The organism is Pradoshia sp. TA40_28 (genome assembly GCF_059694525.1).
On the sequence record NZ_JCATZO010000006.1, the window covers coordinates 230,686 to 276,204 of the forward strand.

Below are 45,519 nucleotides of genomic sequence, written 5' to 3' on the forward strand. Positions count from 1 at the left end.
TTTTATGCGTCGGAAGTATTCAGATGATACAGGCAGATGGGTACTTAAAACTTTGATGCGTGAGGAAGGATATATGCATGCTTTATTACGATTAAATCAAGAAGAAGACACTAGTATTTTTCAGAGAAAACTTACGATTATCATCGATGCAAAGAGTCTTCAAGCTATTAACTTTATTGATAACAAACCATTGATTGATCACTTTGGCCAATTACCTTCATCTGAAAAAGTCACTATTAATAAACAGGAAGCTTATCAAAGAATAAAAGATCATTTTGAGCTAACTCCACGTTATGTCTTCGATCCTCAGCAAAAAAAATATAGATTATGCGGCCTATTAGATTGTCATTATGGAATACGTGCATCAAATGGGGAGATTATTCTGCTAGACGATTTGTAAATGAAACTTGTAGGCTTAGCTTCTCTCTAAAATCGAACGAATAAAAAAGACGAATCGTTAAAGATATCTTTGATCTTCAACGATTCGTCTTTTTTCAAATCATTCTTCTCGTAGTTTAACCTAGCATCGAATCAAACAGAAAGGCAGCCAAATATAGCAACTAAATTAATTGCATCGTTGTGATACATGTATTGTCGCCTTTAAAGGTAGAAATGTTAGCTTCCGCTGTTTTTTCACCGTATATTATTTTCACATGAAAAGTCTGATCACGTGGCAACCATATGTCTATAAAGCCATTTTCCAATGATGTCATAGTCTTATCCATAATTACCTGACCATCTTCATCCTGAATAGTTACATCAAAATCTTTATTAGCCAGTTCACCCTGGCAGCCTGTTAAACTATGGATTTCACATGAATGCGTATTTTTCACATAGGGTGCAATGGAAACAAAGAATTCTTCTTCAGAAAGATCATACGACGTCTCCTTATCCTTATTATCTTTGACGATAAGCTCGTCTGATGTTATGGAAGCAGAAACATCTTCAAAACTACCTGCACTATATTCTTGAACCATTTTGCTTAGATCCTGTGTTTCTTTTTTACTTTGCTCCTCTGAATTACATCCCATCAACAAAGAAATGGACCATAAACCAATCATTCCAATTACAATTTTCCTCATCTTTTTCAACTCCTGCGCAGTATCTATACAGGAATATTTTAACATAAAGAGAGATTTATATTTCCGTAATTGTTAACATTTAGAGACAATTAAGGGTTAGAAAAGGGTAGTCATAGATACTCAGTATCAGTAGTCTATGAGGTCAAATATTAAAACAGGGAAGGTACTAAGATCATACTAGTACCTTCCCATCTTTCATTTATCTCCAACTAGCTCTGCCGCTTCATTAGCATTTACCTTGATATCCGTTATATGTTGATATTTATGTGTTAGAATACGTTGAACTGCCTCGTCAATTCTCTCTTCCGAAATCTTACCAGATTGTACGCCATTCAAGATTCCATTAAATACTTTCTTTTGGTTTTCTTCCGTATGGCAAACGAGCAGCATATCCGCACCTGATGCAACGGCCTGACAGCCTAAATCTTCATATGTAAAATATTTATTCACTGCCCCCATTTCCAAATCATCCGTTACAACTATTCCCGTATATCCTAATCTTTCGCGCAACAAATCCTGCATAATAATAGACGATATACTTGCCGGATTTTCCTTATCATAAGCCGGATATTTAATATGAGTGACCATGACAAAAAAATTATCATGATTTAATTCTTCAATCACTTTCTTGAACGGATAGATATCACTATTCTCTAATTCTACTTGATTAACTTCGACAGAAGAAGTGTCTTCATGCGGATCCACACTACTGCGTCCATTACCTGGGAAATGCTTCACTGTTGCAGTGACACCGCCCTCTACTAAACCTCTAATCACTTCACTTCCATACTCTCCAGTTAATTGAGGATCCAGACCAAATGAACGGCTATCCGTTTCAGATAAATCGAGAACCGGAGCAAAATTGATGGTAAAGCCCATCGCTGCTAGCTGTTCACCTGTACGAACCGCTACATTCCTAATTTCTTCTGCATCTCCCTTTTTCCCAAGTACCTGCTGAGAAGGAAGCGTAGAAAATGATTCTCTCATTCTAACAATAGATCCGCCCTCTTGGTCTACACTGAAAGTTAACGGAATTTGAAGGTTCGTTGCATATGCCATATCCTGTAATTGATTCGTTAACTCAGCTACCTGTGAAGGGGTATCCATATTCCGATCGAAAAGGATAACCCCACCTACATGATAATCCTTAATCATTTTCTCAATATGTTCATCTGGATCAGTTGATTGAAATCCCACTACCATCAGTTGCCCAATCTTTTCTTCAAGAGTCATATTTTCGACCATGGACGAAACCTTTTCATCAATAGATCCGGAATCTTGATAATAGCTCACAAACTTTGTCTCATCTTTCTTATTTTGTTCACTGCTATTTTCTGAAACGTAATGACTATTTTTTTCTGTTTTATTTTGCTGATTTAATTTACCTTGATTTGCTGTTTCATGATCCTTTTCTATCATTGTATGATACGCGGCGTAAATGACTCCTCCAACTAATAAAACAGCTATCAAACTCAAAAGAAATCTCTTTAATACATTGTGGTTCTTCTTTGGCTGTTTCATGATTCTGTTTTGGCACTTAGCTTGGAAAGTTTTGCTTTGCTTAAACACCAATTTCCATTTTCCTTCACTAAATACCAGTCCCCTCCCCACTCTTGAACTAAAATTGTGCCATCTTCATTATTATCGTAAGAGGTCATCTCGACATATGCTACGGCTGTGTCGGAATTCACTTCTGTTACATTTAAAACATTTACTTGATCTGCCTGATTAGCTTTCAATCCTTTTGACCAATCACTTAGGGATAGCTCACTACGTTTTTCAGAGGAAAATAAGTTATAGGCCGCTTCGAAATTATCATTAGTAATATTTTGATAATGAGCATAGATAACACTTTCTATTTGGGAAGCTTCCGCCTTTTCGTCTACTTTATCGGATTCTTCCTCAGTACTTTTTTTGTTATCTTCTGCATCGTCTTCCTCAGCACTTGTTTCATTATCTTCTAGATATTCCTCAGGAGCATATAAATCTTCTTCTTCAAAATAAAGTTCAACACCATATATTCCGTCTTTGATAGTGACTGTATCTGATTTGATCGTTTTCTTTCCTGATTTCATTTCAGCATGTACTTTAACCGATCCATCCAGTGCAACAGGGCCTAAAAGGTCTAAATCTTCAAGAGTCTTTTTAGTACTCTTTCCATTTACAAATAGAGTCGCATCCTCTTCATTTGTATAGATCGTGAAGAAATAATCAGACCAATTCAACTTCACGGATGTTGTACGATCTTCTAAACTGGAATCACTAAATGCCATACTCTGTGATACTTTGCCATAGTCCCCATTAATAGTGGCCTTTATTGTATGTTCACCTGGTAAAAATGGACCAAATGTTTTTTCTTGATCTTCAGTTACAGCTCCAATCTCTTCTTCATCCACTTCAATAGTCGTATTTTCATAGTCTGAGATTACATTCACATAGTAAGGCTTAACTTCAATCACATAATGATTGAAAATTCCCCATTTCTTCCCATTTTCTTTAAGATTAGCAATTGCGCTTAATTCAGATGATTTTTCGGAAGAAGTCACTTTGTTTTTATAATAATTAGCTTCTGAATGGAGGTTTGTATATAAGTCTGAGTATACTTTTGGATTATTATGTAGATAGTTAATGAATGTTTCAGTTTGCTTGTCTGTTGCTTTCATCTCCCGCTGTCCATCATTAATATACGTTTTAACCTTATGAATATCTTTGGCATCTATCGCATTGGTAAAGCCCTCAAATACCTTATCAGGAGAATAATATATTTTATCAAAATAATAATAAGTACCAGCCAGTAGTATAAAAGCAATCAAAGCAATTATCCATTTAAGGTTTGTTCGCTTACTTCTACCATGAGAATTACGCGTGTCTCTTTCGGCAGGTTCTGTAATAGTCGAAGTTGTAACCGTTTCTTTTTCAACAGGTTTAGAAACAGTGCCAGACCTTGTAACTGGATTTCCGCACTCTCTGCAAAAATGAGCTTCATCTTTCAATTCAGCCCCACAATTCTTACAATAGCGCATTTTTCTATCACTTCCTTGTTTGTAATTTCAAAATATTTTTTCAACTCATATTATACCTTCCAGAAGTAGATAGATAAACATTTTTAATATATTAAAATAATTATAGTTTGAAATAAAAAACGATTGTTAAGAGGAAAATAAGATGTGAAGGAAGGTTCAATAAAGAAGAGAACACAAAAAAAGCTGCCAATCAAATTACATTGACTGGCAGCCCTTTTTATCTATTCTATCTATTAATAAGGATCAGCCTCATGGCTTTTCTTCACAGCATCTTTTGTTGCTTCCATTGCTGCAGAAGTACCTTGACCAAATCTTGTTTTACCTGCTTCACGACCTGGTACTGTAGATTCTTCTTTCATTTCTGCTAATTCTTTCATCTTCATATCGATGCCTTCTCTTACACGGCGTCCATACTCTTCATCAGCTAAAGTGAAGTGTTCAACCATAGCGTCTTGAATTCGTTTATCACAAATCGCAAGTGCATTAGAAAGGTTTTTAATCAATTCATCGCGTTCCCAATCTTCAAAGCTGCGATATGTCTCACCAGCTTGACCAAAGTTGTTAGGACGATCAATTGGCTCACTCATTACGGCAGCATTATAAGTTGGACGGTGTTGTGGGCGCTCTTCCTTGCTTGCTTCCTGGAATCCGCCAACCATAGATGGCTCATAATTAATATGTGGATTGTCTCCAGATTCTCTTGGATCACGAGTGTCCATTTGACCGCGATGCTGATTAGTGCGAACAGGAACTTTCGGCGCGTTTACTGGTAATTTAAGATAGTTAGGTCCTACACGATAACGCTGTGTATCAGAGTAAGAGAACGTACGTCCTTGCAGCATTTTATCGTCAGAGAAGTCCATACCATCAACAAGAACTCCAGTACCGAAAGCAGCTTGTTCAATTTCAGCATGATAATCGACCGGATTACGATCTAATACCATTTTACCAACCGGTAACCAAGGGAACTTGTCCTCTGGCCATAGTTTTGTATCATCAAGCGGATCAAAATCAAGTTCTGGATGATAGTCATCCTCCATGATTTGTACATATAGCTCCCATTCAGGATATTCTCCGCGTTCAATTGATTCATATAAATCTTGTGTTGCATGAGCAGTTGTTTTAGCTTGGATAGCATCTGCATCTTCCTGAGTCAAGTTGCGGATACCTTGTTTAGGCTCCCAGTGATATTTTACTAGCACTGCCTCGCCTTTATCATTTACCCATTTATATGTGTTTACCCCTGATCCCTGCATGTGGCGGTATGTAGCTGGAATACCCCATGGAGAGAATAAGAATGTAATCATATGGGTTGCTTCTGGTGTACGGGAAACGAAATCAAACATCCTTCTTGGATCTGCTACGTTAGATGCTGGATCCACTTTAAAAGCATGGATCATATCCGGGAATTTCATTGCATCACGGATAAAGAAAATTTTGAGGTTGTTCCCAACCAAATCCCAGTTTCCGTCTTCTGTGTACATTTTTACAGCAAAACCACGTGGATCACGAGCTGTTTCAGGAGAGTCCTTCGATCCTGCTACTGTAGAGAAACGAACTAATAATGGGGTCCGTTTTCCAGCTCCGGAAAATACTTTTGCGCGAGTATATTTTTCTACTGGCTCATCGCCAACTTTTCCATATGTTTCGAAATATCCAAATGCTCCTGCACCACGAGCATGAACGACACGCTCAGGCACTTCCTCACGGTCAAAGTGAGAAATCTTTTCAATAAAGTGATAGTTCTCAAGTGTAGTCGGACCACGATTTCCAACTGTGCGGACATTTTGATTATCCGTTACTGGATGGCCCTGACGAGTTGTCAAAGTCTCGCGTTTCATTTCTTCTTTGTTTGAACCATTCTGATCTTTGTTCTCTGCCATTATGAAAACCCTCCTCATTATTCGTTTTCCTTAATAACCTTGAAAATACAGATTAAAGGATATAATTCTTTTGGAATTAATTTCAATCGATAATTATTACAATCTATCTATTTATTACTATAAATATCATTTAAAAATATTGCAAATGATATGGTATTTCTAAATTTTAAACCTATTTTTAAAGAAAATTTTGTGAAATTTTCTCAGGAATATAACTAACAACAACGATCAAATTTGCGTTATTGGCTTTATAGTTCTCACTTTTCTCTATTCTAATTGAGAACCAACTCACAAAAAAATAGTAGACAAATAAAAATGCACTTCAATTATTAGTGATAACAATTGAAGTGCATGATAAGTTTTTAATTCTTTTTAGTTAACTCATAGAGAGACTATTTTTGAAGTTATCTAATTAAATTTTACCCTGCTGGATCTGTTTGATTAACTCCTCGATCCAGTAGACAGTATGATCTACTTTAGCGGTCACATATTCCCCTATAAACTCTATAAGATTCTCGTTTTCTTCATCTACTTCAACCTTCTTTTTAAAATCTTTAAGATTCGTCCATTGAGTACGAATACATTCTGATTTCTTTTGAAGTATATTAATAACTCGATCACGATCGACATATTTGATATTGGCTATGCCTATCACCATATCACTTATTTCATTAGCATTTTCTAACAGTTTGTATATTTTTTTAGGAAGTTCTTCGCGTCCTTTATCCGTAATCGCAAAGACTTGTTTATCTGGACGATGTTCTTCCTTTATTATTTCAATTTGTTCGACCAATCCCTGTTTGACCAATGATTCAAAATGATAATAAAGTTTGCTTTCTGTCATTCCACCTAATTGATCCAATGGTATAGGCTCTGAAATCTGCTTTTTTAATTTATAAGGATAATTATTATCCTCCATTAGTTTGCTTAATATAAAGATTTGGATAGCCATTTGTAAGCTCCTTCAGCATAATTACCCTTATTTTAACAAAATCAAGCAAATATTTCAGCAGTCTTTTCATATTCAGTTTCAGTAATTGTTTCTTTTTTCTCTATTGGTACCGCTTTGTGGATGAATGCGACAATTAAAATGTTAATAATCATAGCACCCGCACCCACTGCCACCATTGACCAAATATATGGCGCTGGACTAATGCTGCCATAAAGGTTCGCAAAGTATGCTTGCACGGAGTAATACATTGGTGAAATATAACTCATCCATTCATATGGTACATGCATCATATCTCGGGATATGGTCGCGCCATTTGCGATTGTTTGCATTAATAAGATTGGTAAGTTTAAAATCATACCGCCCTCACCGACTAAGAAGATTAAAATCGCGGTAAAGTTGAAACAGACCATATAATTTAATATTTGCTGGCCAGCTATACCTAAGAATAAGCTACCACTTGGCTCATTAACTAAATAGGCAACGCCTGTGGCAAGCAATGCTGAAACAACGGCAATTAATAAGGCAGTTAATTGTACATACACAAATAGTCTTGTTTTACTTGCTTTTCCACGATTTGCTTTAAAAGCACCAACTAATTGCATTGCTCCAATCATCGCTCCAACATACCCAGCCATAGTCAGGAACATAGGCAGCATCGTATGGTGCATCCCATCTGGAACATCGTTAATCGTAACAACATTACCTACATATTTCGTTTCAATCTGATTCGCTAATTCAGCGGCTTGTTTCTCCGGTACGTTTAAATTCATTAAAACACCCTGAGCAGTTTGCTCGGAAAATTGTGTGCTTATCTGGTTGTTAATTTGTGTCACAATTGAATTCATACTGGAGGATACAACTGTCGCTCCTGCTTCATTCATTGTAAAGTCTATACTTGATGATGTTTGTCCTTTTTGTATATCCTCAGAGAATGTTGCAGGAATATGAACAACTAAAGCTAAATCATTTTTCTCTAACTCTTTTAAAGCTTCTTTATTCGTTAAATCAGTTGCAATCTCCTTAAACGGTAAACTGCCTTTTAATTGATCGGCAATTTTTGCCCCTTGTTCCCCTGCATCGTCATTAACAATGGCAATTGGTAATTTATCGATATTTCCTGTTATTGCTGTATATCCAGGCAAGAAAATGCCTAACATTGCGATAGAATAGAATATCCCCATAAATATGGCGGCGATGGCACCTTTGTTTTTTAAGAATTGAGTAAATTTCATGTATTGTATCCTCTCTTATGTAAAAATGAACTTTAAATAAACTACTTTAATTAGAGTAATTAATTTAAAGTATTTTTATAGCTTAATGGATTCTTTTGGCAAAGTCAACATATAAATACATATTTCTATCTTTGTAAACCTAATAGGCCGCATGTATGATTCTTCTTAATTTCTAAAAATATAGCTATTCTTTGTAGTTATCATGACCTACTACTATTTTTCTTCACTAATTTGGAACAGACAAAAGTATAACTTTTTACTCTGTTAAAAACACTCTAATTAAAGTAACTTGTATAGGAACAGAACCTTTTTCGCCTGTTTAGTCGATTTTTCTTTAAACGTGATTTCGACTACAAAGTTTTTCTTGTTACCTATTTTGAAGGAGGATGGAAGTTTATGAATAAAGAAATCATTCCTATTAAAGAGATCACTGAGTTCCAATCGCGTTCGGAGGAATTTTTTCCTGTTGGTTGGTACAAAGAAATGCTAGAAAAGCATCCTGTTTATTATCATGAAAAAACAAATACATGGAATGTATTTAAATATGAGGACGTAAAACAGGTATTAAGCAATTATGAGTACTTTTCAAGTGAAGGCGAACGGACAACCATCTTTGTGGGAGCCAGTCACAAAGAACAAAAGCCTTCATCTCTTTCAAATCTTACAATGGTGGACCCTCCCGATCACAGGAAAATTCGCTCCTTATTGGCAGCAGCGTTCACTCCCCGAAGTCTGAAGAATTGGGAACCTCGTATTCAACAAATTGCTACAGAATTGGTAGAAAGCATTCAAGAAGATACCACTATCGATATCGTTGAATCGTTGGCCGCTCCCTTACCCAGCTTGGTTATAGCTGATTTATTTGGAGTACCTGTCCAGGATCGACACCAATTTAAAAAATGGGTGGATATTCTTTTCCAGCCTTATGACAAGGAAAGATTGGATGATATTGAGCTTGAAAAGCAAAGGGCAGCACAAGAATACTTTCAATTTCTCTACCCCGTTGTCGTCCAAAAGCGTAAAAGCCTTTCAGATGATATTATATCTGACTTGATTCAGGCTGAAGTGGATGGTGAAACATTATCAAATGAGGAAATTGTAGAGGCCACTATGCTTCTTTTAGGTGCAGGAGTTGAAACAACAAGTCATGCGATTGCCAATACATTTTATTCTTTGCTTTATGATGATGAGTCCATATATGGAGATTTGCGTAATCATATAGAATTAGTTCCAAATACCGTTGAGGAAATGCTTCGATATCGATTTCAAATGTCAAGAAGAGACCGAACCGTTAAACAGGATAATGAATTATTAGGACATACGTTAAAAAAAGGCGATGTCGTTATTGCCTGGATGAGTGCATGCAATATGGATGGAGATGTATTTGAAAACCCTTTTTCAATCGACATTCGCCGCTCAAATAATAAAAAGCATTTAACATTTGGAAGCGGCCCACACTTTTGCTTAGGAGCACCTCTGGCCAGATTGGAAATGAAGCTGGCATTAGAAGCATTCGTACAAAAATTTTCTAGAATCGAACCAGTAGATGGATACGAACTGGAGGACCATTTAACTGCTTCAGCTACTGGACAATCGTTAACTTATCTACCATTAAAGGGATATAAATAATAGTAAACAAACTTATAACAAAACAAAAAAGGGGAACAACAGATGCATCTGTTGTTCCCCTTTTCATAACCTGAATCGTTAATACAATCCTATCAAAAAGTACCTGCTGACCATCCTTTATTTAACGGTTGCCAGCAGGTACGAATCATTATTTTGCTAACAAATAATCTACTAGCTTGGCTTTTGGTTTACCGAAGATTTCTTCTTCCAGTCTTCGTCCAGTTGGAGTTGCAGCAAGACCGCCTTCTGCTGTTTCACGTAAAGCAGATGGCATAGATTTTCCAATTTCATACATCGCACTGATTACTTCATCACATGGAATCCGACTTGTTACTCCTGCCAATGCCATGTCAGCAGCTGTGATTGCATTGGAAGCCCCCATTGCATTTCGTTTAACGCATGGAACTTCAACCAACCCTGCCACCGGATCACAAACTAGACCGAGCATATTTTTCATGGTAATCGCAAAAGCTTCTGCAGATTGCTGCGGAGTTCCGCCAGCCATTTCAACAATAGCGGCTGCAGCCATTGCGCTGGCAGAACCTACTTCTGCCTGACAACCACCGGCTGCACCAGAAATCGATGCATTATTAGCTACTACAAATCCGAAAGCAGCTGTCGTAAATAAGAATTCAATCATTTCCATGCGCGTCGGATTCAACTTTTCTTTAACGGCAAATAATGTACCGGGAACGACCCCAGCTGATCCTGCTGTCGGTGTTGCACAAATCACACCCATAGCCGCATTTACTTCATTGGTTGCCACGGCTTTGCTGACTGCATCTAATAATAAATGCCCGGAAAGTGATTTACCTGAATTAATATAGTTTTGTAGCAATACGGCATCTCCTCCGGTTAATCCAGAATGAGATTTAACACCGTTAAGACCTCTTTCTACCGCCTGTTCCATAACAGTCAGATTTTGATCCATTTGAGCGATAATGTCTTCTCTTGATCGCTCAGATACTACCATTTCCTGTCGAATCATGATTTCAGCAATTTTAACATTGTTGGATTGTGCCAGCTCGACAAGCTCAGCCACATTTCGAAACATATCTTTTACTCCTCCTGAAATATCAGTATTTAATTTTCCATACGAATGATCTGGTTTACGTTTGGCAGAGAACTTAGTTCAGCGAATACTCCGTCTCCCAGCTTTTGATCCATTTCAATTACCATAATGGCGATGTCTCCACGTTCTTTACGAGAAACCTCCATATGGCTGATATTGATCTCATATTTAGCTAATACACTCGTGACAGAGGATATCAGTCCAAATTGGTCCCTATGAATAACGAGTATAGCCGGTTGTCCGCCTGACAGTTTTAATTTAAACGAATTTATTTCAATGATCTCAATCGTTCCCCCACCAATGGAGATACCGACCAATTCTAACTTTTTATCTTCATCATCAAACAGATTTATCTTTACAGTATTCGGGTGTTCGGTAACAGCCTCTTCTACCAGGAACTGAACCTCCATTCCCGCTTGTTCCGCCCATTTATAGGCATCAGGTATTCTTTCATCAAAGGTGTCAAAATCCAATAGACCAGCAATTAAGGCTAAATCAGTTCCATGCCCTTTATAGGTTTTTGCAAAAGAACCGTACAATGAAATAATTGCTCTCTTTGGTTGTTTACCAAAAATAGTTCGGGCGGACCGACCAATCTTGGCAGCACCTGCTGTATGTGAACTCGATGGTCCAATCATGACCGGACCAATTATATCAAATGCTGATCGATACTTCATTATGTTTTTCTCCTTTTTCCAACTTACTTTTTAGATATTAACTTTACTTGCTTTATTTCATTTGATAATCGATTTGATACTCAATTTGTGTTCTTATTTTTTGCAGATAATTATAGATTGTAAACTTCGACACCCCTAAAACCGATGCTAAATAATCAGTGGAACCTTTAATTAAGAATGCTCCTTTTTCCTGCAATAAACGCACACATTCTATTTTTTCATCAAGACTCAGCATCGAAGGCGCTTTATTAAAGCCAGTTAAAACTTGGTCGACCATATCTTGGATTACTTCCTGTACGGTATTATAAAAAGTTTCGGATTTCTCTTCGGTTTCGGTAAATGAGATGAAATCCTGAATCTCTGTTTCGTATTGAATCATCATAGTAATATCATAATTAATGCAAAGTGCTCCAATTACATTGTCTCCTTCATCCCGTAGAAAAATGGTTGAGGACTTCATTGTAATCCCATTTGGCAATTTGGTTTTATAGTTTGGAAGATCTTCAATAGTGGATAGAGGCTTTGTCAATTCATTTAATACCAAATCCGTACTTGGACTGCCCATTTCTCTTCCTGTAACATTTCCAGCTAAATAAACAAGCGACTTTTTTAAATCCGCAAAATCATGTACCGCTACTTCACAGCGCGGTCCAAACATTTTCACAAGCATATCTGCTGTGCGTATCGCCATATTAAAAATCGGTGCATTTGGATCTTGCCTCATACTCTCACTCCCATACGCAAACGTTTTCAAATTATTCTAAAAAATAAATAGCAAACATAAATGTATTTATTTGGTAACGTGGATATCATAACATAAATTTAGGGGAATTAAAATAAAATTGTAATGGTTACAAAAATATTGTAATAGAATTTGAATAACTATTGAGCACTCCGTTATTCACCTTGCTAGATTGGTATTCAAACGTAAAAACACCAAAAAGACCAATCGTTGTATCCGATTAGCCTTCTATCAGTGGGAAACTATTTATATCAGTTAAAACATTTAATCTTAATGGTTACAATTCTATTTGAAGTTACTAAGAACCGATTACAGGTATTCTTTTTCAATCTTTACTGTACTGCGAACCGTATCGATTGGACGTACGATGCTTTCAATATCATTTCGCTTCTCTTCCAAAAACGGTGGCAAGGATAATTTTTCTCCAAGAGTTTCATACGGTTCATCTTCCATAAAACCAGGACCGTCCGTAGCAAACTCAAATAAAATATGCGGAGCTACTTTTGAATAGAGTGAACCAAAATAGTAACGTTCTACATAACCGGAGTTTGGAATCTTACTATTTTGCAAACGTCTTTGCCAATCTTCTAACTCAGAGCGATCCTTCACACGAAATGCCACATGATGGATGGTGCCAAATCCTTGTTGTGCCTGAGGAAGCGTTGTATTGTGCTCAATAATAACCTGTGCCCCATTCCCTCCTTCACCCATTTCAAATAGATGATAAGATTCGTTGTTATCTATCTCTCTGAACAATAAAACCTCTTCCAGTAGTTGTTTAAAATAATCGAAATAGGAAGTACGCACAAATATAGGGCCCAATCCTGTAATCGCGTATTCCAAAGGAACAGGTCCCTTTTGCCAAGGTGTTCCCGATGCGACCCCCACATTGTTCTCATCTGAGATAAGTTGGTAGTGTTGATCATCAAAATCTGTAAAAGACACTGTCTTTTTGCCAAATTGCTCTTTTATCCCCATATGGTGTACATCATATTTATCAAGCCTTTTCACCCAATACTCAAGAGCTGCATCATTGGGTACTCGGAATGAAGTTTTTGCAATTTCATTTGTTCCATGAAACCCTTTAGGTATACCAGGGAAATCAAAGAAAGTCATATCTGTCCCAGGAGCTCCGGTATCATCTGTGAAATATAAATGATACGTTTTAATATCATCCTGGTTTACCGTTTTCTTCACTAACCGCATCCCCAAAACTATTGTAAAAAATTCATATATTTTTTCTGCGCTGCTCGTAATTGCCGTTACATGATGTAATCCTTTTAATTCGTTCAATTTTATTTTCCTTCCTCCTTAGATTTTTATCTCGAATTCAAGATATTTAGCAAAAAAGTAGAGTGCTCCCACTCTTCTATTTACCCATCTAGAAATCTAGCCTCTATTTTTTATTTCCTCTAAAAGGGTCTATTCAAACTTATACTGCCGGATTAATCTCTAATTCTACCTGAATTTTAATGTCTTTTCCTATTAATACGCCACCTGTTTCAAGTGCTGTGTTCCAAGTAAGGCCGAATTCTTCACGGTTAATTTTTGCTTCTGCTTCGAAACCGTATACTTCAACGCCCCAAGGATTCTTCCCTTTACCGCCAAATTCCACATCAAATGTTACTAGTTTTGTTACATCCTTTATAGTTAAATCACCTGTTACTTGATAGTCATCCCCATCTCGGGTTATGCTTTTAGATTTAAATTCTATGGCCGGATATTTTTCCACATCAAAAAACTCGGCAGATTTCAAGTGGGCGTCCCGATCCTCTGAATATGTGTTAATACTCGCTGTATCAAATTGAAAGGCAATCTTAGCTGTTGTCAGATCTGTTAAATCTGCTGCTTCAATATCTGCTGTGTAAGATTCAAATTGTCCTTTTACCTTTGATACCATCATATGTTTCACTGCAAATCCTACTGATGAATGAGATTGATCTACTGTCCATTTAGCCATTTTTATTCCTCCAATATATTTTATCTTGAATTCAAGATTTTATTCAAAAATAATTTATCTCGAATTCGAGATTTAAGTAATTAAGGATAAATTTAACACGCGTTCATAATCTTGTCAACTAAGTATTTATTTTTATTTTCAACCTGTAGGTGATCTCGGACCCTTATCAATTTATGCAAATCATACAAGTAATATAATTACCAAGAGCATAATTCTGAAATTAAAGTAGTGAGTCCATATTTTTCTCAAGTAGTTTAATGCTTTTAATTGAGAACCAAAAGGCCCTATGCCATTTCAATCATGTTAACCTAATAAAAAACCTTGTATAGACACAAAGAACGCATATAAAAAACCACCTATACCCAACCATCCATATGATTTTCGTCCTTTTTGAAATTCTTCTAGTCCAACCACCAACATCATTACGCCCAGGAAGAATGTTATAAAGGGTGAGCTTTCGTAGTTTTCTGTTATGAATGCATAAATGATAAATAATAAAGTTATGGTAGAAAAAACGCAGCGTAAAATTTTTAACACGTTGCAGCACTCCTTGTGCTCCTAAGATAGATAGTCCTCTGCCTACCATATAAAACAATTCGACAACCACTAGTTTTATACCTTCTTCCATCGAAACCTGTCTACTTATACCTTTTTTCAAGACACTGTATGATTACTTACTTACCATAGAAATAGGTATTCAGAGGATAATAAATGAGGACCGGCTATCCATGAATATTTTTTAAAGATTTAATAGATTGTATAATCTTTCCCCACTGTATGGCACCACCTCTAATAACCAGTTAATTTAGCCTTCGTAAATTATTATTTCAATATAATAAAAAGGTCTACACGTATAACATAAAAAAATAATGTTTCTTCCTTGTTTCATAAACGTTTACCACATTCAGAATGTAAGGGGATACATTATAAATAAGTTTTATAAACTGATTCAGACTAGATATATTAAGGTTTTTGTTACCCTTCATGTAGACACTCTTTTTCCAAAAAATAATCACTTATAAAAAAATAAATAACATAAAAAATACAAATTACTTACACGAGAAGAAATATTTTGTTATAGTGGAAAACAGACTGACTGGTTGGTATGGTGGAGGTGTACTAACAGGAGGGATAGAAAAATCGCTGATTTTATACAGGTGCGATCGACTATTCTGCCAAAAGGATATACAGGTGTTGGATCTACGAAACAAGTAAAAGTTTCGTCTTCTCACCATATTAAAATAGAAAGAACTAAGATTCTACTTGCGAATACTGGATTTATCTCAAATTATAATAATTAATGCCCAAGTGGAATGATTAAAAACGAATCAATGACTAAAGAAACATAGTGATAAGACTTGCTTGCCTTTTAACAAATATGGGTGCGTGATGTTACTCCATTTATAGTTCAATATGTATGTTTATGAGAGTCTGGTTTAATTGAGAGAATTTTATAATCAAAGGTTTTGTCGAATCTTTTTTCGGAATATTCTGGATTTTTCTATTTCTTTAGTGATGAGACTTCCAATGAAGGGGAACTTTTCTTTACAAAAGTGACCCCACTCGAGAGCAATCTCGTATAGTTTAAATAATTATTTTTAGAGGAGTTAGAACAAGTGAATAAACAAATCAAAACGGGACCGATTATGGCTGCCCTTCTAGTAGCAGGCTTTGTCGGACTTTTTAGTGAAACAGCTTTAAATATAGCATTAGGCGAATTGAGCCAGATTTTTAGTGTGGATGCTACAACCATCCAATGGCTGGCAACAGGCTACTTTTTAACACTAGGTATTTTAGTACCAGTTACAGGTATTCTAATGCAAAAATTCTCAACACGCCAAATGTTCATGGCGTCTTTATTTTTCTCCATTATCGGAACAGTTTTAGCTGCAGTGGCACCAGTATTTAGTGTACTTCTAATAGCTCGTGTCATTCAGGCAGCAGGGTTGGCTATTATTCTACCGTTAACACAAAGTGTTATTTTCACTATATTCGCGCCAAATAAACGTGGAGCGGCCATGGGAACAATGGGATTAGTTATTCTAGCAGGCCCAGCTTTTGGACCAACACTAGCCGGGATGATTTTAGATACCTTATCTTGGAATTGGATTTTCTGGTTTACCATTCCATTCTTATTATTCTCTTTAATCTTTGGCTATAAATTTATTCCAAACGTCAATGAAATCCGCAATGTATCCATTGATATTTTATCCGTCGTATTATCCACAATTGGATTTGGTGGTGTTGTATATGGCGTGAGCGTGGGTGGAGAACTAGGATGGACAAGTGCAACCGTATTAGGATGCATTATTGTTGGCTTAATTGCATTGGTATTATTCTGTATTCGTCAAACGAAGATGGAACACCCTATGTTAAATTTAAAAGCATTTAAGTATCCAATGTTCGTCTTAGGTCTTGTAATGAATATTATTACTTTCCTTAATATGCTATCAATGCTTGTTGTTTTACCGATGTATATGCAAATGGCCCTTATCGTTTCAGCGTTTGTTACAGGATTAATCATGCTTCCTGGTAGTTTAATTAACTGTATTCTAGCTCCAGTAATCGGGAAACTATTTGATAAATATGGACCACGTGCTGTTATCACTCCAGGTACAATCCTTGTTGTGATTGGATATGCTCTCTATGCCATGTATGGAACAGACACAGCCCTTTGGGTAATGGTTCTTACACACATCGTCATGATGCTTGGTGTTGGTATGGTCTTGGCTTCCGTTCAAACAAATACATTGAACGCATTACCTAGGCAATATTTCCCAGACGGTATTGCAATCACGCAAACTTCTCAGCAAGTAGCCGGCGCAATCGGGATTGCAGTTATGGTTTCACTTTTCTCTATGAAACAAGCTGATTATTTATCAGGTGCAGCTGCTGATCTATCGACTGCTGCAGCTACAGGTTCAGCATTTGTATTTAAGATCAGTTTAATCTTAGCTATTATAAATGTCGTTCTTTCTTTCTTCTTGAAAAAAACACAATAAATAGAAGAATCATAGAAACGAACTCTATAGAATAAACTAAATACGCTAACACCTTTTTAATCCTCTGCGATTCAATAGGTGTTAGCGTATTTTATTTATAAAGAATTACCTGTGTCCCTCTTTACGGGCTTGTATATATCCATAATAAGAACACGTTCCATTTTGTGATAAGTCTTTAACCCTAAATTCGCATTTTTCATAGAAACTGAAATTAGTAGCTGAAGTATGTGCAAACCAATCCCCATGTAGAAGTTTTTGAACACAAAGTTCTACTAATTTTTTACCAATCCCCTTTCCGCGATATTCAGATAAAACGACTAAATCCATAATATTTGCGGCCATTATTTTATCTGAAATGACTCTTACCATACCAATCATTCGATTAGAATCCCATACAGTAAACGCCCAAGTGGAATTTTCGAATATTAATGAGAACTTCTCTTTCTGCCAAGTTGGAGTATTTCGTGCCCACCCGGCATCTTCAAATAAAGATTCCACACTTGTCAGCTGGAACCCCTTCTGTCCCCTCCCGGATGACTAAGTGGTTAAAATATTGGTACATATCTTCCCCCTTTGTATCTATTCTCATTTATACCATAATACCAGAATTTTACTTAATCATTACAATAAAAAAGAGACTCTTGAAAAGATAATCTTTTTAAGAGTCTCCTTCTTTCTATATCCAACCAATCCAATTCATCTAACGTTGGTTGTCCTTAATAAATTCTACAGAATTTATTTTTTTTCGTCGTATTCAGAACGAGCATAATCATCATCGTCATGATCGTCTTCTGCTTCAATGGTACCTGTTCTACCTTTTACCGTAATTGTTTTCAAAAGGTTATCTGAAGTTTTAATCTCCACATCGTATTCGTATTCAGAACGGGAAATATGATCATCTTCCAGATTGAATTCTTTTTGAACGCTGATCACTTCTCCATCAACTTGTTTCAAAGCTATTTCTTTAATCTCTTTTTCTGTATAGTTGTCATTCTTATTCGCATAGTAATACCCCATACCAATATAACCGCCAACAACTACTAATCCAAGAACAACTATTGCAATAAAGCCGCCTATTATTTTCTTTTTATTTTCCACAAACATGTTTTTGTATTTTGTTAACATTTCTATCTCTCCTTTTTATCGTTTGTATTTATTTTCCTTTTTCAGTAAACCTTCAAACTGGTCCAATTGGTCATTATGTTGATGTTAACTTTACGAACAACCAGAGACCATTTGACCAGAACCGGTACCAATTATCATTACATAATTAGGTCGACTCTCCCCCTGTCTTTTATTCTTTTCCTTAACCTTGACTTCATCATAATGGGTAAACATTAAAGGAACATTAATAGAGGAGAAATGAGTTCTCATTTTTTTTTAATAAACATGCATTATAGTAAGATATATATAATAGGAAGAAAAGGAGAATAAACATGCGGATTCTCATAGTCGAAGACGAAAAAGATTTACAGAACGTTCTCGCAAACCGATTGAAAGTGGAAAATTACAGTGTGGACGCATGTGGAAATGGGGCTGATGCACTCGATTTTATTTCCATGGCTTCTTATGATTTGATTGTATTGGATATTATGATTCCAGAAGTAAATGGGCTGGAAGTTTTGCAGCATATAAGAGCTGAAGGAAATCGTACTCCTGTTTTATTGTTAACCGCAAAAGATACCATTGAAGATCGGGTCAAAGGACTGGATTTAGGAGCAGACGATTATTTAATCAAACCATTTGCCTTCGATGAATTACTGGCCAGGGTACGGGTGTTAATGCGCCGACAATCAGGCAACACATCCAACGTTTATGAGATAGGCGATTTAACAGTGGACTGCAATACCCATAAGGTCACACGGCAGGATAAGAATATTGACCTTTCCAGTAAGGAGTTTGCGATATTGGAATATATGATTCGCAATAAAGATATCGTATTGTCTCGGGAAAATATTGAGCAACATGTTTGGAATTATGATTATGAGGGCGGTTCGAATATCGTTGATGTTTATATTCGTTATTTAAGAAAGAAAATAGATAATGATTTTGAGATTAAGCTAATCCATACCGTAAGAGGATCCGGCTACGTACTGAGGGAAGAATCATGAGAAAACTATCTATCAAAATGAAAATCACTCTTTGGTATACAGGCCTGATAGTGATCATTATGGCATTGGTATTGAGTATTATTTTAGCCTCTTCAGATAAAATTCTATTGTTAAACATCCAGGATCAACTTGAGGAATCTGTAAAAGAAGGCCTTAGAGATATAGAATATGAAAACGGTCAGTTAGAGATAGATAATGATTTTGAGTATTTTGATGATGGGGTCACTCTTTTAATTTATGATAAAAACGGCGTCCTACTGGAAGGCAATATTCCAGCCGGATTTGATGGAAATACACCGATAAGCAAGGATAGTTTTCAAACAATTAACCAGAATGGACAGGAATGGCTATTATATGATCATCCATATAAAAAATGGGATGAAGAGATATGGATTCGTGGCGTTTATCAATTAGACCAATTATCGTCAGCTATGAACACCATTTTACTTGTGACGCTGGTTGCTTTCCCATTCCTTATTATTGTAGCGGGTTTGGGTGGGTATTATATTACGAAAAGGGCATTTCGACCCGTGCAACAAATGATTGACACAGTCAGCGAAATCAATGATGGACAAGATTTATCAAAACGAATTAACCTAAAGGGATCAAATGATGAAATTCATGCTTTGTCCCAGACCTTTGATCGAATGTTCGATAGACTGCAATCTGCCTTTGAGAATGAAAAACAATTTACATCTGATGCCTCTCATGAATTAAGGACACCTACCTCAGTCATCATCTCGCAATCTGAATATGCCTTGTCTCAACTTGATGAATCGAAAGAAGTAAAAGAATCCTTAGAGGTCATTTTAAAACAATCAAAAAAAATGTCCTCTCTGATCTCACAGCTTCTTTTGCTGGCAAGGGTCGATCAAAAGAACATGGATCACTTTGTTTTTGAACGGATTAATATAAGCGAGCTGACAGAAATGGTGGCAGAAGAATTAACCTATACGGCAGAACAAGCTGGGATTGATATACGTACGGAACTAGAGGATAATCTTTTCATCGAGGCTGATCAAACATTACTCATGAGACTGCTCATGAACTTAATCACAAATGCCATTGCCTATGGTAAACCTGAAGGATATGTACAGATTAAATTATATCAGAAGGATGACCGTGTCATTGGTGAAATATCGGATAACGGGATTGGCATTAGCCCAGAGCATATCCATAAAATTTGGGATCGTTTTTATCGTGTGGATCCATCGAGAACTTCAACAGCCAATGGCAATACAGGACTTGGTTTATCCATTGTAAAATGGATTGTGGACTTACACGGCGGAACCATCAATATATCCAGTAAAGCAAACAAAGGCAGTACATTTACATTTTGCTTACCGATGAAAAGACTAAAATAAAGCTTTTAACGTGTTGGTATTTAAACAATCTGTTAAACAGCTTAGAGCAACCCTAATTTTTAAGAGGCACCTTCTATATAGAGGTGCCTCTTAAAGTATTAAAACTTGATGAAGTTAATCAATTGGCTCCAATTCATCTTCAGTGACCCATTTATGATTGGTTACTTCTTCTCCACCTGTTGTTGGCTTGTAGTCTATCATATATACAATCGTTGGTTTAGCTGACTCAATCACTACAGTGGTATCTTTCAAGCCTTCCATATGAGAAGCAGTCGTTACTGCTTCCGTACCAGGCTCTAAGGGTTCCTTTCCACTATCCTTGAGTTCTTCATGAATAATCCATTTATGATTATCTACTCTTTCTCCACCCGTAGCCGGAGTGTAAGAAACACTATAAGCAGTAGTATTATAGGCTCCAATTATGGTAGCTTCTGCACCAATCATGCCATCCATATGTCCATCTCTAAGAATGACTTTGCTGCCAATTTTATAAGCCGGATTTTCAGCAACCTTTAAACCTTCCGGAACCTCCTCTGAACCTGAATGATCCATTCCAGCATGACTATCCATTTCTTCATCTTTTAGTTCAGTATCATTGTTTAATTCATTATTAATCTCTTGGGTCTCATTTTTCTCATTTGAATCAGCGCAAGCACCTAATACTAAAAAAAGGGCAGCTGCTATAGACAAGAAGCCTAATTTCCTAATCATTTATATCCTCCTTTTAAAAGTCAAAATCACCGAATATTATTCTATTACCCTTTTTTTATCAATTTACCCTGCATTTTCTTTTTTATAAAGGTGATTTTCTAATAGCTAAAAAAGAAAGACAGCATTGCGCTGTCTCCTCTATCCGTTAAAGCTCCAGTTTGTTAACAAGATTATTTTTCTAAAATACAATAAACTTGTTTAGTTCTTTTGTACCAATTCGACATAATAGTTAATTACTCTTCTATTACATTATATTTCTTTAAGATGTTCATTGTAATGCTTTTAGCGTCTGTACTTGTTCCAGCAATATTTGTAGCAAAACTGTACGCCTGATTGCCCGTTTTTATAAAACCAACATACCAGCCTATGCCAGACCCTTGTCCTGTTTTCCCATAAAGAGTATATTCATCACCTTCATTCTGAATCATTATCCGTTTAACGGTTTTCATTACATCCTTATCGAAAGGAAGATTCTCTTTATACAATGCTTCCATAAAAACTGCTTGTTCAAATGGAGATATTTTGAGGGAACTACTTAACCAAAACTGGTCAATCCCTCCACTAATATCCTGGTTGCCATAAGAAATTTTTTGAACCCATTTATCCATTTGATTCTCTCCGATGTCACGGGCCATTGCTTGATAATACCAAACAACAGAATTCCTCATAGCTGAACCCAGCGTGTGATCTTGGTTCCAAATCGGGAGTTCTCGCTCAACACCGTCCCAATATTTTATATCGTATTCACCTTCTACTGCTCCTACTTGCAACCCAATCAGTGAATTAGGAACCTTAAAAGTCGATTGAGGTGCGAATCTTTGATTCGCTCGTTCGTTATTATACACGAGTGTTTTTCCTTTTTTGATATCACGCAATACGACTGTTCCTTCATGGTTTTTAAAAAATTCACCGACCTCAAGTTTCTTAAGTTTCGAATTTTCCTTTGCAGCGTTCACATTATTTATTGATTGCCCACTTAAAATTAATAGAATAACTGCACTTATAAGTGTTAAATAAACTGTTCGATTTCTCATATTCTAGTCCCCTTTCAATATTTATTCATAATACCACATTATACCAAAGTATATATTTGTTTTATTACCTTACATATTAAGAAAATAATGCACTAACCTGTGCGTTTTTCTGCATAAGAAAAGGCCATCCATTAGACAGCCTTGATCTTCTGCTATTGCCCCACTTAATTGATTAAGTAATGCTCATTAACAGCTTTTTTAGCTACATAAAAGAACTTAACAAAGCTCTTGATTTCGAGCAGTCCCCTATTTAGTTAGGTGCAATTATTCAGATAACATGACCAAAATTAGTTACAAACGTAATTTCTAATAATCTAACTGTTTTAAGCTCAATAATAAATCAACATCCGTTATCGTTTTGACTTTATATAAATTTAGTTTTTTATCTATTTCTTTATCCAATGTGTCTGCGTTACTGAATAAATTTCTCACTACATCTAAAGCATAAACTAGAAGAGTTACGCCACCAGCTCCACCTAAATTAACACCTAGACGCTCATTCTCTGATAAATGCGTATCCATTATCTTTTCAACTTCTTTGAAGTACTCTCCTTTAATGAGTATATAATCAGCATTTGCCTTTAGTCCTGCTATGCTAAAAATTCATTTGGATTATATGCTTCATATGGTTCAAAATAATTCATAATAACACCCCATATCTTTAGTAGAATAAAATTTCCTGAAATAAGCCATGATTCGCTAATACAAACACCAGCTTATATTACTTTATCATTGCTAGGATTCATCTATTTAGGGGCCAAAAATAATCATAAATAGCATTAAAAGTATATTTATAATTATGATCAGTTTAGCAAATCGATTTTTCATTGCCAGTATGGAAAATAAGAGGGAACCAAAGAAAGTTGCAATAGCAATTTTAGATGGGGAATAGGGGAAATCTAAAATCCCTGCCATTGGAATATATAAAATAAATACACTTGTTAATATGAATATGGTTAAAAAGAACGTAGCACATTCAACATAAATATAAGTTTTAATTCTTTGCATCTGTGCCTTTTCCATACTATCTATTTTCATGAACACCCTCCCTGTAAAAGCATTATTATATATATATTTCTATAAAGTTAATATCAGTCCTTCTTCTTCTATCCTTGCGCTCTTATAATTTTTAAAGTTATTCCTATCCGCCAATCCCAAAAGCAAATCTATAAATAAGATACAACACCTTCAAAAGTAGATTGATGTTTGTTCCCTCTAATCAGACCTTTAAAATAAAATATATACGAGTTTCTTCTATTATATAGACCTTTCTATAGTAAAAAGCCAGATTCCGATTAGAATCTGGCTTTTTTCTTTAAGATAATCTATTTTTAAAATCCGTATAATCAAATTTGTGAAGGATACGGCAATCTCCGTCCTGATCCTGTACAGCAATTGTCGGCAAGGCCATTCCATTAAAGGTATTATTTTTAACCATTGAATAAATCGCCATATCTCCAAAAACCAATCGATCATTACTTTTTAATGGCTGATCAAATGAGTAATCTCCGATTACATCGCCAGTTAAACAAGTTGGTCCACCTAATCGATACGTATAGGGTTTTTCACCTGCTTCGCCACTGCCGAAAAGCGGCGGACGATAAGGCATTTCGAGAACATCCGGCATATGACAGGAAGCAGATGTATCGAGGATGGCAATCTCCACATCATTCTTGAGAGTGTCAAGAACTGTTGTCACCAGATATCCGGCATTAAGAGCAACTGCTTCACCCGGCTCCAGATAAACCTCTAAACCATACTTCTCTTGCATACGCGTAATACATTCCTCGAGCAAGGCAATATTATAGCCCTCTTTTGTAATATGGTGTCCCCCGCCAAAATTAATCCATTGCATACGCGGCAACCATTCACCAAATTTTTCTTCAATCGCATCCAGTGTTTGTGCTAACGCATCTGAGTCCTGCTCACAGAGGGTATGGAAATGTAACCCTGATACTCCATCAAGCATATCCGGGCGAAACTCCTCAGCCGTGATACCAAACCTGGATCCTCTTGTACATGGATCATAGATTTCATGGCCATCTTGAGTCGAACATTCGGGATTGATTCGAAGACCTATACTTTTGCCAGCCTTGCGAACTTTTTCTCCAAATCTCTCAAGCTGCGAAAAGGAATTGAAGATAATATGATCACAAAGGGAGATGATTTCATCAATCTCATCCTCACGATAGGCTGGAGAAAAGACATGATTTTCCTTCCCCATTTCCTCATAGCCAAGCTTGGCCTCATACAATCCGCTTGCTGCTGTCCCACTTAAATACTGGCCAATCAATGGATACATCGCATGCATAGAGAATGCTTTTTGTGCCAGGATAATTTTACATCCGGTCCGGTCCATGACACCCTTTAGTATTTTTAGATTTTTTTCAAGTAGACTTTCATCTACCACATAGCTAGGTGTTGGTAATTGTTCAAAATTCATCTCAGTCTACTAACTCCGGATTAAAGCTTTCTTTCCAAGGAAGTCCCCATTTATTCAATGCTTCCATGAATGGATCTGGATCAAATTCCTCGATATTGAAGACGCCCGGTTTGTTCCATGTTCCGTTCATAACCATCATCGCACCAATCATCGCAGGAACACCAGTTGTATAGGCGACCGCCTGTGATCCAACCTCTTTATAACAAGCTTCATGATCGCAGACATTGTATACGTAGTAGGTCTTATCTTTTCCGTCTTTTTTACCGCGGAAAATACAACCAATATTCGTCTTCCCTTTTGTACGCGGTCCAAGTGAGGAAGGATCCGGAAGAACTGCTTTCAAAAACTGAAGTGGAACAATTTCTTTCCCTTCAAATACAATCGGTTCAATAGATGTCATTCCGACATTTTCAAGACACTTTAAATGAGTCAGATAACTTTGTCCAAAGGTCATGAAGAAACGAATTCGTTTAATACCAGGAATATTTAAAGCAAGCGATTCAATTTCTTCATGGTGTAATAGGTACATATCTTTTTCACCGACTTCAGGGAAATCGTATGTACGTTTAATTTCCATCGGCTCTGTTTCTACCCATTGGCCGTTTTCCCAATAGGACCCGTTTGCCGTAACTTCACGGATATTAATTTCTGGATTAAAGTTTGTCGCAAATGGATATCCATGGTCACCCGCATTACAGTCCAATATATCAATATATTCAATTTCATCGAAATGGTGTTTTAGGGCATGAGCAGAGAATACGCCAGTAACACCCGGATCGAATCCACTACCTAAAAGGGCAGTAATTCCCGCCTCTTCAAAGCGCTCACGGTAATCCCATTGCCATTTATATTCAAATTTCGCTGTATCTTCAGGTTCATAGTTTGCTGTATCCATATAATTTGTTTTAGTAGCGAGACACGCATCCATGATTGTTAAATCTTGATAAGGTAATGCCAAGTTCATCACGATGTCTGGTTTCACTTCTTCTATTAACGCGATTAGTTCATCTACATTGTTAGCATCAACCTGTGCTGTTGTGATTTTAGTTTTTCCGCCATCAAGCTTAGCTTTTAAATCATCGCATTTTGATTTTGTACGGCTTGCAATACAAATCTCTTCAAATACCTCGTTATTTTGTACACATTTGTGGATCGCTACAGAGGCTACTCCACCACAACCAATAATAAGTGCTTTTCCCATTTTTCATATCTCCCATCTGTATGTTAGTAGTTTATTAATCAATCATTTGCTAAAAATTTATTAATCACCCTCTACGTCTCTCAGTAACTCTTCAACATACGTAGGTAAAGCAAAAGCTCCACGGTGTAAGTTGAGATTGTAGTAGCGTGTTTTAATAGTTAACTGCTCCCAGTCCTCTTGATTTAAGTCTGCAAGGGGTTGATATTTCTTGGATGCAAATCCAAATAACCAGTGTCCAGAGGGGTAGGACGGAATATGCGCCTGGTATACTCGGCTGATTGGAAAACAGTCGATTATACGTGCATGCGCCCTCTGCATGGCTGCTCTGTCTTCTGCATAGAATGGACTCTCATGCTGATTAACCATAATCCCATCTTCATGCAAGGCTTTGTAACAATTTCCGTAAAATTCCTTTGTAAACAAACCCTCACCCGGTCCAAATGGATCCGTGGAATCTACAATAATCAAATCATATTGATTTTCACAGGAGCGAACAAATTTCAGACCATCTTCATAGTGAATATGTACACGTGGGTCATCAAGCTTAGATGCTGTGATTGGCAAATATTTTTTGCATGCTGCGATCACCATTTCATCAATTTCCACCATATCAATATGTTCAATCTGTTGATAACGGGTTAACTCCCGAACAACACCGCCATCGCCCGCACCAATCACCAAAACTTTGCGAGGGTTTGGGTGAACGGCCATTGGTACATGCGTAATCATCTCATGATAAATAAACTCATCTTTTTCCGTTAGCATCATATAACCATCAAGGGTCAAAAAACGGCCAAATTCTTTGGAATCGAAGATATCAATCCGCTGAAATTCACTCTGTTCACTATATAAATGCCTATCTACCTTAATCGACAGCTTTACATCTGCTGTGCTTCGTTCATGAAACCACAACTCCATGATGTTACACTCCTTTCAATACATTCAGACGTTCAATCGCAAGGTCTTCCGGTCCTGTCATGGAACAGCCTTTTGCTTTTGCATATTCAATATAGTCAATAATTTCTTTTGAAATTTTTTCACCCGGTGCCAGGATCGGAATTCCCGGTGGATAGCACATCACAAACTCACTGCATACCCGTCCCTCTGTCTCACGTAAAGCCAAAGATTCTTTTTCCGCATAGAAAGCCTCTTGGGGCGTTGTCACAACCTCTGGATCAATATACTCTTGTGTAATCAAGCCTGATTGATCTCTGGAATAACGACGACGTATCTCTGATAAGGCACTGATGAGACGTTCAACATCCCGTTTTCTGTCACCAACAGATACATAAGCTAAAATATTGCCTATATCTCCAAATTCGATTTGGATGTCATATTCATCACGCAGCAAATCATAAACCTCAATTCCGGCCAGCCCGATATCCAGTGTGTGCACAGAAAGCTTAGTCACATCAAAATCAAAGATACTATCACCATTTATTAATTCTCTTGAAAAGGCATAATAGTCACCAATTTGATTGATTTCTTTACGAACATATTCTGCAAGATTAATCACCTCATTGAAAATCTCATGACCATTTAAAGCGAGGTTTCTTCGAGAAAGATCTAGACTTGATAATAGCAAATACGATCCACTGGTCGTTTGTGTTAAATTGACAATTTGCCTTGCATAACCCACATTGACAGATGCACCCATTAACATAAACGAGCTTTGCGTCAGGCTCCCTCCTGATTTATGCATGCTGACTGAAGCCATATCTGCGCCGGCAGTCATCGCACTCACAGGTAAATTCTTCCCGAAATACAAATGGGCGCCATGCGCTTCATCCACAAGAACCAGCATATTATGCTGATGAGCGAGCTTTACAATGCTTCGCAAATCAGAACAAATCCCGTAATAGGTGGGATTGTTAACTAATATAGCTTTGGCCTCGGGATTTTCGATAATCGCTTTTTCTACCTGGCTAATCGACATACCAAGCGCGATTCCGAGATTCTTATCCATTTCAGGGTTCACATAAACCGGTTCAGCTCCGCAGAGTACAAGCGCATTAATAACACTGCGATGAACATTCCGAGGAAGAATAATTTTATCTCCTGCTTTACAAGCTGTCAGGACCATTCCCTGTACGGCTGATGTCGTCCCATTTACCATAAAAAATGCATGGGCTGCACCAAATGCTTCAGCTGCTAATTCTTCTGCTTCTTTAATGACGGACACTGGATGACAGAGATTATCTAATGGTTTCATAGAATTCACATCTACACTAACTGCTTGTTCACCCAAAAAAGCAGTTAATTCAGGATTGCCTCTTCCTCTCTTATGCCCAGGTACATCAAAAGGGACGATCCGCTTTTTCTTGAACTCTTCCAACGCTTCATAAATAGGCGCCCGTCCTTGTGAAAGACGATACGATCTTTCTCGTTCATTCATCACAAAACTTCCTCTCGCTGAAAATTCTTAACTTCTCGCTTGTGGTCCGGCAAAGATACAACTATTCAACAAAAATAGATTTATTTGCAAACTTATATATGTTAAAAGACAACAAAAAAGCAAGTGTTCGCGCATATCATTGCACATCACTTGCTTGTAGAAAGTATTATCCCATTAAAAAGCATATGTAATCAGAGACATATCGATAGACATAAAATCCAAAGAATTTTATGTCTGAAAAGCTTTTTAATATTCAACATACCTAATAGGAGATCAGAGTCTATATAGCAAATAAATACTTTTACCACTCTTATTGACCGTTTCACAAGTTTTGCACGAATTATGTCGTACCGGTTATAAAGTAACCAACTTATAAAATTTGAGCTTCTAACTCAATCAATAGGGCAACAATTGTTGCCAATCGGCATTTGACCCGGCTGTCCGTATGGCCTTAACTTCCCGTGGGCAAGTGGTCAATTTTATCTGCTTGGAAAGACTCTTATCGTTTGAATATTTGCTTTCCAAAAATAACAATGCCCTAATATTATCAGCTAATGAAAAGATTGGCAATAGTTATTTTTAACTTTTTATACCTTTAAAACCTATAATAACCAAGCTGATAAATGTATAAATTTGTCTGCATCCTATGATTAAAGACTGATTCCTATAGGTAAATTGAAGGAAAAGTGATATAAGGCTCCATTTTAGGATATCGATATTAGACTAATAACTATGCTGAATATAAAGCTATCAAAGATCCTTCCATTTATTACGAATTTCAGAATATCCATATAAAGATATGGGTAGTACATAAAATATATTTAGGCGTAAAGATCCTAAACGATGTGGATATTATTTGAATGTATTCCTCCCTTTTTGTTAAATTCCCAACCTCTAGAATCACTTAAAAGAAATATTTTTTCCTTTTAAGCAAAAAGGTTACTATATTCCTCAATATTCTGTATAATCCACATATAGAGAACAAATGTATTTTTAAGGAGGACATCATGAAACGATTCGGTATTCTACCAAAGATTATAATAGCTATTATCCTCGGAATTGTTATTGGAATGATTGGACCTGTATGGATGATCCGTATATTTGCCACATTCAATGGACTTTTTAGTAGCTTTTTAGAATTTATTATCCCATTTATCATTATTGGATTTATTGCTTCAGGAATTGGAGTTATGGGGAAAGGTGCCGGTAAAATGCTCGGAATTACAACCGGTTTAGCTTATGCTTCCACTATACTGGCTGGTTTAATTGCTTTTATAGCTGCCAAAACATTATATCCAGTGATACTGAAGAATCAGGTAGCTCAAAGCTTTTCAAATCCTGAAGATGCTTTAGTATCTCCCTACTTTACCATTGAAATGCCTGCTGTCATGGGCGTTATGACAGCCTTACTTGTGGCTTTTACAATCGGTTTGGGAATGGCAGCAATCAAAGGGGAAGCCCTTCTGAATGTGATGGATGAATTTAAAGAGATTGTGGTTAAGGTGATTAATTCCATCATTATTCCTCTTTTACCTTTTCATATTTTCGGTATATTCGCCAATATGACTCAAGGCGGTCAGATTGCTTCAATCATTAATGTATTCGCTAAAGTATTCGTGATGATCATTGCTTTGCATTTGTTTATGTTAATCCTGCAATATACAGTTGCCGGGGCAGCTTCAAAGAAAAACCCGTTTAGTATGCTTAAGATTATGTTGCCTGCCTATTTTACAGCATTAGGAACTCAATCCTCTGCATCTACTATTCCTGTTACGGTGGAGCGAACTAAAAAAATGGGTGTAAAAAATAAAGTAGTGGAATTCACAGTTCCTCTGTTAGCAACTATTCATTTGTCAGGAAGTACAATCACCTTGGTCAGCTGTGCCATGGCAGTTATGTTATTACAGGGCGTAGATTCCAACTTTATTCAAATGCTGCCATTCATTTTAATGCTTGGCGTAACAATGATTGCTGCGCCGGGTGTCCCTGGAGGAGCTGTTATGGCCGCTCTCGGTTTATTGGAATCCATGCTCGGCTTCTCTGACAATATGCTATCCCTCATGATTGCGTTGTATCTTGCTCAAGATAGTTTCGGAACTGCATGCAATGTAACAGGTGATGGCGCTATTTCTGCTCTAACGGATCGAATTGTTCCTGATAAAAATAAAAAGGAAAACTATAAAGAAAATGATTGGTCTGAAAATGTAATATAAATACGATTCCAAAACAAAGTAGACAAAAGGAATTCAGAATGGCCCTTAAGGGATCAATTTCTGAATTCCTTCTTTGTTTTTTAGCTTACTCAAGAGGGATAGTCCGATCCTTATTTATTTTTCAGGCCATTTTTGGACCTTCCCAAGTCCAATTGGCCATCTTCTTCAAGTTCATGGCAGCGAAAGTAAGCATCGCCTGCATGGACAATTTTTCAAGTCCCCTTAAAGTCGTCCAACGCATTCCATGCTTTTCTTTCGCATCCGCAAAGACTCGTACAATCGTTTCTTTGCGTTTGGCATATATCACTTTATTCTCATCCGTGTGACGAAGATGTTCTGTTTCCTCCATATAGTCCTCTCACACGTGAAGGTGAATGAATGTCATTTTAATTAATACGACTGGATCAATACTTGGACGCCCACGTTCAGCCGAACATTTATCCTCAACCAGTGGATAAATAAATGAAAAATCAATCACAGCTTCTACTTTACGAACCAAATGATTCTCCGGTACAACTTGTTCTATTGTAATCATCTCTACCTGTTCACGATTCATTTGCGTATGTTTGGTTAACATTCTCATCACACCTTGGTAAATAATAGTTACCAATATTATACAATAAAGCACAGAGAATTTTATACCGTGGATACTCCCTATAACGCAGTGGCCTATTTTCTGCAGAATGGGAGAGACTCCTGCGGGAAAAACAAGCGTACCCCAGACCCAGCAGCGCAGAGCGCGAGGAGGCTTGATGCTTGCCCGCAGAAAGCGAGCCCATTCTGTAGAAAATAGTGTTCTTATAGGAAAGAATAGCGAAAACAAAAAGACTGTAGACAAGACCCCTAAAAGATTAAGGGATTTGTCTACAATCTGAAACTCCTAATTAAAGTATTAGCTTTGATTCATTTGTTTTTCATAGGCTTCAATTAGAAGACAAGTATGCTCCCATCTATTGATCAGATGGAAGCCTTGTGTTCATCTCCACGCACTTTTTGTCAAAAAAAGAATGGCCCCTGCTAAAATCACAAGAATGCCCGGAGCAAACAAAGTTCTTATCAAGCTAGAATCTGTTTGTACATCTTCTTCAACAAGCATCCCTTTACTCGTTATACATTTACTAGGTACTATACGCCCAATTAAGTCTTTGGTAACACTAGTGCCAGATAAATGTATGGTTGCCCCATCCTGTGACGATGTCTCAGAAAGTGATGTAGTTTCCATTGAATCAACTATACCTTCATTAACTGAACTCTTATAAGTATCGGTATGATATTCCACTAAAGTAGATTCATTTTTTAAAGGAACAGAACTAGCAGCGACCGTCTGTTTTGTTAAAGTAGGTGTAAAAAAGGTAAGCAACGAACATATAATAGCTAAAGTAAACAACCTATAACTCATACAATATCCTCCAACTATTCTGAATGGCTTTTAACTCTATTCATTTATAATATTAATATAATAAATATTCAAAAAATAATAAACAGAAGAACATTAATTAGAAGATAAAAGTTATATTAATATTTAATAGCTCATACGATCAGTGGCTGAATTAGTTTATAGACTTCGATTCATTGGTCATGAATATAAAAAAAACCAATCCCTATTGGAATTGGTTTTTTAAGCCACTGTTGCCGTTACATAGAAGAAAGTTTTAAACCACCACTTCTCCAAGTGGGTGTTCGCAAAAGCGTTCCTGCTTGTCCTCCAGGTCATATAGACAGAGGCTTGTCATTCCCGCCTTCATATTAAAACTCCCTATTACAGCTTAAAGGTTAAAACTTAAATTATGCATCACGTACAATGTAGCTTGTATAAAGTATATTACTCCTTCATTCGTTTAAATGCAATGGAGATGACTTCCAAAACGAAAGAAATCTTTGGAAGCACAAAGGGTTATTGTTTTTTGTCATTCAAACTTATGTTAAATTAAATGATACAAAATGTATTAATTAAAAATATATCCTTTCAAATAGAAATTATAAGAGTAAATAAACACTATAGTTTACATTTTTTATTTGAAATAGTAATATTAACTATAATTAATAAGCAAATATCTATGTATGGAGTGTTTTAGTTGTCATTACTAAGTTTAATGTCTTCCCAAGAACTGAAAGATTGCATAAAAACCCTAAGAGAAAATGTAACTGCGAACGTCTTTAAATATGGGTATTATCACGAAAAAACTCAACAAGCCAGCAAACGATTTGAAATGTATAAATGTCATTACGAAAAAATAGTTGGCAAAGACTAATTTGCAATATAGAGAATTGGATGACTATCTAGACTTTAAATAGTCTTATTTTAGGTATCCTTAAATTAATTAATTTTTATTCCAAATAATTGTAATTCACTTTTCGATATATTAATTTCTTTTTATGCTATCCAATTTTCGCTGAATAAATCTATCGATTTAGCTTTTCATTGTTGCCAGGGCACTTTTTAGATTTCTATTTAAAAGGATACCTAGCCTATACATGCCTTACTGGAATGGCCCAGAATCTACCTTTATCCATAATTTTAAAATAAAGGGGTGTTGATATAGGTTAATCAGATCATCTGTTTAGCGATATACTCCAAGTATATATGTACAACATCATAATCATATTGCTGATAGAGCGTACGGGTACCCACGGCATCTTCTATTTCGTTAAATAAAAATGCGCCATCATGGTCGATTAAAAAATCAATCCCAACAAAGTCAAAATTAAGAATCCTTCCTATTTTATTCACTAAAGCCCGTTGGTCAAAAGATAAATCATAGCGTTCAGCTCTTCCACCCAGTGAAAAATTTGATTTGAAATTATTGCTGGAATAACGCTTAACAGCCCCAATAATCTCTCCACCAAGTATAAAGACTCTCACATCTATTCCTGGATTATTACACATTTCCTGCAAAATGATTTCATCAGGTTTAAATTCTCTTCTGTATTCCGTTAACTCTGTTTGATTATTCACTTTATAAACTTCCGTACCGCCATGCCCTCGATTGGTCTTTAAAATAACTGGATAGGTTAATATGGACTGTCCACCCGTAAAAATCGCCGTTTTCACCGATTTAATCCCATGGCTATTAATGATTTGGTGTGTTTTAGCTTTATCGTTACAAATTTCTGTCACCTGAGAATTATTAAAGACTCTACAGCCCATCAGCTCAAAATGGAGACTAATTTGACTATTTCGGCTTCGATTAATAACAAAATCAGGGGGACTCATAGTCTGATCCCTTTTATAAACAGATAACTCCCCTTCTTCAATCATTAAACTCAGTTCGTCAGTAAAAACAAGCTGGATATCAAGATTAAACTTTTCTCCCTTTTGAATAAATTGGTCGGCAAACCATTTATTTTTATCGTAATCTCCTTTTTGGTAGATAAGCAATCCTTTATACATGCCACACCTTCTGCGCTATATAATCGAATATATACTCAGTTACATCAATCCCTGTGCAATCATAGATATTTTTAATATGAGCATTTGAATTAATTTCACACAGAATTGGTTCCCCCTCTTCTCCAAACAATAGATCCACACCTGTAAAATCAGCTCCAATAATCCGGCTTGCCTGAATCGCGAGTTCTTCAAATACTTTAGGCGGTTTATATTCATGCATCTTCCCACCATTCGTTACATTTGCCCTAAAATCATTTTCAGATGTACGCAGCATGGATGCGACCACTTTGTCACCTACCACATGTATTCTTACATCTCTCCCTTTGCTACTTTGTATGAATTCCTGATAAAGATGGGGTCTTAAAAGTAACTCTTTTCTCTTTTCCTGTAGTTCTCCGCGACTTCTTACTAGGTATACCTGTTCACCAAACGATCCGAAAGCTTCTTTCACCACCATTGGATAGGAAAGTTCTTTTTCGAGGAAATTAATAAAGGAATGATCGATTTCTGGTGAATCAAAGAAAACCAAAGGTGAAAAAATGGTCTTTGGTAATCTGACTGACTGATTAGCCAGTGCTTGGAAGGTCATGATTTTATCATCGCATGTTTCTATTACTGAGGCCTTGTTAAATAATCGATAACCCAATTGCTCTAATTGTTTTGCCAGGCGAACATCCTTATCCAAAAACAAAATAAAATCAGGCTTTTCGTACCGATTTTCTGCTTTAATAAACGTTTGGTTCTGTTGGATGACAGAAAATATTTCCGTGTTTTTAATTAAATCGAGAATAATCCCTTTCTCTGCAGCCGTTTGTTTATACCAATTATGGATTTCCATAAATTTTGAAGATAATAAACTTCCATTATAAATTAACCATCCATATTTTCTTACCATTTGAGGATACTCCTTATCATTTCATTCGTTTTTGTTACATTATAGCAAAACCTTATGGATCTGGTATTTCCCCTTGTAAACATTTATCCATTTATTTTCATATGATGAAGTATTCTCAGAATGGGCGTAGGTTAACTATACTTCAAGGGGTTATCTCATATGAAAAAATTACTGATTCAATCTGATTTTGAGAAGGATCTTCATCTTCCAAGCTGGCTGGTTAATTCCTATCAATACTGGGCGTTCACTGTCAATAACAATCACTTTCCATGCCACTTTGGCGTGAAAGCAGAACTGGATGGTCACCTGCGCTATACGTATTGTGAAAAAAATGATTTTTCAGCCCTTCCCCAGACACTTATTTCATTCCTTGAGCTTTCAAAGGCCAATCCGTCTATACGATATGCCTTAGTCCTATTCGTACAACCTGAATTGCAAATCCGTGATTTCAATTATTACAATGCCTACTTTTGGGATATCTTATCTTATTTGCATAAACAGGACTTGAGAGAGTGGCCGGATGAGATCCCCCTGGACCCTCATGATTCCAATTGGGAGTTTGTTTTTCATGGGGAACCTATATTTGTATCTGGTAATGCTCCTTTTTATCAAAATCGGTTCACCAGAAATTTAGGGGATTGTTTGATTATGATCTTTCAGCCCAGGAGAATTTTTGCTGATTTATCCTACTCGACTCCTTATGGAAAAAAAGCGATTGAAAGTATTCGAAGAAAAGTAGAAAAAATGGAAGGTATGCCCTTTCATCCAGATTTAGGCGGATATGAGGATCACACCAAAAGGGAATGGAAGCAATACTTAATCACAGATGATACAAAGCCAACTGAAGGGAAATGCCCTATGAGGGAGATCCTTTTATCAAATCACAAACAAAAGCAAGAAAAAGAAAAACCATGCTGAATGCATGGTTTTCCTGATTGCTTATGATCGGCTTCAGAAAAGCTGAAGCCACGGATTGTTTCTACATAATTGATTAATTAATTATTATTTGCGCGGGCTTTTCCGCCTTTTTCACCGATTTCTTTATAGAAATCCTTATCATGATTTTTCTTAGTGGCTTCTCCGCCCTTTTCGCCAATTTCTTGGTAGAAGTCCTTATCATGATTTTTTGCTGTAGCTTCTCCGCCTTTGCGTCCTGCTTCTTCTCTAGACATTTTGTCTGCCATGAACAATCGCTCCCTTATAGAATATTTTTTTGCTTACTCTACTATATATATCCCAATTTAATAGAGACAAACAGAATTACAGGTATTTAACATGTTTGTGATAATCCTGTTAAATGGATTTAATGTTTACATATAAAAAATTTACTATCATTTAAAGTGATATATTGATTTTCTATTACTTGTTACCACTTTCTTATAAATCATGTACAGACAAAAGCTTCCTTCTGCTTACTAGAATCGCTGTATATTAGGTCTCACCAAACGAAGAAGCTACTCTATTCTAAAATGCGACTCATTCCTTTATTTATCACAAGGATAAATGCATCCAATTCCCTTCAATCCAATTTAAATTAATTCCTTTAATCCAACACTTTCAATCTATTTTCTTCATTTGATGCTTTAAATCCATTGCTTTAGTTTATATATCTGAGCTTGGTTGTTCTCGTTCATTTGTGACAGACAGTAAAGGTCGCATCCGACCTTTACTTTTTAACATATTCTTTGAATTAACTGTTCGGTATTATTTTTAGGTGAATTTACTTCAGCGCTTACTTCAAATGCTTCCATCCATTCAGAGTCAAATGGCTGTAAATATTGATTTAGTTGTTGGGAATCCCGAATCTTTGGATCTAACCAATTTTGTTCATCCTCTGGTTTAAGGATAACTGGTATCCGGTCATGAATGGATGAGGTCAACTCATTTGAGGATGTGGTAATGATTGTACATGTATAAACTGCTTGTCCCTCAGCTGATTTCCATGACTCCCACAAACCAGCCATTCCAAATGGCTCTCCATTTTTTAATTTAATCCGCATCGGTATTTTACGATCAGGTGTCTGCTGCCATTCATAATAGGAATCAGCCACAATCAGGCAACGTTTGTTTTGATAAGCTCTTCGAAAACTTGGTTTTTCTGCAACTGTCTCCGACCGAGCGTTTATTAATTTATATCCAATTCGTTCATCCTTTGCCCACGATGGGATAAGTCCCCATCTCAAATAGCCCATTCGGTTTTTTAATCCATCATTGATGACTGCAACGACCCTTTGGGATGGTGCAATGTTATAGCTAATCTGGTAATCCATCTCGTCAAAAGCTGAATCGATTTGAAATCGTTCTTTAATTGTTTCAAATGTAGAAAACAATGTAAATCTGCCACACATAAGATCACCTCAGTGCCATTATAACAATCCACATCCACAAAACAAAAAGGCACCCACATGGGCACCCAATTAAGTATGAAAGGCTTAATATTTTTTTGCCAATGCTTTGTTTGCATTGTTAACATCATTTTTAATTAATGCGCTCAAATCATAGGCAGGATACATATTGTTTTTTAACATGTAGTTAAAAATTTGACTATGGAGATCAATTAAGCCATTCAGTTGATTTGTTAATGTTTTTTTCAGCACAGGAGTAGCTGTTTCAGTGATTGTAATCGCATAATTTCGTATTAAATTTTTTGTTAATCCCAAAAGATTGCCCGCATAAAATCCAGCATCCTGTTGATCTCTTTCATCTTCTTCTCTTTGTGGTGCTCTTGGAAAGAATTGCAGCAACTCTTTAATATACCTTTCCATGACTTTAATAGTGGTTAAATATAAGTTTTTCAATTCTTGATTTGGTACATCCTTGACCTTCATTTTCAGTCCTATTAGGGCATTCGAACTGAATGCTACTAACTCATGTAGTTCCAGAGTTTCATGATATGCCAATGTACTAGCCAATTAACCATCCTCCTTCCTTCAAGAAGAATATATGATTCTACAGCTCGTCACTTGCCTACTTTTTTCTCGGAGGCGTTTTACGTATTTAGACCATATCCTTTCTTCTTACAAAAAAGGAACAAATGTTCTATTTTAAATTGCATAAGAAACGTATGTTCGTATATAATAGATATAGGAGGTGAATACATGAATGATTTAGTTAGAAGCATGCAAGAACAAATTCCAGTTGATATTATCTATGTCTCCAATCAAAATATATTTACAAAACGACGTATCCTGGTCAAATCAATCGAGGACCAACGGATAAGAGCCTTTTGTTTCCACCGAAGACTTTATCGAACATTTAAAAAGGAACAAATTCTCTCTACTCAGCTAGCTTATTGGTCAAAACAATCTTCCTAATAAGAAAAAGAAGAGGTTTCCCCCTTCTCTTAGCCTATCAATTCTTCTTGATCTCTATCCTGAATTTCACTTTCGGACAGGGACTCTTCTTTATCACGCTGGCGATGAGCTATTCTGGAAGCAGCACTTGCTGCAATCGCAGCTACCAAATCATCAAGAAATGTATTTACTCCTCTACCCTCTTTCTTCGTGTCTAAATAACGTATGATTCCCAACTTATTCTTATCTAGGTGACCAAATGTTGTGACACCAATACTTCCATAACCGAGAACAGCACCAAAGGCAATCGTCTCATCCACACCAAAAAGTGACTCATCAGATTCTACAATAGATTGTAATGGTTCTGACAGCATTCCCTTTTCAGCCAACCGATCTAGTTCAATCCCTACAAGAAGAGCGTGCTGAATTTCACGTTTCATTAGGACACGTTCCACACTGTATATGCATTCTTCCATTGTTAAGTCTTTATTATACGGAATCTGCATCTCATAAACGATTTCCGAGATTGCTTCTATTGATACACCCCGGCTTTGCAAAGCAAGCTTGGCAGCATTTGTAACAGTTTTACTATGTACACGGTTTTTAATCATCATTAATACTCCTTTTTTTACTCTTTCATCAATTATAACATCTGAATGTTCGCAATTTAACAAATTAAAGATTATTATTCAATGGATAAATTATGCTAAAATAAACCTGAAAAGAATGCAGAGGTGAAGCAATTGGCATTAAATACTGGATCGATTAAGGGAGTATCTTTTTACAGTAAGGAATTAAATGAGGATGTCGAGCTCCTTGTGTATTTACCATCCACTTTCTCTCCTTTATATAAGTACTCTGTTCTAATAGCACAAGATGGAAAAGATTATTTTCAAATGGGGAAAATTGGACGAGTTGCAGATAAGTTATTGGAGAAAGAAGAAATTGAGAATATTATCATTATTGGGATCCCGTATAAGAATGTCGATGACCGCTGGAATAAGTATCATCCTGATGGTCATAAGCATACTGCCTATAAAAGATTTCTTGCTCATGAGCTAGTACCTTTTATAGATGCCGAATATCCAACTTATCAAATGGGGATGGGCCGTGCCTTAATCGGAGACTCTCTTGCGGCGACTGTTTCATTGATGACAGCTCTGGATTATCCCCATACATTTGGCAAAATCGCTTTGCATTCACCACTCGTGAACGAGACGGTTTTATCAGCGGTGAATATATTTTCATACCCACACCTAATGCAGATTTACCATACAATTGGAAAGAATGAAAGACAAGTGCAGACATCCAAAACAGGAATCATGGATTTTGTGGAACCAAATCAGGAACTCAATTTACTAATTGAAGGTAAAGGTTTCCCTTCCTTTTACGAGGAGATAGATGGGGATCATACATGGAAAGCATGGCAGTCAGATATGAAAAGAACAATCAAATGGCTTTTCCATACACCATAACAAGTTCGTTAATTTATTGAATATTTGCTATAATAATGTAATATCATATTTTTCAATATAAGACAGGAGGTTCTTCCATGAATTTTGGCATTGCTATTTTTCCTTCCGAACAAATGCAAGAAGTTGTTAACTCATACAGAAAGCGTTACGATTCACATTATTCTCTTATTCCACCACACGTCACATTAAAATCCAGTTTCACAGCCACAGAGGAAAGAATCAAGGAAATATCTGCAAAGCTTAAGGAAGTCTCAGGCAAGCACGAACCTTTTACTTTAAAGATTTTAAAAGCCAGCACCTTTCAACCAGTCAATAATGTCATTTATCTAAAAGTTGATCCTAGCTTGGAATTAGTTGCGCTGCATGAAGATCTACACAACGATTTTCTGGGCAAAGAAAAGGAATATAAATTTGTTCCCCATATTACCATTGGACAAGATCTTTCTGACAAGGAACATAATGATATTCTTGGGCAAATGCGCCTTATGAAATTTGAACATGAAGAAGTAGTGGATCACATCCATTTACTCTATCAAACAGATAACGGAACATGGAAAGTCTATGAAACTTATCAATTAGGAAAGGAAAATTTATCTCTATGAACATCAAGATTGTATCAGAACAGCCAGAAATAGAAAAGGTATTTTCCGTACGCACTCAAGTCTTTGTAAATGAACAAAATGTACCAGTAGAAGAAGAAATTGATCATTTAGAAGCGGAATCTACACACTTTCTTGTAACTGATGATGAAGGAAACCCTGCGGGAGCCGGTCGTTTCAGAGTGGTTGATAGCTATGGAAAAGTCGAAAGAATTTGCATCTTGCCGGAGTACCGCTCAAAAGGTGTAGGCAACGCACTAATGAAAGCGATTGAACAATTTGCTTTATCTCAACAAATTGAAATTCTTAAATTAAATGCTCAAAACCAGGCAATCCCTTTTTATGAAAAATTGGGGTATGCTGTTACATCTGATGAATTTTTGGATGCAGGCATTCCACATCATGCTATGAAGAAACATATTTAAAACTGCAGCCGGCTAAATGCCACTGCAGTTTTCATTAATTATATAACCGATTTTGATTTCGACAAAATATACTAAATGTAAGAATGAAAAAAGAAGCGCATTTCCTTATGAAATACACTTCTTTAGAATTAACTTTCCTTGTCTTGATTATATACTCTCATTTACAAACTGGCCGATCCCGGTCACTTCTGTAGCCGTTTTCTCCACCACATCCATCGGGACATACTTTTTAAACATCCGCTTTGAAGAAAATTGGTAATCATCATCTGTACCGATATCCCCGTCATGCAAATCCCGTTCCTCATCCTTGCGATGGAATTTGATTGGTTGTACAGGCTTAAAACGAGCAATCGTATCCTTTGCGAGTTTCTCTGCTGCAATCGTTCTGTTTGTATATTGTATGTATTCATATTGTGTTACTGGACTTATGTACCCCATCCTCTTTCCACCTCACTTTTATATCCTTTTTTTACTTTTATTACCCAAATTTTTAATGAATAAACACTTATCCTCTTTTGTAATATATGATTCGATTTGATAAGATGATATTTGTCTGTCGTTAATAAAATTTTTTATATAAATGAGGAATAGGATGAAAACAGCTAATTGGAAAAAAGAATCTATCTCTTTACTTACATGGCCGAAGGAGGCATTTGGTCGTATTCATGAAGCTGGTAAAAATGGTGAACTTCAATGTAATCATTGTGGTCAACCTGTCTATATGTATCTTGGAATTCATGAAGAACCATATTTTATTCATCGTGATTCTTCACGGCCACCATGTGTGGAACAAACTGATAAAACGAATCCGGCAGTTAATGAGGCTACCATGGAATATGGTGGATTTCGGCTACCACAATCAAGGTCCATTAACAATTGTACCGATGAATCCATTTGGCAAGGTCCAAAGTCTATCACAAACCTGCCTTTATATAATAAAAAGCATTTACCCGGGGTGTATAACTCCCATCCCTTTATCAATAGTATGAAAGAAAACGGCTGGTTGCTGGATGATCAACAAGCGAGCGCTGTCATAACAGATGCAAGGCATTTACTCGTACTGGCAGGGGCAGGCAGCGGAAAAACTCGTGTACTGACCGCTCGTACAGCTTTCTTACTAATAGAAAAACAAGCCGACCCTAAATCTGTAATGCTCGTTACGTTTACATCCAAAGCAGCTGCCGAAATGAAGAACCGTCTGCAACAAATGCCTGGTGTAACACCATTCATGCTGAATGATGTATTTACAGGCACCTTCCATTCTATTTTTTATCGAATTCTTTTACGTCATGAACCTCAAAAATGGCATTCAAGTAAACTGATAAAATTTGATGGAGAGAAAGAATATGTGCTAAAAATGGCTGCTCCAGAATTAGGAATCGATGAACGGGAATTTGCATTTGATCAAGCGTTGCAGCAGATCAGCAAATGGAAAAATGATCTTCTCTCTCCTCAGGATATTCATCCTACAGAAGATTGGGATATCAATTGTCTAGAACTCTATAAAAAATATGAATCCTATAAAGAAGTAAATGGTAAATTTGATTTTGATGATATGCAAACAGGCTGTTATCAATTTTTGAAGGAGAATAAAGAAGTACTGGATTTATATCGAAATAGGTTTAAACACTTTTTGATTGATGAATTCCAGGATATTAATAAAGTACAATATGAGATTGTGAAACTACTTGCCGCAAATGCAGAATCTGCTTGTTTCGTAGGAGACGATGATCAGGCAATCTATTCATTCCGTGGCAGTGATTCAGCTTTCTTGCATAATTTAAAGCTTGATTATATCTATCTTGAAACGATTATTTTGACGGCTAATTACCGCTCTGGCCATAAAATCATCCAAACGGCCAATAAAATTGTGTCGCAAAATAAAGTTCGAACACCTAAAAAAATGGTTGCAACACATGACCAATCCCCATCACCGGTTTTGTTTTATCCATTCGATGAAGACTCTGAAGCGATTATGATCTTGACGGATATTTCCGAAAAAATAAGGAATGGGGCTAAACCTGAGGATTTTGCGGTTCTTTATCGAACCAACACGATGAGCCGTGCTATTTTTGAAAAACTTGCAGCTTCTAGTCTTCCATTTCGTGTTGACAATGACTATGATTCCTTTTATACAAGAAAAACTGTACGCAGTATACTGGCTTTTATGAGGGCGAGTTTAAATCCAGATGACCCAGGAATGCTGCAGGATTTATTGCCGCCCTTATATTTAAAAAAGTCGGTAGTTCAGGACGCCAAAGCGTTATCGATCTTAAACGATTGTACCTTGCTTGAAGCTCTGCGTTTTATTACTAATTTAAAACCATTCCAGAAGCGGGCTATAGATAAAGCTGTCTCCGTTATCGGTTCACTGAAAGATCTATCCCCCTCTTCTGCTATCGAAATGATCGAAAAGGAACTCGGTTTTCAAGCTTACCTCAAAAAACGGGGTGAAGAAGGAAATAAAATGGATAAAGGCTCTGATGATATTAAAGATACCAAAATTGCAGCTAGACGCTTTGATACCGTTCATGACTTTATTCTTCATGCCGATCATATGACAGCCATGGCAAAAGAAATTAAATCGATGTCCAAAAAAACGTTAAATGCTATCCAACTGAGTACAATCCATCGCTCGAAAGGTCTAGAATATAAATATGTTTATATTCTAGGCTGTGTAGACGGAAATATGCCTCATGACTACGCTTTAGAATCCTGGCGTGATGGTGACCGAAAACCTTTGGAAGAAGAAAGACGTTTATTATATGTCGCTGTAACACGAGCACGCACGGGTTTATATCTTTCTGTACCTGAATATAGACGGGCAAAACGAGCAAGAGCATCACGATTCTTAACCATTTTAAAAGGGGAGCCATCTTACAAAGAAGCATTGATTTCTAAATAACCAAGAATGCAGGCTTGGATTATTGGAAAATGAATGATTTCTTATGTAAAGGTGGCTCCTTTACTCTTATTTTTTATTATTCATCATATTAGCTATGGTATTAAAATCCAATGATTTACCATCTTTTATAATAGATTGAACTAGTTGATCCTCTACATCCCTCGGTACAGGTTTATTGGCAATTTGAGATACCCTCTTAATAACATTGCGGACTGTTTTTTCATCTTTAAAATTTGCATTTTGTAAGGAATTAGCTAAATCCATTACATCTTTCATATTGACGCCTGTTTTCTTTTCCATATTTTTAAAGAATCCATTATCCATATTTCAGCCTCCTTATCGTTACAGTTATCCTATGAGCACTAGTCTAGAAATGTGAAATTCATTTTTCCATGCAAGAAAGGGATTCAGACCCAGCTGAACCCCCTTCTTTCATTAATAAGTTGTAAATGCGTGATTATGAGTTTGGTACAGAGGAGGTTTAGGACCTCTTCTGTACACTTTTATCATTAGCAGAAGCTAGCGCCAACGATAATCAACAAGATAAATAATACAACGATTAGAACGAAAGTAGATCCGTAACCGCCGCCGCCGTAGCTACCACCGCCGTATCCATAGCCGCCGCAGTTACTACCACCGCCATATCCATAGCAACCAAACATGTAAGTCACCTCGCTTTCGCTTAGTACACTCATAACATATGTCAAAAGTGATTCCTCTGTTTGGGCTAATCTCCCCTCATAAATACCTAATTTTTTATATTGGGTATAAACCCTTGATTTATCGCCGAGTTATCTTTTACACTTAAAGAAAATCGTAAGGAGCCCTGCACCATGGCTATAGAATGGAATGAAATCACCCATTTAGAGGATGGACCGTAAAAGAAACATTAGCTCTATATCATTCATGCTTTCCTGAATACGTACGGGAAGACCATACTGTTTTTTACGAGTCCATCAAGCAAAGTGAAAAATATAAACCAAATCATTTTCATTTTTTAGTTGGGAAGTCCAACAATAAAGTCATCTGCTTTGCAACTGCTCATTATTTAGCGGAGGTAAATAGCGGGTATATCGTATATATAGCAGCAGATCCGCAAGAGCGCGGGAAAGGTATAGGGAAACAAACACTTCTTAAAATAGAGGAATTACTTTCGATTGATGCGAAAAATGCCGGACATCCTTCTTTACTCGGGATTTTCCTCGAAACTGAAAGAGAAATAGATGCGGAAAATGAAGAAGAATACAAAGAAAACATAAATCGTCTCCATTTTTTTAGCCATAATGGATTTTCACCAATTAGAGACTATCCGTATGTTCAACCACCTTTATTTCATGGACAAACTCCCGTGCCCCTATATTTGGCATTTAAACCGTTAACTGAAGTAAAAGAGCTAAATTATCAACAAATCGTCAGAGCCATTTATCATGAAAAATATTATAAAATGAATAAGATTCCGTTAAACATACTCGAGGATTGCATGACATCTCCGACTCTTTCCCATCGAGACAATCTTTTGGAGGACACAAACTTATCAACTTATTGATTACAACGTTAAACTTTCCAGTGAAATAAAAGAAACCCCGGCTAAGCCAGGGTTTTAATGCTTTATAAACGCTTTTTCTCATCTTTCGCCCATACTTGACCTGCCTTTGACCGGGTATAGCCTGGGCAAAGCCGCTCCATAGGTACTCCATAGCCACTTTCTCCGGCCTTTCACCTAGACTTGACCCGCCTTTACCCCGGGATAGCCCGTCCATAGCCCGTCCATAGCTACTCCATAGCCGCTTTCTCCGGCCTTTCACCCACA

Annotated in this window: 44 protein-coding genes, 1 other RNA gene and 4 pseudogenes (1 of these 49 only partly in view); 13 read left to right on the plus strand and 36 right to left on the minus strand. The window is 36.6% G+C overall.

Annotated elements, in window-relative coordinates; genetic code table 11:
- A protein-coding gene (locus tag AC58NB_RS10365; protein WP_497426751.1) for a hypothetical protein crosses the window boundary here: on the plus strand, positions 1-400 show its end. 869 nt of this gene lie to the left of the window's left edge; only the last 400 of its 1,269 coding nucleotides appear in the window; its start codon lies beyond the left edge, outside the window; the stop codon is at positions 398-400.
- A 160-nt stretch (positions 401-560) separates the two neighbouring features.
- On the opposite strand, the gene AC58NB_RS10370 is transcribed toward AC58NB_RS10365, so the two are convergent.
- The 6 genes from AC58NB_RS10370 to AC58NB_RS10395 all read right to left on the minus strand — a co-directional run bounded on the left by AC58NB_RS10370 (position 561) and on the right by AC58NB_RS10395 (position 8,172).
- Positions 561-1,082: a CueP family metal-binding protein gene (locus AC58NB_RS10370; protein WP_497426752.1), complete on the minus strand. Its 522-nt coding sequence runs from the start codon at positions 1,080-1,082 to the stop codon at positions 561-563.
- Positions 1,083-1,277: 195 nt separating this feature from the next.
- Positions 1,278-2,603 carry a glycoside hydrolase family 3 protein gene (locus AC58NB_RS10375; protein ID WP_497426753.1) on the minus strand — a complete coding sequence of 442 codons (1,326 nt, stop codon included), beginning with the start codon at positions 2,601-2,603 and terminating at the stop codon, positions 1,278-1,280.
- Positions 2,600-4,105 (minus strand): zinc ribbon domain-containing protein, encoded by a 1,506-nt coding sequence (locus AC58NB_RS10380; protein WP_497426754.1) that lies wholly within the window; start codon positions 4,103-4,105, stop codon positions 2,600-2,602. Before AC58NB_RS10380 ends, AC58NB_RS10375 begins: the two co-directional genes overlap by 4 nt.
- A gap of 233 nt (positions 4,106-4,338) precedes the next feature.
- The gene (locus tag AC58NB_RS10385) at positions 4,339-5,988 is read right to left on the minus strand and encodes a catalase (protein ID WP_497426755.1); all 1,650 of its coding nucleotides are present in this window, start codon (positions 5,986-5,988) and stop codon (positions 4,339-4,341) included.
- 412 nt (positions 5,989-6,400) lie between these two features.
- Positions 6,401-6,940: a PadR family transcriptional regulator gene (locus tag AC58NB_RS10390; RefSeq protein ID WP_497426756.1), complete on the minus strand. Its 540-nt coding sequence runs from the start codon at positions 6,938-6,940 to the stop codon at positions 6,401-6,403.
- A gap of 41 nt (positions 6,941-6,981) precedes the next feature.
- Positions 6,982-8,172: a YhgE/Pip domain-containing protein gene (locus tag AC58NB_RS10395; protein ID WP_497426757.1), complete on the minus strand. Its 1,191-nt coding sequence runs from the start codon at positions 8,170-8,172 to the stop codon at positions 6,982-6,984.
- Between the two features lie 396 nt (positions 8,173-8,568).
- On the opposite strand from AC58NB_RS10395, the gene AC58NB_RS10400 reads away from it, so the two are divergent.
- Positions 8,569-9,801, plus strand: a complete 1,233-nt coding sequence (locus tag AC58NB_RS10400) for a cytochrome P450 (RefSeq protein WP_497426758.1) — start codon at positions 8,569-8,571, stop codon at positions 9,799-9,801.
- Positions 9,802-9,949: 148 nt separating this feature from the next.
- Here the strand turns inward: AC58NB_RS10400 and sdaAA are convergent, their stop codons facing one another.
- The 6 genes from sdaAA to AC58NB_RS10430 form a co-directional block, all read right to left on the minus strand.
- Positions 9,950-10,855, minus strand: coding sequence for an L-serine ammonia-lyase, iron-sulfur-dependent, subunit alpha (sdaAA, locus tag AC58NB_RS10405; RefSeq protein WP_497426759.1), 906 nt, complete (start codon positions 10,853-10,855; stop codon positions 9,950-9,952).
- Between the two features lie 29 nt (positions 10,856-10,884).
- Complete coding sequence (sdaAB, locus tag AC58NB_RS10410; protein ID WP_497426760.1) at positions 10,885-11,550, minus strand: L-serine ammonia-lyase, iron-sulfur-dependent subunit beta; 666 nt, start codon at positions 11,548-11,550, stop codon at positions 10,885-10,887.
- A 52-nt stretch (positions 11,551-11,602) separates the two neighbouring features.
- Positions 11,603-12,274: a helix-turn-helix transcriptional regulator gene (locus AC58NB_RS10415; protein ID WP_497426761.1), complete on the minus strand. Its 672-nt coding sequence runs from the start codon at positions 12,272-12,274 to the stop codon at positions 11,603-11,605.
- A gap of 327 nt (positions 12,275-12,601) precedes the next feature.
- Positions 12,602-13,585 (minus strand): ring-cleaving dioxygenase, encoded by a 984-nt coding sequence (locus AC58NB_RS10420; RefSeq protein WP_497426762.1) that lies wholly within the window; start codon positions 13,583-13,585, stop codon positions 12,602-12,604.
- A gap of 139 nt (positions 13,586-13,724) precedes the next feature.
- On the minus strand, positions 13,725-14,252 hold the full coding sequence (locus AC58NB_RS10425) for a YceI family protein (protein WP_497426763.1): 528 nt from the start codon (positions 14,250-14,252) through the stop codon (positions 13,725-13,727).
- A gap of 303 nt (positions 14,253-14,555) precedes the next feature.
- The gene (locus tag AC58NB_RS10430) at positions 14,556-14,789 is read right to left on the minus strand and encodes a DUF3953 domain-containing protein (protein ID WP_497426764.1); all 234 of its coding nucleotides are present in this window, start codon (positions 14,787-14,789) and stop codon (positions 14,556-14,558) included.
- A gap of 1,079 nt (positions 14,790-15,868) precedes the next feature.
- On the opposite strand from AC58NB_RS10430, the gene AC58NB_RS10435 reads away from it, so the two are divergent.
- Positions 15,869-17,254 carry a DHA2 family efflux MFS transporter permease subunit gene (locus AC58NB_RS10435; protein ID WP_497426765.1) on the plus strand — a complete coding sequence of 462 codons (1,386 nt, stop codon included), beginning with the start codon at positions 15,869-15,871 and terminating at the stop codon, positions 17,252-17,254.
- Between the two features lie 105 nt (positions 17,255-17,359).
- Here AC58NB_RS10435 and AC58NB_RS10440 read toward each other — a convergent pair.
- A pseudogene (locus tag AC58NB_RS10440) lies at positions 17,360-17,816 on the minus strand (GNAT family N-acetyltransferase).
- A 173-nt stretch (positions 17,817-17,989) separates the two neighbouring features.
- The gene (locus tag AC58NB_RS10445) at positions 17,990-18,379 is read right to left on the minus strand and encodes a PepSY domain-containing protein (protein WP_497426766.1); all 390 of its coding nucleotides are present in this window, start codon (positions 18,377-18,379) and stop codon (positions 17,990-17,992) included.
- Between the two features lie 311 nt (positions 18,380-18,690).
- Here AC58NB_RS10445 and AC58NB_RS10450 point away from each other — a divergent pair, with 311 nt between their 5' ends.
- Positions 18,691-19,365 (plus strand): response regulator transcription factor, encoded by a 675-nt coding sequence (locus tag AC58NB_RS10450; protein ID WP_497426767.1) that lies wholly within the window; start codon positions 18,691-18,693, stop codon positions 19,363-19,365.
- The gene (locus tag AC58NB_RS10455; protein WP_497426768.1) at positions 19,362-20,729 is read left to right on the plus strand and encodes an ATP-binding protein; all 1,368 of its coding nucleotides are present in this window, start codon (positions 19,362-19,364) and stop codon (positions 20,727-20,729) included. Before AC58NB_RS10450 ends, AC58NB_RS10455 begins: the two co-directional genes overlap by 4 nt.
- A gap of 114 nt (positions 20,730-20,843) precedes the next feature.
- Here the strand turns inward: AC58NB_RS10455 and AC58NB_RS10460 are convergent, their stop codons facing one another.
- The 8 genes from AC58NB_RS10460 to AC58NB_RS10495 all read right to left on the minus strand — a co-directional run bounded on the left by AC58NB_RS10460 (position 20,844) and on the right by AC58NB_RS10495 (position 28,513).
- Complete coding sequence (locus tag AC58NB_RS10460) at positions 20,844-21,440, minus strand: YdhK family protein (protein WP_497426769.1); 597 nt, start codon at positions 21,438-21,440, stop codon at positions 20,844-20,846.
- Positions 21,441-21,673: 233 nt separating this feature from the next.
- On the minus strand, positions 21,674-22,474 hold the full coding sequence (gene blaOXA, locus AC58NB_RS10465) for a class D beta-lactamase (protein ID WP_497426770.1): 801 nt from the start codon (positions 22,472-22,474) through the stop codon (positions 21,674-21,676).
- A 306-nt stretch (positions 22,475-22,780) separates the two neighbouring features.
- Positions 22,781-22,996 (minus strand): hypothetical protein, encoded by a 216-nt coding sequence (locus tag AC58NB_RS10470; RefSeq protein WP_497426771.1) that lies wholly within the window; start codon positions 22,994-22,996, stop codon positions 22,781-22,783.
- Between the two features lie 228 nt (positions 22,997-23,224).
- Complete coding sequence (locus AC58NB_RS10475; protein ID WP_497426772.1) at positions 23,225-23,512, minus strand: hypothetical protein; 288 nt, start codon at positions 23,510-23,512, stop codon at positions 23,225-23,227.
- A 277-nt stretch (positions 23,513-23,789) separates the two neighbouring features.
- Positions 23,790-24,917 (minus strand): carboxynorspermidine decarboxylase, encoded by a 1,128-nt coding sequence (gene nspC / locus AC58NB_RS10480; protein ID WP_497426773.1) that lies wholly within the window; start codon positions 24,915-24,917, stop codon positions 23,790-23,792.
- Between the two features lies 1 nt (position 24,918).
- Positions 24,919-26,118 (minus strand): saccharopine dehydrogenase family protein, encoded by a 1,200-nt coding sequence (locus AC58NB_RS10485; protein WP_497426774.1) that lies wholly within the window; start codon positions 26,116-26,118, stop codon positions 24,919-24,921.
- A 60-nt stretch (positions 26,119-26,178) separates the two neighbouring features.
- Positions 26,179-27,036 carry a polyamine aminopropyltransferase gene (gene speE, locus AC58NB_RS10490; RefSeq protein WP_497426775.1) on the minus strand — a complete coding sequence of 286 codons (858 nt, stop codon included), beginning with the start codon at positions 27,034-27,036 and terminating at the stop codon, positions 26,179-26,181.
- Positions 27,037-27,040: 4 nt separating this feature from the next.
- The gene (locus tag AC58NB_RS10495; RefSeq protein WP_497426776.1) at positions 27,041-28,513 is read right to left on the minus strand and encodes an aminotransferase class I/II-fold pyridoxal phosphate-dependent enzyme; all 1,473 of its coding nucleotides are present in this window, start codon (positions 28,511-28,513) and stop codon (positions 27,041-27,043) included.
- Positions 28,514-29,520: 1,007 nt separating this feature from the next.
- Between AC58NB_RS10495 and AC58NB_RS10500 the strand changes: the two genes are divergently transcribed.
- Positions 29,521-30,726, plus strand: coding sequence for a dicarboxylate/amino acid:cation symporter (locus tag AC58NB_RS10500; protein WP_497426777.1), 1,206 nt, complete (start codon positions 29,521-29,523; stop codon positions 30,724-30,726).
- A gap of 121 nt (positions 30,727-30,847) precedes the next feature.
- On the opposite strand, the pseudogene AC58NB_RS10505 reads toward AC58NB_RS10500, so the two are convergent.
- From AC58NB_RS10505 to AC58NB_RS10530, 6 genes and pseudogenes are all read right to left on the minus strand, one after another.
- Positions 30,848-31,084, minus strand: a pseudogene (locus AC58NB_RS10505) (transposase); the annotation flags it as partial.
- The gene (locus AC58NB_RS10510; RefSeq protein WP_497426778.1) at positions 31,085-31,303 is read right to left on the minus strand and encodes a transposase; all 219 of its coding nucleotides are present in this window, start codon (positions 31,301-31,303) and stop codon (positions 31,085-31,087) included.
- Between the two features lie 399 nt (positions 31,304-31,702).
- A complete protein-coding gene (locus tag AC58NB_RS10515) occupies positions 31,703-32,125 on the minus strand; it encodes a hypothetical protein (RefSeq protein WP_497426779.1) in 423 nt (140 codons plus the stop codon).
- Positions 32,126-32,342: 217 nt separating this feature from the next.
- A non-coding RNA gene (gene ssrS / locus AC58NB_RS10520) (6S RNA) lies at positions 32,343-32,539 on the minus strand.
- A gap of 735 nt (positions 32,540-33,274) precedes the next feature.
- Positions 33,275-34,117, minus strand: coding sequence for an ATP-grasp domain-containing protein (locus tag AC58NB_RS10525; RefSeq protein ID WP_497426780.1), 843 nt, complete (start codon positions 34,115-34,117; stop codon positions 33,275-33,277).
- Positions 34,110-35,012, minus strand: coding sequence for an ATP-grasp domain-containing protein (locus tag AC58NB_RS10530; protein WP_497426781.1), 903 nt, complete (start codon positions 35,010-35,012; stop codon positions 34,110-34,112). Before AC58NB_RS10530 ends, AC58NB_RS10525 begins: the two co-directional genes overlap by 8 nt.
- A 159-nt stretch (positions 35,013-35,171) precedes the next feature.
- Between AC58NB_RS10530 and AC58NB_RS10535 the strand changes: the two genes are divergently transcribed.
- A complete protein-coding gene (locus AC58NB_RS10535) occupies positions 35,172-35,930 on the plus strand; it encodes a YqcI/YcgG family protein (protein ID WP_497426782.1) in 759 nt (252 codons plus the stop codon).
- 80 nt (positions 35,931-36,010) lie between these two features.
- Here AC58NB_RS10535 and AC58NB_RS10540 read toward each other — a convergent pair.
- The 3 genes and pseudogenes from AC58NB_RS10540 to AC58NB_RS10550 form a co-directional block, all read right to left on the minus strand.
- Positions 36,011-36,196: pseudogene (locus tag AC58NB_RS10540) on the minus strand (KGG domain-containing protein); the annotation flags it as partial.
- Positions 36,197-36,685: 489 nt separating this feature from the next.
- Positions 36,686-37,360, minus strand: coding sequence for an SOS response-associated peptidase (locus tag AC58NB_RS10545; RefSeq protein WP_497426783.1), 675 nt, complete (start codon positions 37,358-37,360; stop codon positions 36,686-36,688).
- Between the two features lie 84 nt (positions 37,361-37,444).
- Positions 37,445-37,924: a spore coat protein gene (locus tag AC58NB_RS10550; protein WP_497426784.1), complete on the minus strand. Its 480-nt coding sequence runs from the start codon at positions 37,922-37,924 to the stop codon at positions 37,445-37,447.
- A gap of 186 nt (positions 37,925-38,110) precedes the next feature.
- Here AC58NB_RS10550 and AC58NB_RS10555 point away from each other — a divergent pair, with 186 nt between their 5' ends.
- Entirely contained in the window at positions 38,111-38,326 is a 216-nt protein-coding gene (locus tag AC58NB_RS10555) for a hypothetical protein (protein ID WP_497426785.1), read from the plus strand.
- A gap of 29 nt (positions 38,327-38,355) precedes the next feature.
- Here the strand turns inward: AC58NB_RS10555 and AC58NB_RS10560 are convergent, their stop codons facing one another.
- Entirely contained in the window at positions 38,356-38,919 is a 564-nt protein-coding gene (locus AC58NB_RS10560) for a phosphatidylglycerophosphatase A family protein (RefSeq protein WP_497426786.1), read from the minus strand.
- 129 nt (positions 38,920-39,048) lie between these two features.
- On the opposite strand from AC58NB_RS10560, the gene AC58NB_RS10565 reads away from it, so the two are divergent.
- The 3 genes from AC58NB_RS10565 (at position 39,049) to AC58NB_RS10575 (ending at position 40,804) form a co-directional block, all read left to right on the plus strand.
- Positions 39,049-39,780 carry an alpha/beta hydrolase gene (locus AC58NB_RS10565; RefSeq protein WP_497426804.1) on the plus strand — a complete coding sequence of 244 codons (732 nt, stop codon included), beginning with the start codon at positions 39,049-39,051 and terminating at the stop codon, positions 39,778-39,780.
- 77 nt (positions 39,781-39,857) lie between these two features.
- The gene (locus AC58NB_RS10570; RefSeq protein WP_497426787.1) at positions 39,858-40,382 is read left to right on the plus strand and encodes a 2'-5' RNA ligase family protein; all 525 of its coding nucleotides are present in this window, start codon (positions 39,858-39,860) and stop codon (positions 40,380-40,382) included.
- On the plus strand, positions 40,379-40,804 hold the full coding sequence (locus AC58NB_RS10575; RefSeq protein WP_497426788.1) for a GNAT family N-acetyltransferase: 426 nt from the start codon (positions 40,379-40,381) through the stop codon (positions 40,802-40,804). The genes AC58NB_RS10570 and AC58NB_RS10575 overlap by 4 nt, the downstream gene beginning before the upstream one ends.
- Positions 40,805-40,951: 147 nt before the next feature.
- On the opposite strand, the gene AC58NB_RS10580 is transcribed toward AC58NB_RS10575, so the two are convergent.
- Positions 40,952-41,242 carry a hypothetical protein gene (locus AC58NB_RS10580; RefSeq protein ID WP_497426789.1) on the minus strand — a complete coding sequence of 97 codons (291 nt, stop codon included), beginning with the start codon at positions 41,240-41,242 and terminating at the stop codon, positions 40,952-40,954.
- Between the two features lie 154 nt (positions 41,243-41,396).
- Between AC58NB_RS10580 and AC58NB_RS10585 the strand changes: the two genes are divergently transcribed.
- On the plus strand, positions 41,397-43,709 hold the full coding sequence (locus tag AC58NB_RS10585) for a UvrD-helicase domain-containing protein (protein ID WP_497426790.1): 2,313 nt from the start codon (positions 41,397-41,399) through the stop codon (positions 43,707-43,709).
- A gap of 66 nt (positions 43,710-43,775) precedes the next feature.
- Here AC58NB_RS10585 and spoVIF read toward each other — a convergent pair whose 3' ends face one another.
- Positions 43,776-44,033 (minus strand): sporulation-specific transcription regulator SpoVIF, encoded by a 258-nt coding sequence (gene spoVIF / locus AC58NB_RS10590; RefSeq protein ID WP_497426791.1) that lies wholly within the window; start codon positions 44,031-44,033, stop codon positions 43,776-43,778.
- Positions 44,034-44,218: 185 nt separating this feature from the next.
- Positions 44,219-44,371 carry a YjcZ family sporulation protein gene (locus AC58NB_RS10595; RefSeq protein ID WP_497426805.1) on the minus strand — a complete coding sequence of 51 codons (153 nt, stop codon included), beginning with the start codon at positions 44,369-44,371 and terminating at the stop codon, positions 44,219-44,221.
- Positions 44,372-44,616: 245 nt separating this feature from the next.
- Here AC58NB_RS10595 and AC58NB_RS10600 point away from each other — a divergent pair.
- Positions 44,617-44,847: pseudogene (locus tag AC58NB_RS10600) on the plus strand (GNAT family N-acetyltransferase); the annotation flags it as partial.
- Positions 44,848-45,121: 274 nt separating this feature from the next.
- On the opposite strand, the gene AC58NB_RS10605 reads toward AC58NB_RS10600, so the two are convergent.
- On the minus strand, positions 45,122-45,519 hold a 398-nt coding region (locus tag AC58NB_RS10605), incomplete at its 5' end, for a hypothetical protein (protein ID WP_497426792.1).

Coding starts and splice junctions, on each gene's coding strand:
- AC58NB_RS10370 (WP_497426752.1), bottom strand. CDS start 1,082: ATGAGGAAAATTGTAATTGGAATGATTGGTTTATGGTCCATTTCTTTG.
- AC58NB_RS10375 (WP_497426753.1), bottom strand. CDS start 2,603: ATGAAACAGCCAAAGAAGAACCACAATGTATTAAAGAGATTTCTTTTG.
- AC58NB_RS10380 (WP_497426754.1), bottom strand. CDS start 4,105: ATGCGCTATTGTAAGAATTGTGGGGCTGAATTGAAAGATGAAGCTCAT.
- AC58NB_RS10385 (WP_497426755.1), bottom strand. CDS start 5,988: ATGGCAGAGAACAAAGATCAGAATGGTTCAAACAAAGAAGAAATGAAA.
- AC58NB_RS10390 (WP_497426756.1), bottom strand. CDS start 6,940: ATGGCTATCCAAATCTTTATATTAAGCAAACTAATGGAGGATAATAAT.
- AC58NB_RS10395 (WP_497426757.1), bottom strand. CDS start 8,172: ATGAAATTTACTCAATTCTTAAAAAACAAAGGTGCCATCGCCGCCATA.
- AC58NB_RS10400 (WP_497426758.1), top strand. CDS start 8,569: ATGAATAAAGAAATCATTCCTATTAAAGAGATCACTGAGTTCCAATCG.
- sdaAA (WP_497426759.1), bottom strand. CDS start 10,855: ATGTTTCGAAATGTGGCTGAGCTTGTCGAGCTGGCACAATCCAACAAT.
- sdaAB (WP_497426760.1), bottom strand. CDS start 11,550: ATGAAGTATCGATCAGCATTTGATATAATTGGTCCGGTCATGATTGGA.
- AC58NB_RS10415 (WP_497426761.1), bottom strand. CDS start 12,274: ATGAGGCAAGATCCAAATGCACCGATTTTTAATATGGCGATACGCACA.
- AC58NB_RS10425 (WP_497426763.1), bottom strand. CDS start 14,252: ATGGCTAAATGGACAGTAGATCAATCTCATTCATCAGTAGGATTTGCA.
- AC58NB_RS10445 (WP_497426766.1), bottom strand. CDS start 18,379: ATGTTAACAAAATACAAAAACATGTTTGTGGAAAATAAAAAGAAAATA.
- AC58NB_RS10450 (WP_497426767.1), top strand. CDS start 18,691: ATGCGGATTCTCATAGTCGAAGACGAAAAAGATTTACAGAACGTTCTC.
- AC58NB_RS10455 (WP_497426768.1), top strand. CDS start 19,362: ATGAGAAAACTATCTATCAAAATGAAAATCACTCTTTGGTATACAGGC.
- AC58NB_RS10460 (WP_497426769.1), bottom strand. CDS start 21,440: ATGATTAGGAAATTAGGCTTCTTGTCTATAGCAGCTGCCCTTTTTTTA.
- blaOXA (WP_497426770.1), bottom strand. CDS start 22,474: ATGAGAAATCGAACAGTTTATTTAACACTTATAAGTGCAGTTATTCTA.
- AC58NB_RS10470 (WP_497426771.1), bottom strand. CDS start 22,996: ATGGATACGCATTTATCAGAGAATGAGCGTCTAGGTGTTAATTTAGGT.
- AC58NB_RS10475 (WP_497426772.1), bottom strand. CDS start 23,512: ATGAAAATAGATAGTATGGAAAAGGCACAGATGCAAAGAATTAAAACT.
- nspC (WP_497426773.1), bottom strand. CDS start 24,917: ATGAATTTTGAACAATTACCAACACCTAGCTATGTGGTAGATGAAAGT.
- AC58NB_RS10485 (WP_497426774.1), bottom strand. CDS start 26,118: ATGGGAAAAGCACTTATTATTGGTTGTGGTGGAGTAGCCTCTGTAGCG.
- speE (WP_497426775.1), bottom strand. CDS start 27,036: ATGGAGTTGTGGTTTCATGAACGAAGCACAGCAGATGTAAAGCTGTCG.
- AC58NB_RS10495 (WP_497426776.1), bottom strand. CDS start 28,513: ATGAATGAACGAGAAAGATCGTATCGTCTTTCACAAGGACGGGCGCCT.
- AC58NB_RS10500 (WP_497426777.1), top strand. CDS start 29,521: ATGAAACGATTCGGTATTCTACCAAAGATTATAATAGCTATTATCCTC.
- AC58NB_RS10510 (WP_497426778.1), bottom strand. CDS start 31,303: ATGTTAACCAAACATACGCAAATGAATCGTGAACAGGTAGAGATGATT.
- AC58NB_RS10515 (WP_497426779.1), bottom strand. CDS start 32,125: ATGAGTTATAGGTTGTTTACTTTAGCTATTATATGTTCGTTGCTTACC.
- AC58NB_RS10525 (WP_497426780.1), bottom strand. CDS start 34,117: ATGTATAAAGGATTGCTTATCTACCAAAAAGGAGATTACGATAAAAAT.
- AC58NB_RS10530 (WP_497426781.1), bottom strand. CDS start 35,012: ATGGTAAGAAAATATGGATGGTTAATTTATAATGGAAGTTTATTATCT.
- AC58NB_RS10535 (WP_497426782.1), top strand. CDS start 35,172: ATGAAAAAATTACTGATTCAATCTGATTTTGAGAAGGATCTTCATCTT.
- AC58NB_RS10545 (WP_497426783.1), bottom strand. CDS start 37,360: ATGTGTGGCAGATTTACATTGTTTTCTACATTTGAAACAATTAAAGAA.
- AC58NB_RS10555 (WP_497426785.1), top strand. CDS start 38,111: ATGAATGATTTAGTTAGAAGCATGCAAGAACAAATTCCAGTTGATATT.
- AC58NB_RS10560 (WP_497426786.1), bottom strand. CDS start 38,919: ATGATGATTAAAAACCGTGTACATAGTAAAACTGTTACAAATGCTGCC.
- AC58NB_RS10570 (WP_497426787.1), top strand. CDS start 39,858: ATGAATTTTGGCATTGCTATTTTTCCTTCCGAACAAATGCAAGAAGTT.
- AC58NB_RS10575 (WP_497426788.1), top strand. CDS start 40,379: ATGAACATCAAGATTGTATCAGAACAGCCAGAAATAGAAAAGGTATTT.
- AC58NB_RS10580 (WP_497426789.1), bottom strand. CDS start 41,242: ATGGGGTACATAAGTCCAGTAACACAATATGAATACATACAATATACA.
- AC58NB_RS10585 (WP_497426790.1), top strand. CDS start 41,397: ATGAAAACAGCTAATTGGAAAAAAGAATCTATCTCTTTACTTACATGG.
- spoVIF (WP_497426791.1), bottom strand. CDS start 44,033: ATGGATAATGGATTCTTTAAAAATATGGAAAAGAAAACAGGCGTCAAT.
- AC58NB_RS10595 (WP_497426805.1), bottom strand. CDS start 44,371: ATGTTTGGTTGCTATGGATATGGCGGTGGTAGTAACTGCGGCGGCTAT.